Below are 57,671 nucleotides of genomic sequence, written 5' to 3' on the forward strand. Positions count from 1 at the left end.
GCGTCTACGCACCGGAATGCGCGCTGCTCCGTCTCCCGAGTGGACGCAGATGAGGGCCAAACCCCTGCTGTCACCTTGGTTTTGGGCGTCCCTGGCCCGATACAAAGATGTGGGTAATGGGTAGCGCAAGCGGGAGAGGGGGAGAACTGCACCAAGCTCCGGGCGCGCCCCCAACTTCAACTCGCATCCAAGCAGGCCAGTCTGCGAAGGCAGACTTCGTGTGGTTGTTGCAGCGAATTCATTCGCCCGACCTAGCCGGGGCCTCTGCATCGTCCACCCGCCGCGCCCGCCAGGGTTTTTGCTTTTCAGGGCGCGGGGTGCTAAACGTGTGGCTCCGACGCCGCACGCGGCGGACAGGTCGGGCTTTCCCTTGGCGGTTTGGCGAATGAATCAGCAGATGGTGCTGGAAATCGTGGGATACGTGGCCTCCGTGCTGGTGGCCGTTTCGCTGATGATGAGCAGCATCCTCAAGCTGCGCCTCATCAACCTCGTGGGTTCGGCGGCGTTCACGGTGTACGGCGTGCTGATCCACGCGTACCCGGTGGCGGTGGTGAACCTGATCATCGTGTTCATCAACCTGTACTACCTGCGGCAGATGCTGGGCTCGCGGGAGTACTTCAAGCTGCTCCGCGTGCAGGCCGGCTCGGAGTATCTTGCCGCGTTCCTGGACTTTCACCGCGCCGAGATCGAGCGCTTCCTTCCCGGCTTCGCCCACGCGCCCGCGGAACGGCAGCTCATCTTCTTCGTGCTGCGCGACATGGTGCCCGCGGGGCTGTTCATCGGGGAGATGCGGGGAGACGGGGCGCTGCGGGTGGTGCTGGATTTCGTGATCCCGCAGTACCGCGACTTCAAGACGGGGCGATACCTGTTCGCCGACCAGGCGCACTTCTTCCGCGAGCAGGGCATCCGCGAGATCCTGAGCGAGCCCGGGAGCAAGGAGCACACGGAGTACCTGCGCCGGATGGGGTTCTCGCCCGGTGCGGACGGTGGGATGTACCGGCTGGCCGTGAGCGGGTGAGGGGCCTCACCTGCCCGCACGCTGCACCGGCCGAAGCCGCACGATGTCATCCCGATGGAGCGGCCACTTCGAACCTGCCCGAACACCGTAATTCGCAGCGACTGAGGGATCCGCCACACACTGCGGGATAATGCCTCCTCGCTGCGGAAGCACCCGGGCTGTTCTTCTCATTGGCTGGGCGAGCGCGGAACCGCACGGGGTTTGATTCGAGAGAGGGCGGCGGTTCGTCTCGCGGGGCTGTGTGGCGGATCCCTCGGTCGCTGCGGTCTGCCGTGCGCACATCGGGTATGCCGTGGCCGCTCCGTCGGGATGACAAATCGCGCTTCGGCAGGTGAGGCGCGCCTGCGGCTCACCCGCTCACGCGTCGGGAGGCCCACCTGCCTTGGCCACGCGCGCCGGGCTGGCTCCCTTCCCCCGCGCAGTTTGCGGGGGAAGGGTTGGGGATGGGGGGCCGCCGCGGCATGCGCCGGCCCACTTCGAAACGCAACGCCACACCCCGCCGCGCGCCTCCCGCACTGGACGGCGTTCGCACCCAGCCGCATCTTATCCGCGCCACTCCTTCGCCCTCTCTCCCCCGGATCGGGCTCGCCCGTCATGGATTACGCACAGATCCGCCGTGGTCCCCTGCCCTTTCTCGTGGGCGCGGCAGCCGTCGTCATCCTGGTCGCGGGAATGCGCGCGGCGTCGGGAATCCTGAACCCCATGCTGATGGCGGGCTTCCTGGCCCTGCTCTTTCAGCCGCTCACCCGCAGGCTGCGCCGGTGGGGGATGGCGGGCGGGCTGGCGGTGACGCTCGTGGTGATCGGCGTCGTGATCTCGGGCCTGCTGCTGATCGCCTTCGTGGGCGAGTCGCTGCGGCAGATCGCGGTGGAGTTTCCCAGCACCCGCGCGGAGCTCGATGCCATGATCGGCGGGCTCTCCGCCACGCTGGCCACGTACGGCATCGACGCGGGATCGTACCTGCAGAGCGCGCTCCGCGGGCCGGCGGTCGGGCGGGCGGCGCTGAACGTGTCGGGGAGCCTGGCGGCCACGCTGAGCAACCTGGCGCTGACGATGTTCATCTTCGCCTTCATGCTGGGCGGCATGTGGCAGCTGGAGCGGCGCGCCCAGGCGGGCTCGCGGGACCACAGCCCGCTGGCCGCGCGGTTCCTGGGATTTTCGGAGACCATTCGCCGCTACATGGGCGTGCGCGCGGTGCTGGGGCTGGTGGCGGCCATCCTGAACTACGTGCTGCTGCTGGTGCTGGGCGTGGACTACGCGCTGCTGTGGGCGGTGCTCTCGTTCCTGCTGAGCTTCGTTCCCAACATCGGCTTCACGCTGTCGCTGGTGCCGCCCACGCTGCTGGCGCTGGTAGACAGCGGGTGGCAGAGCGCGCTGATCGTCTTCATCGGCTACCAGGTGATCAACAACGTCCTCGACAACGTCATCGGGCCCAAGGTGGTGGGCAAGCAGATGCAGATGTCGGCGCTGCTCAGCTTTCTGTCGGTGATCTTCTGGGCGTGGGTGCTGGGCCCCACCGGCGCCATCCTGGCGGTGCCGCTCACGGTGCTGATCCGCGACCTGGCGTTCGGCCCGATGTCGCCGCCGGACATCGGCCCTCCCCGGCCCGTCACGAACTCCGCGGTACCCGCTCCCTACGCGCCGGAGCCGGCGCCCGGCTGACAGAAAGCATCACACGGAGGGCACGGAGGACACAGAGGGAAAAGAGAAAGGAGGGCACCAGCGGACGCCCTCCGTCCTCCCCCGTGCCCTCCGTGCCCTCCGTGTGAGACCCGTTTTCGAAGTCAGGACTCGAACGGCAGCTCGCGCGGAAGGCGAACGGTGAAGCGCGTGCCCTGTCCCGGCGTGCTTTCCACCGACACGCCGCCGCCCAACATCTCCGAAACCTGCCGCACCAGGGCCAGCCCCAGCCCCGTGCCGCTCACCCGCAGGTGCTTGGCCGTTTCGGCCTGGTAGAACGGCTCGAACACGCGCGCCAGGTGCTCGGGCGAAATACCGATCCCCGTGTCGGCCACCACGAACTCCATCTCGCCCTCCCGGGCCGTCACCTGCAGCTCCACCGACCCCGCCTCCGTGAACTTGATGGCGTTGGAAAGGAGGTTCAGCAGGATCTGCCGGATCTTGCGCGCGTCCGAACGCATGGGCACCGGCCCGTCAGGCACCCCGACGTGGAAGGCCAGCCCCTGCTGCCCCGCAAGCGGCTCCAGCATCTCGCCCACGCCCACGGCCAGCTCCACCACGTCGAACTCCTCCACGTCCACCCGCTCGCGCCCGGCCTCGATGCGGCTGAAGCTCAGGATTTCCTCGATCAGCTCCAGCAGATGCCGCGCGCTGGCGCCGATGCGCCGCACCTGGGCCTGCGACGCGGTGGGGATGGCCTCGGGAATGCCCATCAGCAGCAGGTCGGAGTAGCCGATGGTGGCGTTCAGCGGCGTGCGCAGCTCGTGGCTCATGGTGGCCAGGAAGTCGGCCTTGGCGCGGTTGGCCTCCTCCGCGGCGGCGCGGGCCCGGCGCTCGGCATCGTACAGGCGCGCGTTGTCCACCGCCACGGCCGCCCACGAGGCGATGCCCACCGCCAGCCGCTCGTGGGTCTCGCTGAACAGGGCGGCCCCCTCGTGCCCCAGGAAGATCCCCCCGATCACCTCGCCCGAGCTGGAGGTGACGGGCACCGCCAGGTAGCTGCGCACCGGCAGGTGCCCCTTGGGCATGCCGAAGTGCGGGCCCATCGTGCCGTACCGCGGGTCCTGGGTGATGTCGTCGCTGCGCACCACCCCCTCGCCCGCGAAGGTGGGATGGAACACCGGCGTGTTGCGGGGATTGGGAAACTTCGAGAACGCCTCGCGCGGCACCCCGGAGATGGTGTACAGCGTGTACGACTCGCCGGCCTCGTTCTTCTGGTTGTAGAAGAAGGCGCCGAACTGGGCGCCGGTGAGCGCGGTGGCCGCGTCGGTCACGCGCTCCACCAGCGCCTCCAGGTTCAGCTCCGAGGCGAACGACTCCCCCAATGAATGGAGCGTCTCGGCCACGCGGGCGTGCTCGCGCAGCACCGACTCGGCGCGCTTGGCCTCGGTGACGTCGTAGTAGTGCTCGATCCGCCCGCCCGCGTACACGCCGGAGTGGATGGGGCGGCTCCAGTGCGCCAGCCAGCGCCCGTCCTTGAGCCGGCACTCGAACTCGGCGACGGAGTCGTTGGCGGCGTAGATGGCCCGCAGCAGCCGCTCGAAGCCGTCGGAGTCCTCCACGCGGTGCTTCAGCTCCTCGTGAAGCAGCAGCCGCTTGTCGCGGCCGAGGATGCGAACCCGCTCCACGTCGAAGAAGCGCTCGATCGCGCGGTTCACCCAGATCACCCGGAACTCGGCGTCCAGGATGATGGTGCCCACCTCCGACGTGTCGAGCGCATCGTCGGCCAGGGCGCGGTAGCGCGCCTCGCTCGCGGCCACGGCTTCGCGCGTTTGCCGGCGGGCGGCCACGCGCGCCTGGATCTCCGAAACGGCCAGCGCCGCCAGGTCGTCCAGGATCTCCATGTGCTCGTCGGTCCACTCGCGCGGGTGGAAGTCGAAGACGCACAGGGTGCCCAGCGTATGGCCGTGGTCCGTCGTCAGCGGTGCCGCGGCGTAGGCGGCGATCCCCGATTCCGTGGTCGCGCGGCTGTCGCGGGTCAGCGGGTGCTCGCGCGCATCGGCCACCCGCAGCGGCCTGGCCGTCCCCACGACGTGCTTGCAGTACGAGAAGTCCAGCGGAACGGCCCCAGCCGAGGTCCACGGCTCCGGCCCGTAGCAGGCCAGCGGCAGCTGCTCGTCGGCGGTCAGCAGGTTCACCTGCGCGACGGGCGCGTGCGTGGCGCGGGCAGCCGCCCGGGCCAGCCGGTCGAACGCCTCTATGCGCTCGCCCGCCAGCAGGTCCGCCGCACGCAGCACGTCCAGCTGGGCGGGGTTCGTCAATGTGGCGATCAACTCGTGCTCCAGTCGCGGTCCGTACGGCACCGGCACCCATCGAAAACATGGAGAAAACCCGGTTGGCCGGCAGCCAGGGCGGCAAGAAGCACACCGCCTAACTCACGACAGCATTCGGACATGACAGGTGGCCGCAGCCGGGTATGCCGCTTGCGTTTGCCCCGGCCCGCCAAAGCGCCTTAGTGCTAAGATAATTGGCGCTTGGCGATGACATGACAACCGCGAAACGCAGGGGAACTCGGATGGCGACAAACGTTCTGGTGATCTACTACAGCAGCTACGGGCACACGGCGCGGATGGCGCAATCCGTGGCCGAGGGCGCCCGCGGGGCCGAGCCCGACGTGGAGGTGCGCGTGGTGCGCATTCCCGAGCTGGAGGAGGCGCGCCGCGCCATGTCTACACAGGAGTGGTACGTAAAGGCGCAGGAGGCGCACGCCGACATCCCGGAAGCCACGCTCGACGACCTGCGCTGGGCCGACGGCATCATCTGGGGGATGCCCACGCGCTTCGGCAACATGTCGGCGCAGGTCAAGCAGTTCATCGACACGGCGGGCGGGCTGTGGGCAAACGGCGAGCTCGAGGACAAGGCCACGGGCATCTTCACGAGTTCGGCCACCATCCATGGAGGGCAGGAGACGACGGTCATCACGGGCCTGGTGCCGCTGCTTCACTTGGGGATGATCTTCGTGGGCACGCCGTACGGGCAGAACCCGCAGATCCTGACGACGGACGGCATCGGCGGGTCGCCGTACGGGCCGGGAACGCTGGCGGGGAACGACGGATCGCGCCAGCCGGAGGAGCGCGAGCTGACGACGGCGCGCAACCTGGGAAGCCGGGTGGCCAAGGTTGCCCGCCGGCTGAAGAGCCTGCGCGCCACCCAGGAGCACGGCCAGCAGCCCGACGCGCCGCAGTACGAGGGGCAGTAGGGCCGCCGTCGGCCTCCTCTGCGCAGCGAGCGCCGCCCGGGGTCCCGGGCGGCGCTCGCTCGTTCCGGCCGGCCAGGGCCTCAGCTCTTGAACGTCGCGCCCGGACCCACGTAGGTCTTGGTGTCAGGCTCCGCCCGCCAGCGCTGGAAGACGACGTTCGTGGGCGGGTTCGCCCCTTCGAAGCTGTAATCCACGATTCCGTGCCCGCGCGAGTCGTTGCCGACGACGTCGTGGTTGGCGCCGCTGTACATCAGGACCCCGTATTTCTGGCGCGCCGCCGTTCCCGGATCCACGTCGGCGACGACCGTGGGCACGTCGGCGAGCTTGTTGTTGGTCACGCGCACCTCGGGGGCGTCGATGAAGATGCCGTAGAAGTTCGAGGAGCCGGGGTCGCCGTTCGCCGTGCAGATGTTGTTGTGCACGAGGTTGTGCTGCGTGACACCGGCGTGGGTGGTCACCAGGATACCCCAGAGCCGATTGGCGTGGCAGATGTTGTTGGCGACGAGCGAGAAGCAGGTGTTTCCCGCCAGCGCCAGCCCGCCCTGGTTCTGAATGCAGATGTTGTCGGTGACCACGTTGTACCAGCCCCTCGCGTTGGCGTCGGTGCTCGTGAACCCGCCCACCACGATGCCCTTGTTGTTGTTCCCTCGAGCGTAGTTCTGCGACACCAGGGTGAACCCGACGGCGGCCTCGATGAAGGCGCTGCCGTTGTTCTCGCCTCGATTGCGGACGATCTGGTGGTGGAATCCGTTCACGTTGATGCCGTTCTCGCCGTTGCCGCTGGCGCTGCAGTCGCGCACGATGACGTGCTTCGGATCGAACCCGCCGATCCCGGCGCCGTAGCTGGCGTCGAACCGGCACCGCTCTACCGTGACGTGGTGCACCAAGCTGCCCTCCACGCTGCCCATGAAGACGTGCCGGGGAATGGGGCCCTCGGGTGCGAGGATCCGCGTGGTGTTCTTGCCCTCCATGCCGAGATCCACGATGCGCACGTTCTTCGTTTCCGTCGCCGGGGCCACGGGCGACAGGTCGAACATCGCGTCGGCGTTGTTGTTGTACGACGCCTTGGGATCGATGGTGTGCTTGACGATGGAAGAGTACATCCCCGAGCCCGCCAGCGTGATCCCCGAGGGCACCTTGATGGACTCGCCGACGGTGTACGTTCCCGGCGGGAACAGGACCGTACCACCCACCGGCTGGGCCGCGCCGATGGCGGCGCGGATGGCGTCCGCCCAGGAGTTGGTGGTGGTCTTGTAGGCCTTTACGTTGTAGACGGCTCCGCCTTCATCCAGCAACTGTCCTCTGACCTCGGCCATGGTTCCTCTTCGGGATTGGGGGAGTAACGGCGCGGAATGATTCGCCACCCACGCCGCGCGCACCCGAATATAAACCGAAATATGAAACAGGCGGAGCCCAACTCCGTACTCGTTCCGAACGGGCGCGGCCCCGTCCTCCAGACATGCGAGTGCGGCCCCCGGCATCGGTGCCGGGGGCCGCTCGTGGTTCGTGGTGCCGGGTGGGTCAGCCGACGCGGGTCGGCTCGCTCTCGACCGGGGCGGAGGTATGCACCGGGGCCCCGGGAGGCGGCGACTGCAGGTAGTTCTGCTGCGCGTTGGCCTGGATGCTCTCGTCGTCAAGCCCGTTCAGCGAGCGCTTGAAGTCGCGGATTCCCTTGCCCATGCCGCCGGCCAGCTCGGGCAGCCGCTTGGCGCCGAACAGGAGCAGCAGCACGCCGAAGATCAGTACCAGCTCGCCGAAACCAAGTCCGAAAGGCATGGGGAACCCTCCCTGTCGTCAAAAAAGAAAAGCGGAAGCCGCGGAGTACCTTCGTCTCACCGGCACCGCTCGCGTCCGTAAACGCAGGTGCCGTATCGCAGTACCTAAGATAACCGCTTCCGCCGAACCGGACAACCGCGCCGATCACGGTTCAGCCAATCCGGAAGTCCTTGTCGTCCACCGCCTTACAGATGTGCAAGCGAAACGGGGACGTGCCGGCGGCCCCGAACGCAAGCGCCCCCGGACGAAATCCTCTCGTCCGGGGGCCGCTCACGCACTCACGCACTTCCACCTCACCGCCCGGTCGTTCCCCCGGCGGCCGGCGCGGCGGGCTGCGCGCCGCCGGCGGCGGGAGCGGCCGCGGCGGGTGCGCCGGCCACCTCGCGCGGCGTGCGTCCGCCCAGCGCCGAGCGGTTCAGGTACTGCGCCATGGTCGCGGGGTAGCTGATCGTCCGCGGGTCGCCGTCCGACACGTAGCGATTGGTGGGGTCCTGCTCCCACCGCTGAAGCTGCCGCTCCAGCTGCCCCGGCCCTACGATGAAGCGGTCCACCGAGTGGGGATCCCACCGCGTGTCCCAGGGCGTAACGCTGGGCCCGCCCGACACCTCGAGCACCACCTTGTTCTCATAGCGCTTGCCGTTGCGGTACGTGCCCGCCCACGCCAGCGGCTTGTTGCGCGGCCACATGCCCAAGGGCAGCGCGAACGTCACGATGTCGTAGTCCTGCGGCAGGTACGCCTTGATGCTGTCTTCGCCGATGCCGATCCAGTCCTGCGCCTGCTGGTCGTTCGCCGCCCGGTCCAGCCGCGCGTGGTACAGGGTGTGGTTGCACACCTCGTGTCCGTCGCGGACGATCATCTCCATCTTCTTGCGGATGTTGGCCTCGCGCTGCTCCCGCGGCGTGTCGCGGTCCTTGGTCTCGCCGAAGAAGTTGGACGGATGGCTCGCGGCGGGCAGGATGCACCACACCATGCCGCCCGGCCCCCATCCCGGGTTCTCGCGCTTGAACGACATCCACGACCCCATCATGGTGTTGGGGTCCACCTCGCCGTTGGCCGTCAGGTAGAACTGGCCCCGCGTGGCGTCGTCCATCGTAAAGACGACGGGCGTGGTGCCGCGCGGAATGTCGATGTTCCCCTCCAGCACCTGGCGCATGGTCACGGGGCGATATCCCGCCTCGTACAGCGTGCGGATGTCCTTGCGGAAGTTCTCCAGCGTGCGGACGAACTCGCCCTCGGGGCTGCCGGTGCGGTGGTACTCCAGCACCATGATGCGGCCCAGCTCGTTGGGCGGCAGCTGCGTCGTGGGGCCCGCGGGAAGGTTGTTGGCCGTCTGCCCGGGCTGCGCGCCCGACGCGGCGCCGGTGTCGCCGGGCGCCGCCGCTGCCGTGGCGCTGTCGTTGGCCTGCTCGCCGTCGCCCTCGCCCTTGCCGTCGCCGCCACCGCAGGCGGCCAGCAGCACCAGCAGCGCCGCGGCGGCGGCCTTCTGCGCCCACTCCGATCGGTTCATCATCTGCACTGAGTATTCGGGGATGCACGAACGCCCGCCGGGGCGGGTCCGCGGCACACGCGCGGAGTTTCCGGCCCCGTCAGGCGCAAGGTTCGTGCGCGGCCGGGCCGCGCGCGGCATCACTCCTCCGGCAGGCGCGGCAGCAGGTCGTCGGCCAGGCGGGCCAGGGCGCGCTGGTACACCATCCGGGCGCGCAGCTCGGGAAGGTCCAGCCGCTCCACGTAGTGCGCCACGGCGCGGGTGGGGTCGGCGTGCTGGTGCTGCTCCATCAGCTCCACGAACTCCATGGCGAAGCGGATGTGCGACGTCACCAGCGTTTCCTCGGCGCGCGCGGCGGCCAGCTCCAGCCACAGGTTTTCTTCGTCGCTGCGCTGCTTGTGGCGGCGGATGTAGCGAAGCGCCCCCATGGGCGTGGCGTAGCGCCAGTCCCATCCCCATCCCCGGTGCCCCTCGCGCGCCAGGTCTTCGCTCACCTCGCGCGCGTCCATCAGCGCCACCGCCCGCGTGCCGATGGGCTCGGCCTCGTCGCCGTCCAGCTCCATCGTCTCGATGTAGCGGTCGATGGCCTCGTCGAAGGGCATGCGCGGCGCCAGGATGGCCACCAGGTCCAGGGCCAGGTTGGCGTGCACGTCGATCAGTGCCTCGCGCGCGGCGGCCTCGGTGCGGTCGAGCTTGCGGGCCAGGTCGGCGGGGAGCCGCTGGGTGAACAGGGACGATACGCTGGGCATGGGGTCGGGTCCGGGGCGAGGGAGGGAAAACGGGGTGCGGGGCGGCCTCAGCCGCCCCGGGTCGTCCAGGCCACGGCAAGCAGCACCAGGCCCACGACGATGCGGTACCAGGCGAACGGCACGAAGGTGTTGCTCGACACGAAGCGGATCAGGGCCCGGATGACGATCATCGCCGCGATGAACGACACCACGAAGCCCACGGCGAACACCGGCGCGTCCGCCGCCGACAGCAGGTGGCGGCTCTTGAACAGGTCGAAGCCGCTGGCGGCCACCATCACGGGGATGGCCAGGAAGAACGAGAACTCGGTCGCGGCCAGGCGCGACATTCCCAGCGACAGCCCGCCCATGATGGTGGCGCCGGAGCGCGACACGCCGGGAACGAGCGAAAGCAGCTGCGCCAGCCCCACGCCCAAGGCCGTCGGCGGCCGGATGTCGTCCACGCTTTCCGTGGTCACCACCCGGGTCTTGTGCCAGTGCTCCACCAGCAGGATGGCGATGCCGCCCAGGACCAGCGCAATCGCCACGATGGTGGTGTCGAAGAGCTTTTCCTTGATGAAGTCGCGCGCGAAGAAGCCCACCAGCGCCGCCGGGGCGAAGGCGATCAGCAGGTTCCAGATCAGCCGGCGGGCGTTGGGGTCGCGCGGCGCGGCGGCGAGCACGCCGAACACCTTCTGCCGGTACAGCCAGACGACGGCCAGGATGGCGCCGAGCTGGATGAAGACGTCGAACGTCTCGTGGTTGGCGTACGAGTCGAAGCCCAGCCACTTGCCGGCCAGGATCAGGTGTCCCGTGGACGACACGGGAATGAACTCCGTGGCTCCCTCGACCAGCCCCATGACGGCGGCCTTCAGCAACAGCATCACATCCATCCGATGTCCCTTCGTCCCGTTCCCGTTGTGCTGCGTGCCGGCCGTGCAGCGTGCATTCGGCTGGAGTGATTGGTACTGTTGGGGGGGCCCTCCCCCGGGCCCTCGGCCGGCAGGCCCCTCTCCCGGCCTCTCCCCCGCAAACTGCGCGGGAGAGAGGGGAACTTCGGTCGGGGTTCGATTGGCTGCCGGTGCATGCCTTAGGAGCCCCCTCCCCCCGGCCCCCTTCCCCCGCTTCGCAGGGGAGGGGGAGACCTGAACGCGCTTCGGACGGCCTGGCGCACTCGACTACGCGAGCAGTCCGCGAAGGCGGACTTCGTGCCGTCGTTGCCGCGAATTCATTCGCCCCAGCCGGGCCGAGGCCTCGCCCAAGTTTGGTGTGTACCCCCTCTCCCACGCTGTTTGTGGGAGAGGGTGGCACGCGTGTCAGCGCGGCCGGGTGAGGGCCCCACGGCAGCCGAGGCCTCGGGTTTGGAGACCGCTGCCGCGCCCTGGCTGGTACGTGCCCGCGGCTAGATCCTTCGGCCCGCGACGTTGGTGCTACGGGCCGGTTCGGTGCGCCTGGGCCTCAGGATGACAGGCGCTGTTGCGTCGACCGGCTTGGCGCACCTCACTCCGCGAGCAGTCCGCGAAGGCGGACTTCGGGCCGTCGTTGCCGCGAATTCATTCGCCCCAGCAGAGCCGAGGACGCACCCAACCCTGACTGGCTTCGCCGCTCCCGCCGGGGGTGACGCGCCGGACTGGCTCCCTTCCCCCGCGCAGTTTGCGGGGGAAGGGCTGGGGATGGGGGGCGCCGGCCCGAGCACCGGACCCGGCCTGTCCACACCCGCTCTCAGCCCGCCACCATCACACCCCTGGATCCCCGAATCCGCGCGCTCGCCTCGCCCACCGCTACCGTGATCGCCGACCCCAGCAGCGCGAACCACAGCGTGTCCACCAGCTTGGGAATCGCCCCGAACTGCTGGAGCGCCCAGAGCAGCGTCATCCCCGCGACGGCAACCCCCATGCCGGTCACCGCGTCGCGCCCGTCCGCACGCTTCGAAATGAGCCCCAGCAGGAACCCGCCGAGCAGCCCGCCGTAGGTGAACGAGGCGATCTGCAGCGCGATCACCACCAGCGGCGTTCCCTTGGCGATCAGCTGAAAGGCCAGGGAAACCGCGATCATCACCACGCCCCACAGCAGCGTGAACCGCTTGCCGACAGCCAGCAGGTGCGCCTCGTCCTTCTTTCCCCGCAGCGGCACGTACAGGTCGTGCACCGACACGGCCGCCAGCGCGTTCAGCGACGACGACATGGCGGCGGCCAGGATGGCGGCCACGACGAGGCCCGAGATGCCCGGCGGCAGGTGGTCCAGCGTAAAGCGGGGGAAGATGGCGTCCGGCGTGTCCCACGTCCGCCCTTCGTAGAACACCCACAGCCCCGCCCCGATCAGCAGGAACAGGGCGAACTGGCCGATGACGATCACCGCCGAGCCGATGATGGCGCGCCGCGCGTCCCGCAGCGAGGGCGAGGCCAGCAGCCGCTGCACGATCAGGTGGTCGGCCCCGTGCGACGCCATCGTCAGGAACGCCCCGCCGATGAGGCCCGTGAAGAGCCAGTTGGCCTGAGAGAACCCGCCGTCCAGGTGAATCACCTTCAGCTTGCCCGCGTCGCCCGCAACCTGCACCAGCCCGCCCCACCCGCCGGGGATCAGCCCCAGCACCACCCACAGCACCGCGATGCCGCCCACGATGTAGATGAACATCTGCGCCACGTCCACCCACACCACCGCGCGCAGCCCGCCGTAGTAGCTGTAGACGAGGGTGAAGATGCCGATGGAAAGGATGGACGCCCACACCGGCATCCCCGTAATCAGCCCCAGCGGGATGGCGGTGGCGAAGATGCGTACCGCATCCGCCAGCACGCGGGTGACCAGGAACACGAGCGACGCCAGCCGCCGCGCGTCCTGGCCGAAGCGGCGCTCCAGCAGCACGTACGCCGTGGCGATCTCGCCGCGGAAGTAGCCGGGGAGCAGGAAGACGGAGATGGCGATGCGGCCCAGCAGGTATCCCGCGGCCAGCTGCAGCATCCACAGGTCGCCCGTGTACGCCGTCGCCGGCACGCTGACCACGGTGAGCGCGCTGGTCTCCGTCGCCACGAGCGAAAAGCAGGCGGCCCACCACGGAATGGAGTGGTCGGCCAGGAAGTAGTCCTGCGCGTCCTTCTGCTGGCGGCCGAGGACGGTGCCCAGCACCGCGACGAACGCCACGTACGCCAGCACCACGGCCAGGTCGATCGCGCCGTTCACCCGTCCCCCCGCGTGCGTGTCATGTCGTTCGGCTGGATTGAGCGTGAGGGGCAAACCAATGGGCGGGCATCGGCGTCCAATCTCGTGTCCGCCCCGCCGCGTTGCAATCCGTGCAATCGTAGCGGATGTGCTATATATTTAGCATACCTGACCCGGCTGTTCACTCTCCCTCGTCCCCCGGCGGCCATGAACTCCCTCGTTCGCATCGTCCCGGCGCTGCTTCTCGCCACCAGCGCACCCGCCGCGGCGCAGCTGCGCTACACGGTGGACATCGATGATCCCGCCACGCATCGCGCCACCATCACGCTGCGGGTGGATTCGCTCGCGGCGCGGGACAGCGTCTTCCAGTTCGCGGCGACGGCGCCGGGCACGTACCAGACGATGAACATCGGGCGCTTCGTGCGCGACCTGCGCGCCATGGACGCGCGCGGCCGGCCGGTGGCGGTGCGCAAGCAGTCGGAGAACGCGTGGGTGTTCGGCGACCCGCGGCGCGTGCGCACGGTGACGTACCAGGTGCTGGATACCTGGAACACGCCGGTGACCGAATTTCCCATCTATCCCATGGCCGGCACCGCCATCGAGGCCGACCACGCCCTGCTGAACGCGCACGCCATGCTCGGCTATCCGCGCGGCATGCAGGCGCAGCCGGTGTTCATCCACTTCGAAGCGCCCCCGGGGTGGACGGTGGAGACGCCGCTGGTCGCGGGCCCGGACGGCTACCGCGCCGACAGCTACGACCACGCGGTGGACTCGCCTTTTCTGCTGGGCGCGCGCCTCACCACGTCCACGCTGACGGTGGGCGGGGTGCCGGTGCGCATAGCGGCGCACTCGCCGTCGCAACTCATCACCGCAAACGAGCTGCGCGACGCCATGCAGGGCACGCTCACCGCGGCGGGCACGTTCCTGGGACGCCTGCCGGTGGACCGGTACGTGTTCCTCTTCCGCTTCGCCCCGCAGCGCCAGGGGCAGGCGATGGGCGCGTGGGAGCACAGCTACAGCTCGGAATACGTGCTCCCCGACGTCCCGTACACGTCGCGCGTGGGCGAGCAGGTGACGGACATCGCGGCGCACGAGTTCTTTCACATCGTCGCGCCGCTGAACATCCACTCCGAGATCGTGGAGCACTTCAACTTCCAGACGCCGGTGCCGTCCGCGCACGTCTGGCTGTACGAGGGCGTGACGGAGTGGGCGTCGGAAAAGATGCAGCTGGACGGCGGGCTGATGTCGCTGGACCAGTACCTGGGCAACGTGGTGGGCAAGATGCGGACGGACCGCACCCGGTACGACACCACCTTCTCGCTCAAGCAGCTCGCCCTGACGTCGTTCACGGAAGCGGGCGCGCGGCAGTACGGCAACATCTACCAGCGCGGCGCCGTCGTCGCGGGGCTGCTGGACATCCACCTGCTGCGGCTCTCCGACGGGCGGCACGGCCTGCGCGACCTGATGCTGGACCTGTCGCGCGAGTACGGCCCGCGGCGCCCGTTCCCGGAAGATTCGCTTTACGCCATCATCGCCGCGCGTACCTCGCCGGAGGTGCTGGACTTCTTCGCGCGCTACGTCGACCGCGCCGAGCGCCCGCCGGTGCGCGAGACCTATGCGCTCCTGGGCATCGACCTGGTGGAAGACGAGCGCGGCCTGCCCCAGCGGCTGGTTCCGAACCCCAACGCCACCCCCGAGCAGCTGCGCCTGCGCGAGGCGTGGCTGCGCTCCGGCTCCGGCGCCTCCACCCCTCCACGGTAGAAGCCGCGAGCAGGCGCAACGACGAGACAGTGACGGGCCCTGGCGCACGCCAGGGTCCCTGAAGCCGGTCCGGGAACGCGCGTAGTATCGGCCGTCGCGTTGCACCGATCTGGTGCACGCCGCCCCATCCCGGTGCAATGGACCGCACGAGAGCAAAAGTTGGAAATTCCTTGCAACGGGCTGGCCCGGCGAGGCTTGCAGGCTCCACTCGCCGCCCCCGAGCGCGGGTCCCGGCTGTGCAGCGGCGGGCACTACCCCCCACGGCACCCTGCCCCGGGGGAACCCGTACCGAACGGACGCCTATGCGAACCGCCCGTACCTTGGCCGCCGCCGTCTGCGCCGCCGCGGCACTTGCCGCCTGCGACGCCCCCACCCCATCGGTGCAGCCAGAGGAGCAGCCGACCTCCGCCGACCTGCGCCTCGACCCCATGTTCGCGCGCGCCGCGGCCGAGTTCGGGGTGCCGGTCGACCTGCTCAAGGCTGTTTCCTTTACCGAAACGGGGTGGCAGTTCGCCCGGGGGGAGCACAGCGACATGGAAGGGCTGGCACCCGCATACGGGATCTTCGCGCTGCGGGGCGAGCGCCTGGAGCGCGGCGCCCGGCTGGCCGGGGTGAGCCTGGCCGCCGCCCGCACCGAAACCGAAGCCAGCATCCGCGCCGGCGCGGCACTGCTTCGCGCCGAAGGCAAGGCGCAGGGCGTAGCCGGCTCGGACCTGGCGGCCTGGGAGCCCGCCGTGGCGAGCTTCAGCGGCATCGCCAACGAAGAGGCCCGCGCGGGCTACGTGTCCAACGGCGTGTACCGCGCGTTGCGCGTGGGCGTGAACGACGCCGAGCAGGCATCGCTCGCCGCCCATCCCGGCGTGCGGGTGGCCCCGGCGGTGCTCCCGGCCGGCCCGCGGTACACCACGGAGTACGGCCCGGCCATCTGGACCCCGTCGCCCAACTACACCTCCGGGCGCTCCGGGTACTCCACCGCGCTGGTGGTCATCCACACCTGCGCCGGAAACTACAGCGGCTGCTGGAGCTGGCTCACCAGCACCCAGTCCGGCGTGTCGGCGCACTACGTCGTCGGGCAGACGGACGTCGGCGGCGGCGTCGCCGAAGTGCGCCAGCTGGTGGACGAAGACAACACCGCCTGGCACGTGGGCAAGTACTGGCAGGGGTATCCCACCAACCCGCGCTCGGTGGGCATTGAGCACGGCGGCTTCTCGTACGGCAGCAACGGCTACGGTCCGTGGCCCGCGGTGCAGTACAACACCTCCGTCACGCTCACCTGCGACATCGTCAAGAGCCGCGCCATCATCCGTGATCGCGACCACATCATCGGCCACTACCAGCCGGACCCGGTGAACCGCGCGCACGACCCCGGGCAGGGCTTCCCGTGGGCGGACTACATGAGCCGGATCAACAGCTGCGTGGGCGGCGGCACCAGCCCGGCCATCACCGTCGACAGCAACACCGGCAGCCCCGGCACCGACGCCCGCTTCTCGGTCTCGGGCAACTGGATCGCGTCCACCGGCACCGGCGGCTACTACGGCACGGGATACTACCATGCGAGCACGGCGGCGGTGAGCGACCCGGCGAACTTCGAGTTCTACCTGCCGGCCGCCGCCACCAAGGCGGTGTCCGCGTGGTATACCTCCGGCACCAACCGCTCGACGACCGCGCCGTACATCATCTACAACGCCAGCGGCACCGAGCTGGGACGCCGCTCGGTGAACCAGCAGACGGGTGGCGGCACCTGGCAGTCGCTGGGCAGCTACAGCTTCTCGGCGGGCTGGAACAAGGTTTCGCTCTCGCGGTGGACCACGGCCGGCTACGTGGTGATCGCCGACGCGGTGCGGATCCAGTAGCAAGGCAACGGTGAAAGCGCGGCCGGTCCGGAACTTCGGGCCGGCCGCGCCGCACGCCGGACCGATGGCAACCAGCGAAGCCCTCCCACGAGTGTACATGCCCAACTTCTCGCGAGCACTCCCGGTCTGCGCCCTGGCCCTCGTCGTGGCGGGGTGCGGTACGGATGCCGGCGCCGCCCCCAACCGCCCGGCCGCCCCGCCCGCGGCTGCCCTTCCCCCCGCCGACCCCGCGGACACGCTCTCGCTGGCCGAGCGCGAAGGGATCGCGGGGCGCATCGTCTTCATCGCCGAACGCGACGGCAACAAGGAGCTGTACTCCGTGCGCCCCACGGGCGCCGGTGAGCAGCGCCTGACGGCCCGCCCGGCGCAGGACTTCGCCGGCGACCCGCTTCCCGACGGCTCGGGGCTGCTGGTGATCTCGCTGGAGGGCGAGGGCCCGTCGCGGGTGGAGCGCTTCTGGATGGCGACCGACGGAAGCGGGCCGCTGCGTCCCCTGGGTCCGCGCGGCGCGCTGATGCGCAACCCGAGCTGGGGGCCGGACGGCCGCTGGCTGGTCTACGAAAGCAACACCCGCGACGGCTATCGCGACATCTACCGCCTGGACCGGGCCACCGGGCAGGTGCGCGCGCTCACCGCCAACCCCGAGGGGAACTTCCGGCCGGTGGTGTCGCCGCGTGGCGACTGGGTGGTCTTCGGCTCCAGCCGCGACAGCGTGTCGGAGCTGTACCGCATGCGCCCCGACGGCAGCGGCCAGGAGCGCATCACCCACACCCCGCGTGACGAGTGGGGAGCCCGCTGGTCGTCGGACGGCGGCCTGCTCGCCTTCCTCAGCGACCGCGACGGGAGCGACCGGGTGTACGTGAGCTACCCCGACGGCCGGGAGACGCGCCGGCTTTCGGAGGAACCGCTCGACCCGCACGTGATGGAAGACCGGCCGGCGTGGGCGCCGCAGGGCTTCGGCATCGCGTGGGTGCGGCGAAAGGGGAACGAGCCGTCCCGCATCCTCATCCGCGACGTCACGACGGGCTTCAAGGGCGAGGTGCGCGCCCGCGGGCTGGGGTCGCTGGAAGACCCCGCCTGGTCGCCGGACGGGCGCTACCTGGCGTTCACGCTCACCCGCGGCGACAGCGCCCAGGTGTACGTGGCCCGCGCCGACGGCACCAAGCCTACCCGCATCACCCACGCGCCCGGCCCCAACTGGGCCCCGGTATGGCTGGCTGCGCGCCCGTCCCCGTCGCCGGCCGCGCCGTCCGCGCGGTGACCGCTGGTTCCCCCGCCACTTCCGAGAGAAGACGATGCTCAACTGGACTCGTTTCACCGCCGCCGCCCTGGCGTCGCTCGCGCTCGCCGGCTGCGGCGATGCCGTCACCGACCCATCTCTTCGCTCCCCGGAGGTGGCGGCGCGCAAATACGTCCTGCCCACCGGCGTCAGCGCCCAGATGGCGCCCGGCGGCCCCTACAACCTGCGGGCAGGCCCCAGCACCGACTACGCGGTCGAGGGCTCCGTCGCTGGCGGCGCGGGAGTGAACATCTCCTGTACCTCGTGGGGCGAGAGCGTGTCCGGCCACTACGGAACCAGCGTGGTCTGGGACCGGCTGGGGAACGGCTCGTGGGTGGCCGACGCGAACGTGCTCACGGGAAGCGACCGGCAGGTGGCCCGCCCCTGCCGGCGCGACGACTATCCGTACCGTAACTCCAGCACCAGCGGCGTGGACCGATGGAACTTCTACAACCGCCAGTGCACCTCGTTCGCGGCGCACCGCATCAACTGGAACGGCACGCGCACGGGCAAGACGTTCACCAACATGTACCTGGGCGAGCACTTCGGCGACGCGCACATGTGGGACGATGCCGCGCGTGCGTCCGGCGTGGCGATCTCGGGCACTCCCGCCGTAGGTCGCATCGCGCAGTGGAACCGGAACGTGGGTGGCGTGGGGGGCTACGGGCACGTGGCGTACGTGAGCGCCGTGTACGACGACGGCAGCATCCTGATCGAGGAGTACAACTGGAGCGCCTACTCGTACGGCACGCGCCGCCTGTACCCGGGTGGCGGCTACTGGCCCAGCAACTTCATCAACTTCTAACCGGGTGACGCGGGCGCCCTCCCGGAGGTCCGGGAGGGCGCCGTCCCCTCAGTCCCCAGCCAGGCGCGTCCACACCATCCATCCAGCCGCGCCGACCGCGACCGCCCCGACGACGTACGGCCACGGCGATGCACCATCAGCGATCGACCAGTACGCACGGTTTCCCGCCCAGACGGCCAGCCCGATCCACACGCCCAAACCGAGGAGCAGCAGGAACGTGGAGGCGGGCCCTCCTCCATGCGGCACGGGGACGAACCCGCTGACGAACAGCATGATCATCATGCCCGGACTGACCACCAGCAGGGTGGCGCCCGCGGCGACCAGCGCGCAGAGCAGGCCCAGCACGGGGCGGGCGGAAGGCGCCCGTCTGGCTGGGCTGGCTCCGCTGGCTCGGCGCGGCAGGAAGTTCTTGCAGTTGGCGCAGTAGGCCGCGCCCGCCGGGTTCGCCGTGGAGCAGTTGCCGCACACGATCGTCCCGGGCCGGGGGGGCTCTGGCGAGATGGATTCCACCTCGGGTTGGAGGGTCGGGTCCACGCGGGCTCCACGCCTCAGTCCCCCGCCAGCCCCAGCGCCGTCGGCACGAACGGGGCTTCGTGCATCACGATGGGCTTGCGCTTGCGGACCAGCAGGATCCACTCGCGGATGGAGACCACGATCACCATCACCGCCACGCCCATGAACACCAGGGCCACGACGGCGTCCAGCCGCGCGTTGAACATCATCTGCTGCGCGGCCTCCACCGTCTTCGCGGCTGCGGGGAGCCGCCCCTCCGCCAGCGCGGCGTCGATGGCGCGGGCCTGCGACAGGAAGCCCAGCTTGGGGTCGGCCGCGAACACCTTCTGCCACCCCGCCGTGAACGTCACCGCCGCCAGCCACGCCAGCGGCCCCAGCGTCACCCAGGCGAAGCGAGCCTTGCCTATCTTGATCAGCACCGTCGTTCCCACGCACAGCGCGACGGCGGCCAGCAGCTGGTTGCTGATGCCGAACAGCGGCCACAGGCTGTTGATGCCGCCCAGCGGGTCTACCACGCCCTGGTACAGGAAGTACGCCCATCCACCGACCACCAGCGCGCTGGACAGGATGATGGAGGGATACCAGGAGGTACGCCCGAGCGGCTTGTACACGTGGCCCAAAATCTCCTGCATCATGAACCGGCCCACGCGCGTGCCGGTGTCGATGGTCGTGAGGATGAACAGCGCCTCGAACATGATGGCGAAGTGGTACCACACCGCCATCAGCCCCGACCCGCCGATGACGCCCGAAAAGATCTGCGCCATCCCTACCGCCAGCGACGGCGCGCCACCCGTTCGCGCCATCAGCGACTCCTCGCCTACGGACGCCGCCAGGCCCTGCATCTGCTCGGGCGTAACGACGAATCCCCACGCCGCGATCGTCCGCGTCGCTTCCTGCAGCGTTCCGCCGACGACTCCCGCCGGCGCGTTGATGGCGAAGTAGACGCCGGGGTCCAGGATCCCCGCCGCCACCATCGCCATCACGCCCACGAAGCTTTCCATCAGCATGGCGCCGTAGCCCACCAGCCGCGCATCCGTCTCGCGCATCAGCATCTTGGGCGTGGTGCCGGACGCCACCAGCGCGTGGAAGCCGCTGATGGCGCCGCACGCCACGGTGATGAAGGCGAACGGGAACAGCTTGCCCGCGAACACGGGCCCGGTGCCGTCCACGAACTGCGTCATCGCCGGCATCTTGATGGTCGGCAGGCTCACCAGGATGCCGGCGGCCAGCGCCACGATGGTCCCGATCTTCAGGAACGTCGACAGGTAGTCGCGTGGGCACAGCAGCACCCACACCGGGAGGACGGACGCCACGAAGCCGTAGCCCGCCATCAGCCACACCAGCGTCGTCTTTTCGACGGTGAAGAAGTCGGCCAGCACCGGGTTCTCCGCCACCCACCGGCCGCCCACCGTCGCCGCCAGCACCAGCGCCACCCCGATGGCCGACGCCTCGCCCACGCGGCCGGGGCGGAAGGCGTGCATCCACCACCCCATCAGCAGGGCGATGGGCACCGTGCAGGCGATGGTGAACAGCCCCCACGGCGAGTGCGCCAGCGCGTTCACCACGATCAGCGCCAGCACGGCCAGGAGAATGGCCATGATGGAAAGCACGGCCACCATGGCGATGAACCCCGCCGTGGTGTTGATCTCCTCGCGCGCCATCTGCCCCAGCGACTTTCCGTCGCGCCGCATGGAGGCGAACAGGATGACGAAGTCCTGCACCGCGCCCGCCAGCACCACGCCGATGATCAGCCAGAGCGTGCCCGGCAGGTACCCGAACTGCGCCGCCAGCACGGGGCCCACCAGCGGTCCCGCCCCCGCGATGGCCGCGAAGTGGTGCCCGAAGAGCACCCAGCGATTGGTGGGCACGAAGTCCACGTGGTTGTCCAGCCGCTCGGCGGGCGTGGCGCGGTTCGCGTCGAGCTCGAAGACGCGCGTGGCCAGGAACTTCGCGTAGAAGCGGTAGGCCACGGCGTAGGTGCACACCGCGGCGATCACCAGCCAGGCGGCGTTGATGGTTTCGCCGCGGTGAAGGGCCATGGTGCCCAGCGCCACGGCGCCCAGCACGGCGACGGCGGCCCAGGCCAGCTTGGGAAGGTGCGTGCGCATGGTGGATCGCGACGGGAAGGAAGCGGCGGGTGGGGAAGACGGCCAGAAAGTGCGGTGATGGCCGCGCGGAAACAAGAGGGCGCCCTAATCCGCTCTTAACCGCAAACCGGTTCAGAACCGGGCACTCTCGTGCGTCTCACTCCAGGAGGAGGTTCGCACCTTTCCACCAACGGAGGCACCCATGCCGCGCGTCGCCATCATCGGAGCGGGGCTCAGCGGGCTGGTCACCGCCAAGACCCTGCTCGAAGAAGGGTTCCAGGTTACGCTGTTCGAGACGGAGGACGAGGTGGGAGGCGTGTGGGCGCGCACCCGCCGCTACCCCGGCGTGCACACGCAGAACCCGCGCGACACCTACGCCTTTTCCGACTTCCCCATGCCGCGCGGCTACCCGGAGTTCCCCACGGGAGCGCAGGTGCAGGCGTACCTGGCGGCGTACGCGGACCGGTTCGGGGTAACGGAGCACGTGCGCTTCCGCACCGCCGTGGAGCACGCCGCGCCGCGCGCGGACGGATGGACGGTGCGCTCGCGGGCGCTGGACGGGGGCGACGCGCGCGTGGAGGCGTTCGACTTTCTCTGCGTCTGCAACGGCACGTTCAGCACGCCGCACGTGCCGGAGCTGGCGGGTCGCCACGCCTTCGCCGACACGGGCGGCACCGTGCTCCACTCCACCGGGTTCCGCGACCCGGAGCAGGTGCGGGGCAAGTCGGTGGTGGTGATCGGGGGTGCCAAGTCGGCCTGCGACGTGGCCGTGGCTGCCGCCGGCGCGGCCGCGCGGACGGCCATGGCGTACCGCACCCCGAGCTGGAAGATGCCCAAGAAGTTCTTCGGCATCGTGCCGCTGCGCTATGTGCTCACCACGCGGTTCAGCGAGATGCTCTTCCGGGACCGCGAGCTGCGCGGAATGGAAAAGGTGATGCACACCGTCGGCGCGCCCGCGGTGTGGCTGTTCTGGCGGGGCGTGGAGCGGCTGCTGCGCGCCAGCCACCACCTGGACGCGTGCGGCATGGTGCCGCGCGAGCGCATCGAGCGCGTGGTGAATTGCTCGCTGGGGCTCGCCACGGACGGATTCTACGCCGCGGTTCGCGACGGCCGCATCGCCGCGCACCGGGCGGGCGTCCGCGCGCTTCACCCGGGCCAGGTGGAGCTGGACACGGGCGAGCGGCTGCCTGCGGACGTGGTCGTCTGCGCGACCGGCTTCCGCCAGCACGCGTCGTTCCTGGACGAGTCCGTGCAGCGGACCGTGCAGGACCAGGAGGGCGTGTTCCACCTGTACCGGAACCTGGTGCACCCCGACGTGCCGCGGCTGGCGTTCGTGGGATACAACAGCAGCCTGTACAGCCAGCTCACGTCGGAGATCGGCGCCCGGTGGGCCGCGCGCTGGTTCATGGGCGAGCTTCGCCTTCCGCCGCGGAACGCCATGCTGGCCCACATGGAGGCGAAATGGGCGTGGGTGCGCCAGAACCGGCCGCTGGGCGTGGCCAGCGGCACGTGCATCATCCCCTTCACCTTCCACTACGTCGACGACCTGCTGCGCGACCTGGGCGCCCGCACCGTACGACGCCCGCTGAACCGCCTGCGCGAGGTGATGCTGCCGGTGGATCCTTCCGTCTACGCAAATCTCAAGGCCGAGCTGGACCGCAACCGCGCGCGGCGGCTGGCGAAGCAGGCGCCGGCCGGGGGTGCCCCGCCGACGAGGCAAGATGGGACCGCGGGGACGGCAGACGACATGATCGCGGCAGGGAGAACCTCTGCCGGCGGCACCTGACGAGGACGAGGGCGGGCTTGAGTGGGTGCGTGTGCCTGGGGGGCGGCTCTGGTGAGCCGCCCCCATTGCGTCGTGTCGCCGCGCCGGTGCCATTTCGCACGACGCGGAAACAGGAAGGGTAAAAACCACACCCGCGCCGCCCAATGTGGTACGCGCCTGCGCGCCTCTGGCCCATTCCGAGCGACAATTGCAGATAGTTCTTGCAGTTCGAGCGGTGCCACACGCACCTTGCGCCCGCGTTCCGATGCGGCCCTCGCGATAGGGCCCATCCGGGAGGCAGGCGAGTCCCACGCTCGATCACCTCCGCCCCTGGCGCCGCCTGCCGGCCGGCGAGGCGCGGTACGGCACCACGAGCGCCTGCACGGCAGGCATTGGGCACACGCGCCTGCAGGAGAACTGTTTTCCGACCCAAGTTTCTGGACACCGCAAGGAGCGACGACACAGCTCGGGGGACCACCGGGGCCGCGCCACAAGGCCCCGCGGGGTGGCAGGGAAGACGACGAGAGCCGGCGCGGCCAGCACAAGGCCGTCGCGCGCCGGCGCCAGAGCCAGGATCGGGCAGGGCTCCCGCTGTTGCGGCCGCGCAGGGTGCGCCGGCCGCGGGCGCGCGCGACAAGCGTGCGCGCCCTTCCCCACCACTTCGTGAGGTGCGTGATGAAAAAGCTCCACATGGCCGCGCTCGCCGTCATCGCCGCGGGCGGCACCGTGCTCGGCACCCCGACCCCGGCGAACGCGACGTACAAGGCGGCGCCCGTCCTTTACTGCTGCGAGTACCGGGACGTGCGCTTCGGGTTCGACAAGGTCCTGAGCACCTGCTGCCATCTGGGCGGCTGCCAGGTGACGGCGACCGGCTGCGGCGCGCTCTGACGAGGTCGTAATCACCTCCAAACCCTTCTACCTGCGGAAATTCGATGAACCGCAAGATCAACCTGTTCGCCGCTGCGATCATCATGGCTGGCGGGCTGTCGTTCGCCCGCCCTGCGCAGGCGACCATGGTATTGTTTCCCGACCTGAAGATTCGCGCGTGCTGCAGCTCCCTCGACACCAAGCAGTTCTGCTGTTTCGAGGGTGGCTACGGCTGCCGCATCGACGCCGGCGGCTGCCAGCGCGTGTAACCTCATCTGCGGGTGCCGGCAAGCGCCGGCACCCGCCTATCCAGTCTGGATACCATCATGCCCATACAACCGTGCGCTGCCGGCCCCGGGTTCGGCCGAACAGCGCTCCTGCCCGCCCTGGCAATTGGCATCATCGCCTGCGCGGAACCCGAGACGAACGCGGCGGCAGCGCCCGGCAGCGTCTATGGAGCTGTCGAAGTGGCCCGTACACTCGGCACCGTCGAGTTCGGCGGGATCTCTGCCGTGGACGTCGACAGCCGCGGTCGCATCCTGGTCGGGGACGGTGGAGAAGTCGTCGTCCTGTCGCCCAACGCGACAGTCGAGCGGCGCATCGGCCGTCAGGGACATGGCCCGGGCGAGTTCCAGTACATCGCCACGGTCACCGCCCTGGCCCGCGACAGCGTCTTCGTCTATGACCCGGGACTGCGCCGCATCACCGTGTACCCGCCCGGCTCCGCCAAGCCGGCGTACTCCACCCAGATCTCCAGCGGCCAGACCACGCTCCCGTACTGGGCACGGCCCGCTGGCGGGCGAGGCCAAATTGTCGCTGCGTTCAAAACGGCTCGCGGCGACGTGCCCGAGCGCAAGAAGGGTGTGGCACCCGCCGAAGTGCTGCGCCTGCTCAACCCTGACGGCTCCGTCGTTCGCGACTCACTGGTGCTGATGCCAGAGATGCAGATGCTCAACATAGACAACGTCGAGGGTCGGGGCGTGCTCCACTACCCGTTTGCGCGGCACAGCGTATTCGCTTTGTCGCGCCGCGGTGTGGTGTATCACGGGTGGACCGACTCGCTCCGCTTTTCCGCCTACGGACTGGACGGGCGGCGCCTGCGCGAGTTTCACGTCCCGCATACGCCGCGAGCTGTTTCTAGCCAGGAACTCGACAGCGTGGTGCAGAAGCTGTCGAAAGATCGTTTCTCCGCGGCAACGGTCCGACGCGCGCTGGAAGGTACCCGCACCCGTACCTGGCCTGCGTTCCAGAGCTTCTTCGTGGATGACCAGGAACGCCTGTGGGTGGCGCTGACGCCCGCCAGTGACGACGCCGACCTGGAATGGTTGGTTCTTGGGTCTTCCGGACAGCGACTCGGGTCGCTTCGCCTGCCCCAGAGCGTCACGCTCGGCACCGTGCGCGGAGACCGCGCGTACGCCGTGGCCCGCGACGAGAACGACGTGGAATCCATCGTGGTCTACCAGCTCACCTCCACTCCCGGCGCCACAGTGGCAAAGGCGGGGCAATGACGAGAAATCAGCTCACCTCTACCCTGGTGACCGGCGTGCTGGTCACCTGCGCCGTGCTGATCACGGCGGCGGTGGTCAAACGCGAGTTCCTCCCGTCCGCCGCCGCGGCGCCGGGACCCGACCCGCGGCCCCGGAAGCTGGAGAACGCGGTCGCCCTGGCGCAGACGGGCCAGGTGATGGGCCGCCCCGACGCCCCGGTGAAGATCGTGGAGTTCTCCGACTTCCAGTGCCCGTTCTGTGCCCGCGCGCAGGAGGTCATCGAAAACGTCAGGCGCCGGCACCCGGACCGCGTCGCCGTCGTGTTCCGGCACTTTCCACTGGACGCCATCCACCCGCACGCCCGCACCGCCGCAATGGCGTCGGAATGCGCGGCCGAGCAGGGCCGCTTCCACGCGTACCACGACGCTCTCTTCGCGCGGCAGGACTCCATCGGCACCCGCGCGTGGGAGGCGTTCGCCGCCGACGCGGGGCTGCGCGACCTGCCTGCCTTCCGCCAGTGCGTGGACTCACGCAGGCACGCGGCGGCGGTGGAGCGCGACGCGCGGGTGGCAGCCGAGCTGGGGCTGGAGGTTACCCCGTCCCTCATCGTGAACGGGGAGCTGCGCCCCGGCCTGCCCACGGAGGAAGAGCTTGAGCGCTGGGTGCTCGCCGGCGGGCGCTGACCAGGCGCGGGCGGCGGACGGTGAGGGCCAGCTCAGCCGCCGCGCGTTCCTCCACCATGCCGCGGCGCTGGCCGCGGCAGCCTGGGCGGCGGGGTGCAGGGACGGGGCGGCCGCCGCGACGGCCCCGAGTTCGGTGGAGATCCTGGTGGTGGGCGCGGGGCTGGCCGGGTTGGCCGCGGCACGGGAGCTGGAGCGGAGCGGGCACGAGGTGCTGGTCCTGGAGGCGCGCGGGCGGCCCGGCGGACGGGTGCTGACGCTGCGGGAGCCCTTCGACGACGGGCTGTACGCCGAGGCGGGCGCGGTCTTCGTGCCCGCGCACCACCATCACACGATCACCTTCGCGCGCGAGCACGGAGTGCCGCTCGTTCCCGCGTTCGACCGGCGCCGCGCGGGGAGCCAGTGGTTCCACGTGGCGGGCCGGCTCGTCCGCGCGGATCCGGAGGGACGCGTTCCATGGCCGCTGCCGCTTCCCCCCGCCGAGCAGGGCATGTCGCCCGGCGCGCTCCAGGAGCGGTATCTCGGGCCGCTGATCCAGCGCCTGGGCGACCCGGCGCATCCCTCGTGGCCGAGCGAAGCGGCGCTGGCGTACGATGTGTTGAGCCTCGCCGATCTGCTGCGCCGCGAGGGGGCCTCGGAGAACGCGATCACGATCGCGCGGCTGGGCTACCTGGACGAGTGGGGCGACGGGATCGACTACATATCCGCCCTGGGAATGCTGCGCGACCTCGCGATCAACGGGCGCGGCCACGACACGTTCTCCGTCCAGGGCGGAACCGACCGGCTGCCTCGCGCCATGGCGGCCCGGCTGGCGGAACGGATCCGCTACGGCGCCGCGGTCACCGCCATCCGTCGGCGCCGCAGGGGCGTGGACGTGGAGTACGTCGAAGGGGGCACCCTGCGAGCGGTGAGGGCACGGCGGCTGGTTTGCGCGATCCCCTTCCCCGCGTTGCGCACCGTCCGGGCATCTCCCCCGTGGACGGCGGGGAAGCAGGCCGCCATCCACGGACTGCCCTCGACCTCGGTGACGCGCGTGTACCTGCAGGTTGGACGCCGGTTCTGGGACGAGGACGCCCCCGCAAGCACGCCGACGGACCTGCCCATCATGCTGGCAGCCGAAGCCAGCCGCGGCCAGCCGGGCGAGCGCGGCATCCTGGAAGCGTTCATCACCGGCGCGCGGGCGCGGGAGGTGGAACGAATGGCGCCAGCAGACCGCGTCTCGTTCGCGGCCGGGCACATGGAGCGCATCTACCCCGGGCTGCGGCGGCACTTGGAGCGCGGCGCGTCGTACGCCTGGGACGGCGACCCGTGGTCCCGGGGCGACTACGCCTGGTTCCGCCCCGGGCAGGTGCGACGCTTCCTTCCGCACCTGGCCACGCCCGAGGGCCGCGTGCACTTCGCGGGCGACCACACCTCCACCTCGCCCGGGTGGATGAACGGTGCGCTGGAGTCCGGGCTCCGCGCCGCGGACGAGATCACGAATGACGCCGGGTGACACCAGCCGCGCTGTACACTTTCCTGCCTCCAAGAACGGGCGTGGCAGCAGGCCCAGGACCGCAGCAACGGCCGAAGATCATCCACCCGTTACTTCGGCGGTTGGCCCCGAATGCCACTTCGGTTCTCCGGTTTCACGGTGAGGCAGTTGGGAACAGCGCGCTGTTCCCTGGCGCTCGCCCTGTCAATCAAAAACGCAGCCCCTCTCCTCGCGACTTATAGGCGATCGGCGTTGCAAAGCTCATCGCGCACCCCGACCAAGCAGGAGCTCACCCCCTCGACCATCGAAGGCGCGGGATCACGTTTCGTTCGATACCTCGTTGTGGTACGTGAAGCCTCCGATTCTAACCGCATTCCTGCCGAACTCGGCACCGCCATTGTGCGGGCGGCCGCCCACTTTGAGGGCTGGCTACCTCACCTCATGTTGATGGTACGAAACGGCATCGGCGGTGGCGTAGTACATCGCCGCGCAGACTCGATGGAGCGAAGCTTACCAGTCGGAACTCAATCGGAAGCCCCCAGCCTCAGAGCACCAGACGTCGTGCCTCCGTGCCAGTCGGTGCCCTCGATAGCGGGTGTCAAACAATCCGAAGGTGCGCCTGAGAGCTAAGTAGGGTTCCCCGTTCGTAACGGGTGTACAATCCGTCAGAGGCACGGAAGAGGGACGGAACGCGGTCTGTCGGCCCCCACGGATCGAATGGCCATACAGTCAGCGTAAAGACTGCGGTGCACTCCGAACCTGACGACCGGCGGTTCCGTATACGCTTGAACATCACTGCGGCGCGGGGCTCCGGAACGTGTGTCCTTCAAACAGGGGAAACGGAGGATGGATGAGGCGAAAATGCACCGCGTCACGTAGCAAGACGAAGACGAGGCAAAGTCGGTGGAATGCTTCGGGGTTCTCGACCGCGACGGTCCAAAGATTTGGATTGGCGACTACTTCTTTACCGAGGCGGCGGTCGTCACCTTCACACCCACGTCGGGCGCGTGAAAACGACGGGGCCGGACCCTACCGGGTTCCGGACCCCTCGCTTGGCCGACTACATCCGGGCCGGTCCGGCTACATCCGGGAGACCTTTAGCGGGTGGACGCACTACGTCTTTACTGTGCGCGACCGTACTGGATATCGGTTTCTAGCCGCCTCGCCAGAACAGCCGCCGCGTACCAGACCTCCGGGGCTTCAACGGTATGCCCAGCAGCGATCGACTGCAACAGTGCGAGGACCGACTCCGCGATCGGGGCGCTCAGCGGCTGCTCACCGTCGAGCGGATAATACCCGGTGCTCGACCCACCCTTCAGGGGAATCCGAGCGATCGAATCGGGAGGAACGAGATCCGTTAACCAAATTGCGTTATGGGGGTCCGTATAGCGGGTTAGCACCAACATTGCTGCCGCACGCACCGCAGCAGGCCGAGACCGGTCCGTCGCGGTTGCTCTCAACTGCTGATAAAGCCGAACATCTTTCAACCGTAAACTTGACCAAACCAGCACGTCTATCTCGCTCCCGCCGGTAATCGTCTGCCACACCGTCGCGAGCGCAGCCGGACCCTCACCCTCGCAGCCGGAGATCTGATGCAAGGCCCAGGCGCAATTCGTATGGGGATGGCCGGTAGTCAGAACCTGCGCTGCGAGGCGACAGTCGTTCCGGTGGTTCACCTGCAGATCCCTCGCGTCGCGCTGCCCAGCAGCAGGGGCCGCGCAGAACAGCATTGCGCCGACGAGGAGTCGGATGCTCTTAGATGTCGTCATCAGTTGTTTCTCCTAGCGGGCCGGGGCATTCTTCAGCTCGCCCCCGCGTTGATTTTTAAGTACACACGGGGTGCCTTGGTAGTTCGGTACTACATTACCTCCAGGCCGTATATGCAAGAGCAGTGATTCCGCTCGGGCGAATCCGTCGAGTTCGTCCCAGGCTTGTGTGTACTTGTCGTACAGGTCCGCCACATCCGACGATGTCGCTTGTTCCAGATCTGAGATCGCCGCCGGAAATTTCTGCGACAGCGCCGCTTCATACACGCGGCCGTGCTCCTTCTCGTGCCGTTCCACCCTTGGTGGCAGCTCTCGGGCAACGACAATCGGGGGGCACCAGTTGATCCCACTGGTGACGTTCCCCGTGGCGTTTGGATCTTGAGCCCGGTAAAAGTCGCTCCCCATCGTCATAGCCGGAGTATTCAAGACGTAAAAGCCAAAGAAGCTAATAGTCGCATTATCCGCGAAGTAGTCTAGCCCATCGTTCGGTCCCCCGTTGACGGGAGCCGTATCGTCTGGGGGCAGATCGCCCGGTCGTTCCGTTCTGAACCAACTCGCGAAACCCAGATCTTCCGCCCACTCGATTCTGCTCGGTATAACCATCCGGGAATCTCCAGGCGTTTGAACGAACCTGTAATCAGGCTGGCGGTCCCGCCAGTCACGTGGCTCAACAGTTACCGGAACCGATCGGTCGAGAAGTTCGCCACCGTTGACCCGCGCACGGACGGTAACCGTGCCACTGATAACCATCTGACCACCCCAGGTTGTATCTGGAGTTGTGAATTCCTCTGGAGACGTGTACAACCGCCCGTGCGAATCGGTCCCAGTGAAACTCCATTCTTGAACTTGGACAGTTCCGCTACTCGCCTTGACCAAGCAACGAATCTCCTGCGCCCGCGTAACGCGGTTGGACCCCAAATCACCCGCGCAGGAGAGTTCGAGATCTTCTGAATCCCGCGTGTATCGAATCTCGTCGATCATACCCATATATGACTTGATCGTGCACCTGCGAATGCCCTCTGCAGGGATGCTCAAAGACTCGAGCGGGAACGGCAGGGGGCCGTTGTAGTTCATCATAACGCCACGAGAAATAATTGGGCCGGGTGCAAAGTCGCTACCGATCTGCGAGCCATTCCCGTCGAAGCAGGTGATTTCAAGGTCGCCATATAGGCGAGCGTTGAAGGTGAGGTTCTTTACGGGAAAATCAAAGAGGAATTCCCCGGTTCTTGGACCGTAGTCGAGGAACATCGCACCGGAACCACCTGAGGGTGGCCAGACTTCTACAAGGGACTCATCCCATGAAAGCGACGAACTCAGTGTAGTATACGGCCCGGCAATTCTCAGCCCGGCTTGGCCGAAGTATGGGATCGTCCCAGGGCCTAGGCGTTCGAAGTGGATCACGAACTCTCCTGAATTACTGCCCCGACCCCAGCCGTAGTATAGCGAAGGGGTAGCCGGGGTGGGGAGGAGAGCCTGATTGTCAGTACATGCTGCTGTAAACGCGAGAACGATGAAAGTCAGTCCTGTTCCGATAGCTCGCCTGCTCATGAGGGCCTGGTGGTGGGGAGGTTACAAAAAGGCGGCACACGAAGTGACGAGTAGTGGAACGTAAGAGCATTCCGGCGCGGATGCAACTCTAGTAGGCTGGAAATGAACGCACCTACACGAAGTGTTTTTCAGCCGAAGCCGCGTCTGGCTGACGTTTTGTGGCGACGTTCCGCCCCGGACAAGTGCGGCGTTTCCGCCTAGCACCGGCAGTGCCCAAGCTGGAGTCCGGGTTGCGCGCCGCGGGCGAGCTCACGGAGGGTGAACGCCAGCGTCCCGTACGCTTTCCCCCCTCTGAGGCGATTGCGAAGCGGCGCTGGCGTACGATGCGTTGAACCTCGCCGATCTGCTGCGCCAAGGGGCCTCGGAGAACGCGATCGCGATCGCGCGGCTGGGCTACCTGGACGAGTGGGGCGACGGAATCGACCACGTATCCGCGCTGGGGATGCTGCGGGACCTCGCGATCAACGGGCGCGGCCACGACACGTTCTCCGTCCAGGGCGGAACCGACCGGCTGCCCCGCGCCATGGCGGCCAAGCTGGCGGGACGGACCCGCTATGGCGCCGCGGGCATCGCCATCCACCGGCGCCGCAGGGGGTGGAGGTCGAGTACGTCGAAGGGGGTACACCGCGGACCGTAAGGGCACGGCGGCTGGTTTGCGCGATCCCTTCCCCGCGTGGCCGAGTACCACGACCCGGTGCAGGCAGTGCGCGCGCGAGTTGCCGCGGCGCAGGCTCCGCTGGACCGGCTGGAGGGCGTCGGGAAGAAATCCGCACCGGCCGCCTTAGGCGCACCCTTCCAGAGGTGCTGGCTGTGCACGTCGCGACGGATGGCCGCATCTGGGTTCAGCGATGGATGCCCGAGGGAAAAGCGGGTTCGGCGTACGACGTATTCACGCGGAACGGGACGTATCTCTCCACTGTGCTGGTCCCCGCAAAGTTCAGCCGGGCCCCGGCACCGGTGTTCACGTCCACGAGGGTCTACGGCGTGGTACTCGACGAAGAAACCGAGGTACAACAGGTCGGCGCCTTCGAGGTGAGCGTCCCATAGGTTTCCAGCGGCAACTCACGACTGTCCGGAAGTTCGCGCGCCGCAGCCGGGAGGCAGTCACAACGCGGGACCGCTCGCTGGCTCCAACGACGGACAGCGGTCCGTATTCCGTTCGTCGCCGGGGGATGGGCCGTACTCGGACGGTGGCGGTCCGCCTCGCCGCGCCCGGCGGCGGCAGCGCGGGCAACCATGGACGCATCGCAGGTATCTACTCCACAGGCACTGACTCAATCGTCCGAGCCGTGGCGCCTTTTGTGACCGATTGTGCTAGCGCGCTAGCACGCATAAATTTAGGAGTCGGCCCCCTGGACTGGCGTCCAGGCCCGGTGCCCCGCCTTTCTCCCGCCGAGTTGCATGATGCCAGCAAGACGCACCGCCGCCGCCGTCGTGGCTGCCCTCGTCGTCGCCCTGCTCGGGGGCGCCATCTACGACCGCACCCGCGACGCCCAGGCCGCGCCCGGCACCCCGGAGAAGGGGTCGAAGCCGCTGGTGCAGACCTCCGCATCCACCTCGTTCGACAGCGACGTCGCCATTCCCGTGCAGGGAACGGCAGCCACGCGCGGCGAGCTGGTGATGGCGGTCAGTGCGGCGGGGCAGGCCGAGGCGTGGCAGAAGGCGGTGCTGGTGGCGCAGGTGAACGGGCGCATCGCAACGCTGGGCGTGCGCGAGGGCGACGGCGTCCGCTCCGGCCAGGGCGTGGTGGGGCTGGACGGCGCCGAGTACGCGCTGGCGGTGGAAGAGGCTCAGGCGGCGCTGCGCGAGGCGCAGAGCAAGTACCGCGAGGCCACGCTGTTCGACGAGCAGATCACCGACGCCTCCGTCCGGGCCGACCGCCAGGCCGCCGCGCGCGCGCGCAGCGGGCTCGACGCGGCCGACGTGCGGCTGCGGCGCGCCCGGCTGGACCTGGCGCGCACCCGGCTGGGCGCCCCCTTCGCGGGCCGCGTCGCTTCGCTGAAGGTGGTTCCCGGCCAGTGGGTGCGGCAGGGCGACGAGCTGATGACCGTCGTGTCGCTGGACCCCATCCGGGTAGAGGTGCAGGTGCTGGAAAGCGAGATCGCGCACCTGACGGCCGGCCGCACCGCCACCGTCAGCTTCGCCGCGTTTCCCGACGAGCGCTTCACCGGCCGTGTGCAGACCATCAACCCCATCGTGGAGAGCGGCACCCGCACCGCGCGCGTCACCGTGCTGGTGCCCAACCCGGGCGGCCGCATCCTTCCCGGGATGTACGCGCGCGTTTCGCTGGAGGCGCGGCGCTACGCCAACCGCGTGATGGTGCCCCGCAGCGCCATCCTGGAGCGCGACCGCCGCACCATGCTCTTCGTGTACGAGGGCTCGGGGAGCGAGGGCCTGGCCAAGTGGCGCTACGTGACCACGGGGCTGCAGAACGACGGCTTCGTGGAGATCGTCTCCAACCCCGACACCGACAGCGTGGCGCCCGGCGAAACGGTGCTCACCGAAGGCCACTACACGCTCATCCACGACGCGCGCGTGCGCCTGGTGGACGACGCCAAGGCCGAGGGCGGACGCCCGTAGCGGCTCGACCGTGATCCTTCCACCCTTCCCGCACGGCAGTTCCGTGCAGGAAGGGCCGGGGGCGAGGGGCCGCTTCGGCGCGCTCGCTCCACACTCTTTCGATGGACCATCCGATGAAGGCCTTTTCGCTTTTCGCGGCGCTGCTCGTGGCCGCCGCACCCGTGGCGGCGCAGGCGGGGCAGGACAGCATGCCGCTGTCGCTGGCCCAGGCGCAGCGCATCGCCACCGAGAACAATCCCCAGTACCGGCGTGCGCAAACCGACCTGGGCACGGCCGAGGCGGACCTGCGCCGCGCGCGGGGAGCCTTCCTTCCCATTGTTTCATTGGACTTCGCGGCGAGCGGGGGCTACAGCCGGCGGTTCACGGGCCTGGACCAGTTCGGCGAAACCGTCGTGCGCGACGAGGTGCTGGAAAGCAACTACAGCCGCGCCGACCAGGGACTCTCCATCCGCTCCCTGACGCTATTCGACGGGGGAGAGCGGCTCCGCGAGCGCCGGGCGGCGCAGGCAGGCTACCAGGCGACGGAAGCCCGCATCGGCTCCGAGGAGGTGCGCGTGCGCGGCGAGGTGGAGCGCCGCTACTGGGAAGCGGTGCGTACCGGTCAGGCCATCGCCCTCGAAGAAGCGCTCCTCAGGTCCGCGCGCGAACGGCTGGAATCTACCCGGGCCCTGCAGCGTGTGGGCGTGCGCGGCCCCATCGACGTGCTGGGTGCCGAGGTGACGGTCGCCGAGCAGGAGCAGGCGCTGGAGAAGGCGCGCGGCGATGCGCGGCGGGCGCAGTTGGACCTGCGCCAGTCCATGGGCGTGCTCGACGGGCCGCCGCTGGTGCTCACCGACGCGCCCGCCGCGCTCTTCGACCCCGCCGCGCTGGATGTGTCGGCGCTCGTGTCGCGCGCCGTCGCGAACCACCCGCGCGTGGCGCGGGTGCAGTTGGCCGAGCAGCAGGCCGAGCACCGCCTGGGCGCCGCACAAACCACCCGCTGGCCTCGACTGAGCGTGGCCGGCAGCCTGGGCCGCAGCCAGAACAACAGCGACTATTCGGGACTCGTGCAGGTGAACCCGCTGGACCAGGCCGCCGGGCTGAAGTTCGACCTCTCCATCCCGCTCTTCACCCAGTACCAGACGTCGTACCAGATCCACTCCGCCCGCGCGGCGCGCGACGCGGCCCGCGAGGATTCGCGCGCCGAGCGGCTGACGGTGGAGCGCGACGTGCGCGTGGCCGTGGTGGAGCTGCAGAACGCGCACACCGCCGCGGCACAGACCGCGCGGGCGTTGGAGTTGAACCGCCGCCGCCTGGAGCTGGCGCAGCAGCAGTACCGCGTGGGCGCCCTGACGCTGATGGAGCTGACCGACGCGGTGGAGCGCGCGGCCCGCGCCGAGCGCGACGCGCTGCGCACCCGCTTCGAGTTCGCCGCCGCGCTCGCCACGCTCGACGAGCACGTGGGCGGCCCCGTGGCGCCCTGACCGGCCGCACCCCTTCGATCCACCACGGCACCCCGCCCCATGTCGCTGCCGAGCATCGCCATCCGCCGCCCGGTGGCCGTCGCCATGTTCTTCCTGGGCGTGGTGTTCCTGGGCCTGCTGTCGTTCTTCCGCCTTCCCATCGACCTGCTTCCCGACGTGGCGTACCCGCGCCTCGTCGTGTACACCACCGACCCGGGCGCCGCCCCGGCCGAGGTGGAGCGGTTCATCACCGAGCCGGTGGAGCAGGCCGTCAGCACCGTCCCCGGCGTGCAGGGGGTGGAAAGCGTCACCCGCGAGGGCGCCTCGCTGGTCACCGCGCGCTTCGCGTGGGGCACCGACATGGATTTCGCCGCGCTGAACGTGCGCGAGCGGCTCGACAACATCCGCGACCAGCTTCCCGAGCTGGCCGCCCGCCCCGTGGTGCTGCGCACCGACCCGCGCAGCGAGCCCGTCCTGGCGCTTTCCATCGCCGGCGGGCGCGACCTTCCCGGCCTCAAGGAGCTGTCCGAGTCGGTCTTCAAGCGGCGGCTGGAGCAGATCGATGGCGTGGCCCTGGCCCAGGTGACGGGCGGGGTGGAGCGCGAAATCCACGTGGACGTCGACCCCCGGAAGCTGGAAAGCTTTGGGCTCACCGTGCAGGACGTGGCCACGGCGCTCAAGAACGCCAACGCCGCGGCGCCGGGCGGCACCATCCGCCGCGGCCGCTACCGCTACGCGCTGCGCACCTTGGGCGAGCTGCAGGGGGTCGACGAGATCGCCGCCGTGCCGCTGCGGCGCGACGGCGCGGCGCTGGATTCCACCGGCGCGCGCGTGCTCCTGCGCGACGTGGCCACGGTGGACGACGGCTTCCGCGAGCGCGAGTCGCTGGCCCGCTACAACGGCCAGGAGTCCGTCGGGCTGATGGTGTTCAAGAACGCAGACGCCAACACCGTCCGCGTGGCCCGGCAGGTGGACGAAACCCTTGCGCAGCTTCGCCGCGAGTACCCCGACGTCAAGCTGGAGGTGGGCGTCAGCCAGGCCGGCTTCATCTCCGACGCGCTCTCCAACGTCGTGCAGGAGGTGATCCTGGGCGGCATCATGGCCTTCCTGGTCCTCTTCCTCTTCCTGCGCGAGGCGCGCTACCCCGTCGCCATCGCCCTGGCCATCCCCATCTCGCTGATCGCCACCTTCGCCATGCTGCACGCCACCGGCGTGTCGCTGAACATCCTGTCGCTGGGCGGGATGGCGCTGGGCGTGGGCATGCTGATGGACAACTCCATCGTGGTGCTGGAAAACATCTTCCGCCACCGCGAGCTGGGGCTGCGGGCCCGCCTGGCCGCCGCGGCGGGGGCCGAAGAGGTGCAGCGCGCCATCACCGCCTCCACAATCACCACTATCGCCGTCTTCGGGCCCATCGTGTACGTCGAAGGCGTGGCGGGCGAGCTGCTGGGGGCGCTGGCCATGGCGGTCGCCTTCTCGCTCCTCGCCTCCATCGTGGTCGCCGTTACGCTGCTCCCCGCCTTGGCGGCGCGGTGGGAGGGGGATACGGGGCGTAAGGCGGGCGGCGGGCGCGTGGGGCGGTTCTTCGCGCCCCTGCTGGATGGCTTCGACCGCGGGTTCGCGCGCTTCGCCGCGCTGTACGAGCGCACCCTGCAGGCCGGGATGCGGCGGCGCGGGCGGACGATGGCGGTTGCCTTCGGCCTGCTGGCGGTGGGCGTCGCCGTGGGGCTGATGCTGGACCGCTCGGTGCTTCCCGAGGTGGACCAGGGCGCCTTCCGCCTGCGCATGGAGCTGCCCCAGGGCACGCCGCTGGACCGCACGGCCGACGAGAGCGCCCGGCTGGAGCGCACGCTGCGCGCGGACCCCGCCGTGGCCGCCGTCTTCACCCGTGTGGGCCGGCAGCTGGCGGTCGCGGGGATGGACGACCGCGAGAGCGGACTGAACACCGCCGTCCTCGACGTACGCCTGAAGGACGGCGAGGCGACGGCCGCCACGCTGGAGCGGCTGCGCCCGGGGCTGGCGAAGTTTCCCCCCGGCAGCGTGACGGCGGAGTTCGGGCAGGCCACGGCACTCGGCAAGCTGATGGGGGGCGGCGAGGCCGACCTGGCGGTGCGCGTGCGGGGCGAGAACCTGGATTCTGCGATGGCCTACGCGGGCCGGGTGCAGCGCCGGCTGGCCGCCGAGCCCACGCTGGCCAACGTGCGGGTGGGCTCCGACATGGGGCAGCCCGAGATGCGCGTGGAGATCGACCGCGAGCGCGCCGCCGCCTTGGGCGTGGACCCGCGCAAGATCGCCGAGACCGTGGAAGGCTACATGAAGGGGTCCACGGCCACGGACCTGGTGGAGTTCGACCGCAAGGTGCCCATCGTCGTCCGCCTGCCCGACGCCGAGCGCCGCTCCGCCGCCACGCTCGAGGAGCTTCGCGTGGACGGCGTGCCGCTGCGCGAGGTGGTGCGCGTGTACGACGCGGCGGGGCCCAGCGAGATCCGCCGCCTGGAACAGGGGCGGATGGTGGTGGTGCACGCCGACGTGGCCACGGGCGGGGTGGACGGGGCGGTGGAGCGGGTGCGCACCGCGCTGGCCGCCGCGCCCGCGCCGCACGGCCTGCGGGTGGAAATCGGCGGCGAGAACGAGGAGATGCGCCGCGGCTTCCGCGGGCTGGCCTTCGCCTTCCTCCTGGCCATCCTCCTCGTGTACATGCTGCTGGCGGCGGAGTTCGAGTCGCTGCTCCTTCCCTTCATCGTCCTCCTGGCCGTCCCCCTGGCCGCCGTCGGCTCCACCCTGGCGCTGTGGGTCACCGGCGCGGGGATCAACACCATGAGCCTCATCGGCATGGTGATCCTGGTGGGGATCGTGGACAACGACGCGGTGGTCAAGGTGGATTTCATCAACCAGATGCGCCGCCAGGGGATGAGCCGCCGCGACGCCATTTTCGCCGCGGGGCACGCCCGGATGCGGCCCATCGTGATGAACACCATCACCGCCATGCTGGGGCTGCTGCCGATGGCGCTCGCCCTGGGCCCGGGCGCGGAGCTGCAGGCACCGCTGGCCATCGCCGTCTTCGGCGGCCTGCTCTCGGCCACGGCGCTGACGCTGGTGGTGATCCCCGTCGCGTACGACCTGCTGGACGAGCTGGGCGAGCGCATCGGCGCGGCGTTCGGGCGCAAGCCGGCCGCGTCCACGATCCCCTTCCCCGCCGGCGTGGCCGCGGGGGATTGACCATGGGATCGCGGCTCCCGCTCGCCCCACTGCTCGCGCTCGCTAGCGCGTGCGGGGAACCGCGCGAGGGCGGCGCGTTCGCGGCCTACGACAGCGCTGGCGTCGAGCTCCGCGTGGTCGGAGCCGATGCGCGTCCAGCCGTCTGGCGACTGGATCCGGAACCGGTGGTGAGCATCGGAGCGGTCGAGGGCGCCCCCGAATACATGCTTCACGACGTACGCGGCGCGGCACGCCTGCCCGACGGCGGCGTCGTCCTCGCCAACAGCGGGAGCAGCGAACTTCGCTGGTACGACGCGGCGGGCAGGCACGTCCGCAGCGCGGGGCGGGACGGCGGCGGGCCCGGGGAGTTCCTGTCGCTTGCCGCTCTCGCGCGCGGCCCAGACGGGCGTGTGCACGCGTGGGATGCCACCAGCCTACGCTTTTCGACATTCGGCGCGGATGCCAGACTGGAGGGGTACTGGACGGTCCCCGCGGACAGCTTCGGACCGAACGTCGACCTGGCTGGCGTGCTGGCCGACAACTCCGCCGTGCTTCTGGATGGATCGAGCACGGTGTTCACGCTGTCACCGGCACCCCAGCGCGACTCGATGAGGATCTGGCATGCCTCACCCAGCGGCACCGTCCGCAGGATGATGACCATCCCCGGCCCGGAACGAATCACCTGGGGTTCAGCTCAGGGCGCCGTGCGCAGTCCCGCGCCGTTCGCCCGCAGCACACTGACGGCGGTTGGCGGTGACCGCGTCTGGATCGGGGACAACGAGCGATACGAAGTCGGCGGCTATGGTGACGACGGCAGGCTCCAGCGCCTCATCCGCCGAGTAGGCGACCCGCGGAAGGTGAGCGACGGCGAGAAGGAGGAGTATCGCCGGGCGTGGCGCGAACGCGTCGGCTCGGGCGGCCAGGTCCCTGGCGCCGCCCTCGAGAAGTTTCTCGCGGAGATGCCGTTTCCCGACACGCATCCGGCGTTTTCCGCGCTGCAGATGGATGCCGAGGGACGGCTGTGGATACGCGAGCGGGACGATCCCGCAGGGTCGCACTGGGCCGTCCACGACGCCGAGGGCCGGCTGGCGGGATCGCTTACCCTGCCGCCCCGCGCCGAGCCGCTGGACATCTCGGCCCACCACGTCGTCGCCCGCTGGACCGACGAGGACGGGGTGGAGTTCGTCCGCGTCTACCGCTTCGAGCCGTGACCGCACGCGTGGCTGACCCGCGATGATCCGCTTCTCCATCCGCCGCCCGGTCGCCGTCGCCATGGCGTACGCGGCGCTCGCCCTGCTGGGCGTGGCGTCGTGGCTGAACGTGCCGCTGGAGCTGCTCCCCGACACGCAGCTTCCCCGGCTTCGCGTCACCGTCTCCTGGCCCGGGGCCTCGCCCGAGGTCACCGAGGCGTTCCTCACCTCGCCCGTGGAAGCCGCCGTGCAGCAGGTGCGCGGGGTAGAAACGGTCACCAGCACCTCCGAGGAGGGGCGCGGGGTGATCGAGGTGGAGTTCGCGCGCAGCGCCGACATGAACTTCGCCCGGATGGACCTGGGCGAGCGGCTGGCCGCGCTCGACGAAAGCCTACCCGAGGGCGCCGGCCGGCCGGTGGTGGAGCCGTACGTCCCCGAAGAGTTCCAGGAGCAGAACCGCCCGTTCCTGCGCTACACCATCACCGGGCCGCTCACCGCCGAGGCGCTGCGCACGGTGCTGGACGAAACGGTGGCCCCCGAGCTGCGCCAGGTGGAGGGCGTGGCCGACGTGCAGGGGTTCGGAGGGCGCCAGCGGGTGCTGGAGATCGCCCTGGACGAGCGGCGCATCCTGGCGCTGGGACTGACCCCCGACCAGGTGCGGCAGCGCGTGGCCAACGCCGAGGACGTGCGCGAGGCCGGCGCGGTGGAGCGCGCGGGAATGCGGTACACGCTCGCCATTCGCGAGTACGCCGGCTCTGCCGAGCGCCTGCGCCACCTCGCCCTGCTGACGGACCTGGGGCGCGTGGTGCGGCTGCAGGACGTGGCCGTCATCCGCGACACCTACGAGGAGCCGCGCAGCCTGTACCGCATCGACGGGCAGCCGGCCGTCTCGTTCCAGGTGGTCAAGCAGATCGGCAGCAACGTGGTGAAGGTGGCCGACGCGGTGAAGGCCCAGGCGGCGCTCACCGAACGCCGGCTTCCCGGCGGCGCCCGGCTGATCCTGGACGACGACGAGAGCGAGGCCGTCCGCACCCAGCTGACGGACCTGCGCGGCCGCGCCGTCTCGTCGGCGCTGATCGTGTTCGTGGTGCTCTTCCTCTTCCTGCGCTCGTTCCGCTCGGCCGCCATCGTCTTCGCCAGCATCGCCTTCTCGGCACTCATCACCCTCAACCTGCTGTACTTCGGCGGGCTGACACTGAACGTGCTGACGCTGATGGGGCTGGCGATGGGCTTCGGGCTGATCATCGACAACGCCGTCGTGGTGCTGGAGAACGTCTATCGCCACGCGCGCACCGCGCCGGACGCCCGCGCCGCCGCCGAGCGCGGGGCCAGCGAGATGGTGCTTCCCGTGCTGGCGGCCACGCTGACCACCATCATCGTCTTCATCCCCTTCATCTACCTGCAGGGCGAGGTGCGGCTCTTCTACGTGCCGCTGGCCATCGTGGTGGGCTTCACCAACCTCGCGTCGCTCTTCGTCACCTTCACCTTCACCCCGGCGCTGGCGGGGCGCCTGCTGGAGGCGCGCGTCCGCACCATCCGCGAGCGCGAGGTCTCCACCCGGCGCCCGCTGTACGAGCGGCTGTACGCGGGCGCGGTGTCGGCCACGCTGCGCCGCCCCTGGCTGGCCGTCGTCGCCTCGCTGCTGATGCTGGGGGGCAGCTTTCACCTGTTCGACAAGTACGTCACCCGCGGGACGGTGTGGCAGCCCTGGTGGAACCAGGAATCGTACATCAGCATCAACTTCGGCCTCCCGCGGGGCGAGGAGCTGGAGCGCACCGACGAGCTGGTGAAGTACTTCGAGCAGCGGCTGAAGGCCATGCCCGAGGTGTCGCGGTTCACCACGTACGTCTATCCGCAGGCCGCGCAGATGCGGGTGGACTTTCCCGATTCGCTGCAGGACACGTCCATCCCCGTTTCCATCAAGGAGCAGCTGGAGGCGTACAGCCACCAGTACGGCGGCGCCGAGGTGCGGGTGTACGGCTACGGCCCCTCCTTCTACGGCGGGGGCGGGTCGCCGCCCAACTACAGCATCAAGGTGCTGGGATACAACTACGAGCAGGTGCGGCGCATCGCGGACGACCTGGGCACCCGGCTCCAGCGCTTCACCCGCATCCAGGACGTCGACACCAACTCGTCGGGCGCGTGGTACCAGCACGACAAGGCCACCGAGGTGGTGCTGCGGGTGGACAGGCAGGCGCTGGCTGCGCACGGCGTCACGTCGACCGAGGTGGTGCAGCGGGTGAGCGCGGCGGTGGGGCGCAACGGGCAGCGCGGCTTCCTGCGGCTGGGGGACGAGGAGCTGGCCTTCAGCGTGGCGCTCGACGGGCACCAGCGCATGGACGTGCAGCAGCTGCGCGACCTGCTGATCCCCGCCCCAGGCGGCGCCGCGGTGCGCGTGCGCGACGTGGCGCGGGTGGACGAGCGCGAGGTGCTCAGCCGCATTATCCGCGAAGACCAGCAGTACCAGCGCACGGTGAGCTACGAGTTCCGCGGCCCCGCCAAGCTGGGCGACAAGGTGCACGAGGCGGTCATCAAGGCCACCCGCCTCCCCGCCGGCTACACGCTGGTGGGGCGCGAAGAGTGGAAGTGGTCCGACGACGAGCGCACGCAGATCTACGGCGTGCTGGGCATCTCGCTCGTCCTCGTCTTCATGGTCACCGCCGCGCTCTTCGAGTCGCTGCGCCAGCCGCTGTGCGTGCTGCTGACGGTGCCCATGGCGCTGATCGGCGTGTTCATGGTCTTCTTCTTTTCCGGCGCCAGCTTCACCCGCGAGGCCTTCATCGGGGTGATCATGATGGGGGGCGTGGTCACCAACAACGCCACGCTGCTGGTGGACCACCTGAACCAGGTGCGGGCCACCGCCGGGCTGCCGCTTCACGACGCCATCCTGCGCGGCACCATGGAGCGGGTGAGGCCCATCCTGATGACCAGCGCGGTGACCATCCTGGGACTGCTGCCGCTGGTGCTGTTCAGCGAGGCGGCCGATTCCAACATCTGGAACGCGCTGGGATACTCGCTGCTGGGCGGCCTGGCCAGCTCCACCGTCCTGGTCCTCACCGTGACCCCGGCGCTCTACCTGCTCTTCGAGCGCGGCCCCGAGCGCCGGCGCCTCCGCGCCCTCGAATCCACCGCGCCGCCCCCCTCCGCACCCGCCGAAACACCGGAGCCGGTCCCCGCGTAATCGCGGTTTCCGCAACGCCGGTCCGTTTCCCCCGCTCCCGAGAACGATGGACGAAATCGCCGCCCTGGAACGGCAGATCGAGGCGCGGAACGCCCTCGCCGCCCGGCGCGCTGGCATTCTGGAAGCCCTTCCCGAGCGACGCGCCCGCTACGCCGAGCTGCGCGCGAGAGCCCAGCAGGCGTCGGGGAGCTTCTCGCTCGGGGCCCTGCTGAGGTCGATGCGCGGAGGGCCGCGCGACGATCCCGCGGGGGTGCGGGCGGAACGCGACGATGCCATCCGCGAGATCCTGGAACTGGAGCGCGAATCCAACGAACTCGATGCGCGGATCGCGGCCGGCGGGGGGCTGGATGCACAGCTGGAAGCCGCAATCGCGGCGCGCGCCGCCGCCGTCGTCGCGGCCGGCGGGCCCAACGCGCCGCGCCTGGCGGAGGCCGTCGCGCAGCTGGACGGGGCCCGGGCGGCCGCGCGCCACCTGGGCGGGGCGGCGGAGATCGCGCGCGACGCCACGGCGGCGCTGGACCAGGCCATCGCGGCGCTCGTGGAGGTCCGTGACCGCGGCGCCTGGGACCGCTACCCCGACGACCGAGCCGAGGCCGAACGGCGGCAGCAGATGCTGGAGCGGGCGCGCATCCCCGCCGGCAAGGCGCGCGGACGGCTGACGCTGCTCAGCGAGACGCTGAGGGAGGCGGGCGCCAGCCTCGGCGCCGGCGACGTCCGGATGGCCGAATGGATCGCTTCGGCGACGCGGGCCATGGAGCAGGTGCCCCAGCGCGGGTGGGAGCTGGCCGGGCGCGTGGACCAGGACCTCGAAGGGCTGCGGCGCACCCGCGAGCGGGCCGGGCGCCTGCACACGGAGCTGCGCGGGCACCTTGCGGGGTGGCGGGAGCGAGTCCAGGAGCTGGAGCGCGAGCGACGCGAACTGCTCTCCGTTCCCCCGCCCATCTGACGGCACCGTGGTTGCTGGGTTACATTCCTGACAGGCAGCAACCTTTCGGTCCGAACGACAGGCAGCGCAGTGGACAAGGTCTTTCGCAAGCTCTTCAAGCAGCACTTCGGCGCCGCGCCGGTCAGCATCCTCGAGATCGCGGGCGACGGCTCCGCCCGCAAGATGGTGCGGCTGGTGGGCGAGAACATGGAAACGGCCGTGGGGGTCGTGGGCCCCGACCCCGACGAGAACCGCGCGTTCCTTTCGTTCTCGCGTGCCTTCCACGGCATCGGCCTCCCCGTCCCCGAGATCTACGCGGTCGACGAAAAAGCGGGGATGTACGTGGAGGAGGACCTGGGCGAAACCACCCTGTTCGACGCCGTCTCGCAGGCCCGCCAGGCGGATCCGCAGGCCGACTTTCCCGCGGAGATGCTGCCGGTGTACCGGCGCATCCTGGAGGTCCTCCCCCGCTTCCAGGTGGAGGGCGGCAAGGTGGTCGACTACTCCGTCGCCTACCCGCGCGCGGCGTTCGACCGGCAGTCCATCCTGTGGGACCTGAACTACTTCAAGTACCACTTCCTCAAGCTGGCGCACATCCCGTTCAACGAGGCGCGGCTGGAGAAGGACTTCCGCCGCTTCGCCACCTTCCTGCTGGGCGCCGACACCCGCCACTTCCTGTACCGCGACTTCCAGTCGCGCAACGTGATGGTGCGCGAGGGCGAGCCCTGGTTCATCGACTACCAGGGCGGACGCCGCGGCGCCCTGCAGTACGACGTGGCCTCGCTGCTGTGGGACCCCAAGGTGGGGCTCACCGAAGCGCTGCGGGAGGAACTGCTCGAAGAGTACCTGGAGCACCTGGACGGGTACCTGCCGCGCGTGGACCGCAACCGCTTCCGCCAGCACCTGCGCGGCTACGTGCTCGTGCGCATCATGCAGGCGATGGGCGCCTACGGCTACCGCGGCTTCTTCGAGCGAAAGCCCCGCTTCCTGCAAAGCGTCCCCGGCGCCATCCGCAACATGGAGCGGCTGCTGGAAACCGGCTTCGTGCCGGTCGACCTTCCCGAGCTGCGCGAGGTGCTGGAGCGCATCTGCGGAAACACCGTGCTGCGGAAGAAGGCCCCCACCCCCATGCCGGGGCTCACCGTGTACACCGGCAGCTTCAGCTACAAGGGCGGCTACCCCGACGACGCGGGCGGCCACGGCGGCGGCTTCGTCTTCGACTGCCGCGCCATCCACAACCCGGGACGCTACGCCGAGTACGCCAGCCTCTGCGGATGCGACGAGCCGGTGGAGAACTTCCTGGAAAGCCTCCCCGAGGTCGAGGACTTCTGGGGCAGCGTCCGCGGCTTGGTGGAGCACCACGTGGGTGCCTGGCTCACCCGTGGGTTCGGCTCGCTCTCGGTGTACTTCGGATGCACCGGGGGGCAGCACCGGTCCGTGTACTTTGCCGAGCGGCTGGGCGCGTACCTTCGTGCCAACTACCCGTCGGTCAACATCGTGGTCACACACCGCGAGCAGCCGCGCTGGGAGCCCGCGCGCGCCGAAGCCCTGGCGCTGGCGGCCAGCGCGGGGGTGGAGGCCGGCACCGCCGAAGTGGCCGCCTGATGGATGCCATGATCCTGGCGGCCGGGCTGGGCACCCGCCTGCGCCCGCTGACCGACCACACCCCCAAGGCGCTGATCGACGTGGCCGGCGTGCCCATGATCGAACGCGTCGCCCGCCGGCTGATCGATGCCGGCGCCGACCGGCTGATCGTGAACACGGCGCACCTGGCGCAGAAGATCGAGGACGTCGTGCGCCAGCGCGGCGGCTTCGGCGTGGAGGTCGAGTTCTCGCGCGAAGACCCCGGCCCGCTGGAGACCGGGGGCGCGCTGCTCGCCGCGGAGGATTTGTTCCGCAAGGACGCGCCGTTCTTCCTTCACAACGCCGACATCCTCACCGACCTGCCGCTGGACGGAATGTACGCCGCGCACGTCGACGCCGATCCCCTGGCCACGGTGGCCGTGCTGGACCGCCCGAGCACCCGCAAGCTGCTCTTCGACGACGACGGCCTCCTGGGCCGGGTGGACGAAACGAAGGGGCTGGACCTTCGCGTGCGCGAGCCCGTCGGCGCGGTGCAGGCGCTGCCGTTCGCGGGCGTGCACGTGCTCGCCCCGCGCGTCTTCGGCCTGCTGACGGAGCGCGGGGCGTTCAGCATCCTCGACCCGTACCTGCGCCTGGCCGCGGCGGGAGAGCGCATCCTTCCCTTCCGCGTAGACGGGCACGCCTGGCTCGACATCGGGCGGCCGGAGCAGCTGGAAGAGGCACGACGCCGGTACGCGTAAGCCGCGGGTGGAACGCCTCTTGCCCCGTCCCCGACCCGCTTTTTCGCGAGCGGAACGGGACCATGACGAGGGGATGCGGACGATGAACGGACGGCTGGCGGCGGTGCTGGCGCTTTCCCTGGCGGCCGCGTGCGGCGGCGGGGGCGAGCAGAAGGAAGTCGATTCGCCGGCGACGACGATGGACGAGAGCACCACCGATCCCGGCGAGGGGCAGGCGCCCAACGTCAGCCCCGTCGGCCGGCCGGAGCAGACGATGGCGGCCGGACACCTGTCGGCCATCAACAACTCCGGCGTCACCGGGTCCGTGAACTTCCGTGGCATCGGGCAGCAGACGGAGATTTCCCTGCAGGTGACCACGGCCCCCGCGGGCACGCAGCAGCTGAACGCGGCCGTGGTGCAGGGCACCTGCCAGCAGCCCGGCACCGAAGTGGCCCCCATCGGGCCGCTGACCGTGGGGGCCGGGAACGTCGCCGCCGTCACCGATACGCTGAACCTTCCGCCGGGCACGGTGCTGAACGGGCAGCACGCGCTGGTGGTCAAGGGCCAGAACTCCGGCCCCGCCACCCCACCCCTGGCCTGCTCGCCCCTCCCCAAGTGGGAGCGCCTGCCTCCCACGGGCTGAGCCGATCACCAGAAGAGACGAGCGCCGCGTGACCCTGGTCGCGCGGCGCTTTCGCGTGTCGGTGACGAGCTACGCCGCGAGTTCCAGCACGTCCAGCCCCTCGTGCCGCGCCGCCGCGCACTGCACCCGGTCGGAGCTCACGAACGAGAAATCCACGCCCGCTCCCAGTCTGTCGCGCGTACGTACGGCAGCGGCAACCTGAATGGCGTCCGCAGGTCGTAGTCTTCGCCGCTGCACGATCTCCGCAGCCGTCCGCATGAAGTCGGAGGCGCGGACCACCATCATTGGAGATTCCCGGGTAAAGCTCTCGACCAGATTGGGAATCGCCTGACGCAATGCTGCCGCGCTGAGTCCCTTGCGAGCCGCCTGAGGCCCCCGCTGGATTTGATGAAGTGCAGACACCACCTCCGGCAGCGACAGGTCGCAGACGAATACTTCCGCGGACCGCTCACTCCGCCCGGCACTCCGCACCAGATCATGCACGATCATGGAACCCGGTTCTACGGCGTGCAGCTTCACCACCGCAGAGGCATCGAAGAAGTAGCATCTCATATGTGGTTCGCCCGCCGCATTCGGATCAACGCCTGGCTCGGCAATTCTCCCTCTACCTCGATCATCTCGGGCATCTGCCAGTCAGGGCCATCGTTCGGCAGCTTGGCGATGAAGCCGCTCTCGATCATCTCGCGGAGATGTTCGAACTCGGGCGGCACTTCGGGCTTGCAGTGACAGCACGGCTTCTTCATACGTACGCTCCGGTCAGGATAGTCTCTTCAGAAAGGCGGCTCTCGTCTTCGTTTGCGTTACGCTGGAGTAAGGACCTCCAGCCCCTCGCGTTCAGCCGCTTTGCACTGCTGCTGGTCATGGCTGACGAAAACGAATCGATCAGCCCCTACCGCATCACGCGCGGTGAGCGCCGCGGCCACGTGAACCGCGTCCGCGCCCCGGATCTGCTGCCGCTCTACTACCGTTGTTGCGAGCGCCATGCAGCCGCTCGCCGGAACCTGCAGGATGTGCTGGGAGGCGGACAGCTCGGCCCTCACCTGCGGAAGCACGCGGCGGTACGCGGCCGGGCTGAATCCCCGGCGCGCGGCTTCACCGCCGTAGGCGATCTGCCGAAGGGCCGAAACTGTTTCAGGGAGGACGAGGTCGCACAAGCACACGACCGTCCCCGCCGGATCCGCTACCGCGCTTCGCAGCATCGCCCGGACGCCGAGCCATCCCGCTTCCACCACGTACAGCCGAACGGTCGCGGATGTGTCCAGAAAGTACACCATCAGAGCCGGCCCTCCCGGCGAAGGCGAATCACGAAGGCGCTCATCTCGTCCCCATCGAAGGGAAACACCATGGGCGGGGGCGTCCAATTCAGATCCGGAGTCATGGATGGCAGCTTGACCGCGATCCCTTGCTCCGCCATGAGGCGCTGAAACCGCAGCAGCCCTTCGCGAAGATCCGCGACACGCGTCGCCGGCCCGCCGACTGTTTCGGGGCAGTCCGGGGCCTCGGTGGCAGAACTGGTTGTGCGCTCATTCATGCATTGCCCCTCGCGTCGTCGGTTTCCTGTGCCACTTGGAAGATAAACCGGACGTGCTGAACGTCCAATACCGCGAGCCGCCACGGCTGGTACGAGTTTTTGGGGCCACAAAGAAGAAGCCCCCGGACGAGGTTCGTCCGGGGGCTTCTTCCATTCAGCCGCGCGTGCTCAGCCCTGCGGGAACGGGGGCGGCACCACCAGGCCGGCGCGGTTCACGCGCGGGGAGCGGAGGGGCACCCGCTCGTCTTCCGCGCGCTCGCCCTGCGTCCAGCGGAAGTACACCGCGGTGATGGCCAGCCACAGCGTCAGCCCCCCCGGCACCCACATGATCACCCCGCCCAGCCGCTGGTCCTCCAGCGCCGACAGCTCCGAGAACACCCGCGGCGCCTCCACGTACCAGGTGTACAGCTCGGTCTGCGAAAAGGTGATCAGCGCCGCGGAGATCATCATGGGGATCCCCACCAGGAACAGGTACATCATCTGCAGCACGGGGGCGATCCGCGGCAGCTCCGGCAACGGGCTTCGCACCGGCCACCACATGATGGTGCCCGTCACCATGATCATCAGGTGCATGGTGATGTGCACGCCGTGGCTGCGCATCATCAGGTCGTACGGACCCGGAAAGTGCCAGGCCAGGAAGATGGCGTTGTTCAGCGCGAACGCCATCACCGGAAAGGTGAGCGCCCGGGCCACGCGCGCCGCCCACGGCCGCCGGATCAGCGGCCGCAGCGCCCACGCCGGGGTGCCGTACAGCAGGAACGGCGGCATGATCAGGATCAGCAGCAGGTGCTGAACCATGTGCGCGCTGAACAGGAAGTAGTCGCTCAGCTCGTGAAGCGGCCCCTGCAGGGCCCCGAACATGATAGCCAGCCCCCCCATGAACGACGCCACCTGCCTCGCCGGCACGGGGGACGAGCCGGGAAAGCGGTGGCGAAGGGGCCCCACCATCAGGAGATACGCGCCCGCGAGCAGCAGCCACCCCGCCATGAAGCTGGGGTACACCCGCCATTCGTTCCAGGCGAAGGTCTCGCCGTGCAGCAGCGCGAGACCCAGGACCGCGTTCGACATCAGACTACACCCTGCCCTTCTCGCGAAAGCGTGCGCTCAGTGCGCCGGCGGCGTGGTGGGCGCGCCGGGCTGCTGGCTGGGCGCCGTGCCCGAGCCGTGCACCCCCTCGTTGCTGCTGGCCGTGCCGTGGATGGCCGTGCTGGTGCCATGAAGCGGCCCGAACAGCAGGATCATTCCGCCGATCACCAGGACGGCCAGCAGCGCGGGAAACACGAACACCGCCGTGAACAGCTTGTTGTCGAACTTCAGGTGCATGTAGTACGCGACCACCGACACGAACTTCAGCGCCGACAGGAACAGGATGATGAAGACGGCCGTCCCCGCCGCGTACCAGTGCTGCGTTTCGCCGTAGTACCCGACTACCTCCAGCACCGTCAGCCCGATCAGGATGGCCCCGATGATCAGGTAGAAGCGGTTGGTGGGGTGCGCGTGCTGGCTGTGCGCCATCTCGTTGGCTTCGCTCGACATTGGCCCGCTCAGGGAATCAGGTACACGAGGGGGAAGATCACGATCCAGATGACGTCGACGAAGTGCCAGTACAGGCCGCCGATCTCCACCAGGAGCGATTTCTCCGGCCCCAGCTTGCCGGTGTGCACCCGCCACGCCAGCGTCAACAGGTAGATCACGCCGGCCGTCACGTGGGCCCCGTGGAACCCGGTCAGCAGGTAGAACGACGAGCCGAACAGGTTGCTCGAGATGGTCAGCCCCTCGTGGATGAAGTGGCTGTACTCGTACACCTGACCCACCGCGAAGATGGCGCCGCCGATGGCCGTGGCGATCAGCCAGTTGCGGCTCCAGGTGCGGTCGCCCCGCTGCGTGGCCGAAAGCGCCAGCACCATCATCACCGAGCTCATCAGCAGGATGAAGGTGGTGAAGGTGATCAGCGGCATGTTGAACACGCCCTCCACGTGCTGCCCGTTCCACACCCGGTTGTGCGGGAAGGGCGGCTTCAGGCTCCTGCCCTTGTACGCCATGTACGTGGCGATCAGCGAGCCGAACAGCAGGCATTCCGAGCCGATGAAGACCCAGAACGCCAGCTTTCGGCTGTCCAGCCCCGTGCTGGTGTCCAGGTGGCCCGGGTGGGCGGCGTGCGCCTCCAGCGCGTGCGAATGATCCATGGTCCTGTCGGTACCCGTGTTTGCGTCCAAGTAAGGCGAAGTGCGCCGCGGATCAGTGCTCGTGGCCCGGCTCGAAGGCGAACTTGAAGATCGACAGCGCGGTGACCGCCAAGCCCACCACCGTCAGCAGCCACAGCCAGTGGAGCGGCCCGTCCATCGTGCGGAAGATCAGCCCGATGAAGGTCAGCGAGATCCCCGAGGCCAGCACGATGGGCCAGAACGACGGCGGCGGCAGGTGAATGCCCAGGTCGTGCGCCGACATCTTGTTCTCGTCGTCGGGGTACGTCATCTCGCCCATGTCGGCGCCCATCAGCCGCACCTGCTCGGTGTCTTCCTCCGCCCGGCCATGCGGGATCCCGCCGTCCTTGGTGGGGTCGCCCTCCCACAGGGGCATGCGCGAGTGCACCACCGGGATCGTGCGGAAGTTGTACACCGGCGGGGGCGACGGGATGGACCACTCCAGCGTGGGCGCGCCCCACGGGTTGGGCCCCGCCACCTTCCCCCACTTCCACGAGAACACCAGGTTGATGGCGAAGATCAGCGTGCCCAGCGCGATGATGAACGAGCCCGCCGAGATCACCAGGTTCATCTCGTTGAACCCCATGTTGTCGGCGTAGGTGAAGATGCGCCGCGGCATGCCCAGCATCCCGAGAAAATGCATGGGGAAGAACGTCAGGTTCATGCCGATCAGGGTCAGCCAGAAGTGCGCCTTGCCCGCGCGCTCGCTCAGCATGCGGCCGGTGATCTTGGGGTACCAGTAGTAGATGCCCGACCACAGCCCCAGCACCGTGCCGCCGAAGAACACGTAGTGCAGGTGCGCCACGATGAAGTACGTGTCGGTCTGCTGCAGGTCCGACGGCGCCGCCGCGTGCATCACGCCCGAGATGCCGCCGATGGTGAACATGGCGATGAACGCGATGGAGAACAGCATCGCCGTGGTGTAGCGGATCGCGCCGCCCCACATGGTGCCCAGCCAGTTGAACACCTTGATGCCCGTGGGAATGCCGATGAGCATGGTCGACAGGGCGAAGAAGCTGTCGGCGATGGGGCCCATGCCCACCGCGAACATGTGGTGGCTCCACACGCCCCAGCCCAGCCAGCCGATCAGCACCCCCGAGAACACCATCACGTTGTAGCCGAAGAGCGGCTTTCGGCTGAACGTGGGAAGCACCTCCGACACCATCCCCATGATGGGAAGGATCAGGATGTACACCTCGGGGTGGCCGAACATCCAGAACAGGTGCTGCCAGAGCAGCGGGTCGCCGCCGGCGGCCACGCTGTAGAACTGCGTGCCGAACACGCGGTCGAACATCAGCTCGGTGATGGCGATGGTGAACACCGCCATGGCCGTCACGATCAGGATGCTCGTGATCAGCGTCAGCCAGGTGAAGATGGGCATGCGCATCAGCCGCATTCCCGGCGCGCGCATGTTGATGATGGTGACGATGAAGTTCAGCGACGCGATGATCGACGACAGTCCCAGGATCTGCAGGCCCAGGACGTAGAAGTCCATGTTGATGCCGGGCGAGAACTGCTTGGTGGTGATGGGCGCGTACGCGAACCACCCCGAGTTCGGGCCCAGCTTCATCAAAATGCTGGCGTTGAAGAAGATCACGCCGAAGAAGTAGACCCAGTACGACAGCGCGTTCAGCCGCGGGAACGCCACGTCGCGCGCCCCGATCTGCAGCGGGATGATGTAGTTGAAGAACGCGGCCGTCAGCGGCATCAGCGCCGCGAAGATCATCGTCAGCGCGTGCATAGTGAAGAGCTGGTTGTACAGCTCGGCGCTGACGAAGTCGTTGTTGGGCACGGCCAGCTGCACCCGGATCAGCAGCGCCTCGATGCCGCCCACCAGGAAGAAGAAGAAGGCCGTGACGCCGTACATGATGCCGATCCGCTTGTGGTCGACCGTGGTGATCCAGCTCCACAGTCCCGTCGGCTCGGCGTGCGCGGCCGCGTGCGCGTGCGGGGCGGCCAGCGTTGCAGATGATGCCATTCCTACTCCATCGGGTTCGGGGCGCCGCCGGGGACCGGGCGCCTGATCACGGAACCGCCCCGTCAGGGGGGCGGGACGTCACCACCGTATCGGGCTCTGGCGCTACTGCAGCGACTGCAGGTACGCCACGATGTACTGGATCTGCTCTTCGGTCAGGTTGCCGCCCGCGGCCTTGCCCTGCGCGGGCATCAGCGAGCCGGGCTTCATGGCGGGCGCGTTGCCGACCCACTTCGCCAGGTTCTCGGCGTTGTTGTCGACGATGCCCGCGGCCAGCGTGCGGCGCCGCCCGAAGTGCGTCAGGTTGGGTCCCAGCCGGCCCACCATGGGCGTGCCCTCGATCACGTGGCAGCCGGCGCAGGCGCCCTGCGTGACCAGCTTCTTGCCCAGCGCCACGGCCGAGGTGCTGTCGGTGGGCTCCAGCGCCGGCCGGGCCTCGTTCTCCAGCCACTGCCGGAAGCCCTCGGGGGTGTGCGCGATCAGCCGCATCTTCATCAGCGCGTGGCTGTCGCCGCAGAACTCGGCGCACTGGCCCATGTACACGCCGGGCACCGTGGGCGTAAAGATCAGCCGGTTGACGCGGTTGGTGATCAGGTCGCGCTTGCCCGCCATCTGCGGCACCCAGAACGAGTGCAGCACGTTGTCCGACTCCAGCAGCAGCTGCACCGGCTGGTTGATGGGAACGTGGATCTCGTTGGCGGTGATGATGGTGTCGTTGCCCACCGGGTACTGGAACTCCCACCACCACTGCTTGCCGATCACCCGCACGTTCAGCGCGTTGGCGGGGGGCTCGGGCTGGGTGATGAAGATGGCGCGCACGGTGAACACGGCGATCACCGCCACGATCAGCGCCGGGAGCAGCGTCCAGGCCACCTCGAGCTTGGTGTTGCCGTGGATCTGCTCGGGGTCGGGCATGCCGGGGCGATACCGGAACTTCCACATGATGTAGCCCATCCCCGCGAACGTCAGCACGCCCACGACGATGCCCATCCACATGGTCAGGTTGAACAGAAACATCTGCTCCCTGGCCATCTCGGTTTCGGGCGCGAACGTGGTCTGCGGGTATCGCGTGATGTGGTCTTCGCCGCAGGCCGCCAGCAGGGCCAGGAGCGCGGCGGCCAGCAGCGGCCGCTTCCCGCGCGCGGCCCGCCCCGGGGGGGTCGTGCGGGCGGCGGGAATGGAGACTGACTTCATCGGCTGTGGATGTTCGGCGTTCTTGCGTTGCTCTGAACTGGAACCCGGCGCGCATGGGCGCGCGCGAGCCGTGCCCGAAACGGGGGGCTGCCCGGCTGGGCGCGCATAATAGGTGTGCTCGCCGGGATACGCCAGTGCTCTTTCTGGCGAGAATGTACGGCGGGTGGGGCGCCGTGTCTGTGGGGAGTTCTCCCACCTGCCGCGCCCCTCCCGGCACGCGCATCCCGGGCCGCGCCGGTATCACCGCCGCGGGCTTCTCCGTATCTTCCGCTCCCCGGTTCCCGTTCTCCCTTTCCCCGCGGTTCATGGCCCAGGCACGATCGCACGCCGGACAGCAGCGCCGGTCGCCGTCCGACGGTCCGCCGTCGCTGGCCGAGCGGATGCGCGCCATGCGCAACGTTCCGCCGTTCCTGCGCATGGTGTGGCGCACGCACCGCGGCTACGTGCTGGGCATCGCCGCGCTCCGGCTGGTGCGCGCGTTCGTGCCGCTGGCGTCGCTGTGGGTGGGCAAGCTGATCGTGGACCAGGTCGTCGCGGCCACCCGGGGCGGCGCGCCCGACTGGGACCGCATCGGCGGGCTGGTGGCGCTGGAGTTCGGCATCGTGGCGGTGGGCGAGGTGGCGGCGCGCACGGGAACGCTGCTGGAAAGCCTGCTGGGCGACCTGTTCAGCAACCGCATGAGCGTGCGGCTGATGGAGCACGCCGCCGAGCTGGACCTTCAGCACTTCGAGGACCCCGCCTTCTACGACCGGCTGGAGCGCGCCCGCCGGCAGACGGTGGGGCGAATCGCCCTGCTCAACCAGCTCTTCGGGCTGGCGCAGGACGCGCTGACGCTCATCACCCTCACCGGGACGCTGCTCGCCTTTTCGCCGATCCTGTTCGGCCTGCTCGTCGTGGCGGTGCTCCCGTCGTTCCTGGGCGAAACCCACTTCGCCGCGCTGGGCTACTCGCTGCTCTACCAGTGGACGCCCGAGCGGCGGAAGCTGGACTACTACCGGATGATCGCCGCGTCGGACAAGACCGCCAAGGAGGTCAAGCTCTTCGGCCTGTCGCCGTACCTGATCGAGCAGTACCGCACCCTGGCCGACGGGTTCTACGAGGCCAACCGGAGCCTGGCCATCCGCCGCTCGCTCGCCAGCACCGGCCTTACCCTGCTGTCGACCCTCGGGTACTACGCGGCGTACGCCACCATCGTCTACCGCACCGTCCTGGGCCGGCTGACGCTGGGCGACCTGACGCTGCTGGCGGGCACCTTTTCCCGCTCACGCGACCTCATCCAGCGAATGCTGCTCTCCACGACGGAGCTGTACGAGCAGGCGCTGTACCTGGACGACCTCTTCATCTTTCTTCGCCTGCAGCCGTCCATCCGCCGAACCGAAGGGTCGCTCCCCTTCCCCGATCCCATCCGGGAAGGCTTCGAGTTCCGCGACGTCTGGTTCCGCTACCCGGACGGCGAGGGCGCCGCCGATCGCCCCGACGACGATCCGTCATGGGTGCTGCGGGGCGTGTCGTTCCGCATTCGCCCCGGCGCGCGGCTGGCGCTGGTGGGGGAGAACGGGGCGGGAAAGACGACCGTCACCAAGCTGCTGACGCGTCTGTACGAGCCCACGCGCGGCACGGTGCTGCTGGATGGCCATCCGCTGGGCGACTACGACCCGGCAGACCTCCACGACCAGGCGGGGGTGATCTTCCAGGACTTCGTGCGCTACGACATGACGGCGGAAGAGAACATCGCCGTGGGCCGCATCGGCGACCTGGCGCGCGACCCGGACTCCGCCCGTCCGCGGGTGGAGGGGGCGGCGCAGCGCTCGCTGGCGTCGGAGGTGGTGGAGGCGCTTCCCGGGCGCTACGGGCAGATGCTGGGGCGGCGCTTCGAGGGCGGGGTAGACCTGTCGGGCGGGCAGTGGCAGAAGGTGGCGCTGGGCCGCGCCTACATGCGCGACGCCCAGCTGCTCATCCTGGACGAGCCCACCGCCGCCCTGGACGCGCGCGCCGAGTACGAGGTGTTCCAGCGCTTCTCGGAACTGACGGCCGAGAAGATGGCCGTCCTGATCTCGCACCGCTTCTCCACCGTGCGGATGGCGGACCGCATCGTCGTCCTGGAGCACGGGCGGGTGCTGGAGGAGGGGACCCACGAGGAACTGCTCGCCCTGGACGGCCGCTACGCCGAACTGTTCAACCTGCAGGCCGCGGGTTACCGTTGACGCTGTTCACTTTCGTGGAGCGTCAGACGGGGGGACGGGCGTGCGCAGCTTCGGTGACTACATCGTTTTCGTGGATGAAAGCGGCGATCACGGGATGGTTTCGATCGATCCCCATTATCCGGTGTTCGTCCTGGCGTTCTGCATCTTCTCGAAAGAGGAGTACGCGACCCGCGCGACACCCGCCGTGCTGCGCTTCAAGTTCACGCACTTCGGGCACGACCACGTGATCCTGCACGAGCACGAGATCCGGAAGTCGAAGGGCGCGTTCAAGTTCCTGATCAATCCCGAGCGCCGGGAGCCGTTCTACGACGACCTGAACGCCCTGATCGACGCCACCCGGTTCGAGCTGGTCGCCAGCGTCATCGACAAGCGGCGGTACGCGGCCCTTTATGCCGACCCGGCCAACCCGTATCACGTGGCGATGGGGTTCGGGCTGGAGCGGCTGTACCTGCACCTGAAGGGGTTGGGATGCCGGACGGGTGTTACGCACCTGCTGTTCGAAAAGCGCGGCGACAAGGAAGACGGCGAGCTGGAGGTGGAGTTCCGGCGCGTGTGCGAGGGACAGAACGCGATGGCGGCGCGGCTGCCGTTCGAGATGGTGATGGGAGACAAGAAGTGCAACTCGGCCGGATTGCAGCTGGCCGACCTGGTCGCGCGCCCGATCGGGCGAAAGGTGATGAACCCGGCGCAGCCGAACCGAGCCTACGAGATCCTGGAGCGGAAGTTCAGGAGGAGCCCGGCGGGAAGCGTGCGGGGATGGGGACTGAAGGTTTTCCCCTGAAAAGCGAAAGGCCCCGGTACGAACCGAGGCCAGGCGCCGACCGGGAGTTCCCAGTCCATTATGTGCCTGTATAGTACGTCTGGCAGTGCCCCGCTGTCAAGGGCTCTGATAGCCCCAGAGTGCGGACACGTACAAACCCCGTTCACCTTCCCATCCGGCGCTCGCGGCCCCATATTCCGGGAGCACCTCCCCACCACAGAGGCGCCGGCGCGAACCCAATGCAAGTCGTTGGGCAGCAAGCAGTTTTGCAAGACGGTCACCCACTCTTCGGGAGCCCTCCAGGCCCATGTCGTTCGTTCACCTGCACTGCCACTCCGAGTACTCGCTGCTCGACGGCGCCAACCGCATCGGCGACCTGATCAAGCGCGCCAAGGAGTTCGAGCAGCCGGCGCTCGCGCTCACGGACCACGGCTGCATGTACGGTGCGTGGGTCTTCCAGGAAGCCGCCAAGAAGGCCGGTATCAAGCCCATCGTAGGGATGGAGGCGTACGTGGCGCCGGGCGCGCGGACGGACCGCAGCAAGGCCAAGGGCGAAAAGGGCTACTACCACCTCGTACTTCTCGCGCGCGACTACCAGGGGTACAAGAACCTCACTAAGCTCACCTCCATCGGCTACACCGAGGGGTTCTACGGCAAGCCCCGCATCGACCGCGAGGTGCTGCAGAAGTACTCCGAGGGGCTGATCGTGACGTCGGCGTGCCTGGCGGGCGAGGTCGCGCAGCACCTGATGGAAGACCGCTGGGAGCAGGCCCGCGACGCCGTGGCGTGGCACCAGGAAACGTTCCGCGACCGCTACTACCTGGAGGTGCAGGGGCACGACAGTCCCGGCCAGGAAGAGCTGAACCGCCGCATCTTCAAGCTGGCGCAGGAGATGAGCGTTCCCGTCGTGGCCAGCAACGACGCGCACTTCCTGAACGCGCACGACCACCAGGCACACGACGTCCTGCTGTGCATCGGGCTGGGGAAGGACTTCAGCGACCCCAACCGCATGAAGTACGACGGGCAGCTGTACTTCAAGAACACCGACGAGATGCGCGAGCGGTTTCCCGGCCGCCCCGACGTGCTCGAGAACACGCTGCGCATCGCCGACGAGTGCAACTGGAGCTATCCCAAGGGATACCAGGTGCCCGCGTTCCCCGTGGCGGAGAAGGGCTTCACCAGCGAGGCCGAAATGCTGGCCGACTGGGTGTGGCGCGGCGCCATGGAGCGCTACGCCAAGGACGCCCCCGCCGGCGCGGACCCCCGCACGGCGCTCGCGCCGGAGCTGGTGGAGCGCATCGACTACGAGCTGAGCGTGATCAGCAACCCCAAGATGGACTACTCGGGGTACTTCCTGATCACCGCTGACTTCATCCAGTGGGCGCGCGACCACGACATTCCCGTGGGCCCGGGGC

Annotated in this window: 46 protein-coding genes (1 of these 46 running past the window's edge); 26 read left to right on the forward strand and 20 right to left on the reverse strand. The window is 69.1% G+C overall.

What is annotated here, in order from left to right:
- The first annotated feature begins 385 nt into the window (after positions 1 to 385).
- Both VF632_RS21040 and VF632_RS21045 read left to right on the forward strand, forming a co-directional pair.
- Positions 386 to 1,018: a hypothetical protein gene (locus VF632_RS21040; RefSeq protein WP_331024889.1), complete on the forward strand. Its 633-nt coding sequence runs from the start codon at positions 386 to 388 to the stop codon at positions 1,016 to 1,018.
- Positions 1,019 to 1,612: 594 nt separating this feature from the next.
- Positions 1,613 to 2,680 carry an AI-2E family transporter gene (locus VF632_RS21045; RefSeq protein WP_331024890.1) on the forward strand — a complete coding sequence of 356 codons (1,068 nt, stop codon included), beginning with the start codon at positions 1,613 to 1,615 and terminating at the stop codon, positions 2,678 to 2,680.
- Positions 2,681 to 2,802: 122 nt separating this feature from the next.
- On the opposite strand, the gene VF632_RS21050 is transcribed toward VF632_RS21045, so the two are convergent.
- Complete coding sequence (locus VF632_RS21050; protein ID WP_331024891.1) at positions 2,803 to 4,971, reverse strand: ATP-binding protein; 2,169 nt, start codon at positions 4,969 to 4,971, stop codon at positions 2,803 to 2,805.
- A 242-nt stretch (positions 4,972 to 5,213) separates the two neighbouring features.
- Here VF632_RS21050 and wrbA point away from each other — a divergent pair, with 242 nt between their 5' ends.
- Positions 5,214 to 5,897, forward strand: a complete 684-nt coding sequence (wrbA, locus tag VF632_RS21055; RefSeq protein WP_331024892.1) for an NAD(P)H:quinone oxidoreductase — start codon at positions 5,214 to 5,216, stop codon at positions 5,895 to 5,897.
- A gap of 80 nt (positions 5,898 to 5,977) precedes the next feature.
- Here wrbA and VF632_RS21060 read toward each other — a convergent pair whose 3' ends face one another.
- The 6 genes from VF632_RS21060 to VF632_RS21085 all read right to left on the reverse strand — a co-directional run bounded on the left by VF632_RS21060 (position 5,978) and on the right by VF632_RS21085 (position 13,062).
- Entirely contained in the window at positions 5,978 to 7,213 is a 1,236-nt protein-coding gene (locus tag VF632_RS21060) for a right-handed parallel beta-helix repeat-containing protein (protein WP_331024893.1), read from the reverse strand.
- A gap of 205 nt (positions 7,214 to 7,418) precedes the next feature.
- Positions 7,419 to 7,673, reverse strand: coding sequence for a twin-arginine translocase TatA/TatE family subunit (locus VF632_RS21065; RefSeq protein WP_331024894.1), 255 nt, complete (start codon positions 7,671 to 7,673; stop codon positions 7,419 to 7,421).
- Between the two features lie 293 nt (positions 7,674 to 7,966).
- Positions 7,967 to 9,184, reverse strand: a complete 1,218-nt coding sequence (locus VF632_RS21070) for a polysaccharide deacetylase family protein (protein WP_331024895.1) — start codon at positions 9,182 to 9,184, stop codon at positions 7,967 to 7,969.
- Between the two features lie 116 nt (positions 9,185 to 9,300).
- Positions 9,301 to 9,909 (reverse strand): hypothetical protein, encoded by a 609-nt coding sequence (locus VF632_RS21075; RefSeq protein WP_331024896.1) that lies wholly within the window; start codon positions 9,907 to 9,909, stop codon positions 9,301 to 9,303.
- Positions 9,910 to 9,956: 47 nt separating this feature from the next.
- The gene (locus tag VF632_RS21080; RefSeq protein WP_349264027.1) at positions 9,957 to 10,778 is read right to left on the reverse strand and encodes an undecaprenyl-diphosphate phosphatase; all 822 of its coding nucleotides are present in this window, start codon (positions 10,776 to 10,778) and stop codon (positions 9,957 to 9,959) included.
- Between the two features lie 829 nt (positions 10,779 to 11,607).
- A complete protein-coding gene (locus tag VF632_RS21085; RefSeq protein WP_331024898.1) occupies positions 11,608 to 13,062 on the reverse strand; it encodes a sodium:solute symporter in 1,455 nt (484 codons plus the stop codon).
- Between the two features lie 186 nt (positions 13,063 to 13,248).
- Between VF632_RS21085 and VF632_RS21090 the strand changes: the two genes are divergently transcribed.
- From VF632_RS21090 to VF632_RS21105, 4 genes are all read left to right on the forward strand, one after another.
- On the forward strand, positions 13,249 to 14,802 hold the full coding sequence (locus VF632_RS21090) for a hypothetical protein (protein WP_331024899.1): 1,554 nt from the start codon (positions 13,249 to 13,251) through the stop codon (positions 14,800 to 14,802).
- Between the two features lie 302 nt (positions 14,803 to 15,104).
- On the forward strand, positions 15,105 to 16,655 hold the full coding sequence (locus VF632_RS21095) for an N-acetylmuramoyl-L-alanine amidase (protein WP_331024900.1): 1,551 nt from the start codon (positions 15,105 to 15,107) through the stop codon (positions 16,653 to 16,655).
- 97 nt (positions 16,656 to 16,752) lie between these two features.
- Positions 16,753 to 17,916, forward strand: a complete 1,164-nt coding sequence (locus VF632_RS21100; RefSeq protein WP_331024901.1) for a hypothetical protein — start codon at positions 16,753 to 16,755, stop codon at positions 17,914 to 17,916.
- A 34-nt stretch (positions 17,917 to 17,950) separates the two neighbouring features.
- A complete protein-coding gene (locus tag VF632_RS21105; protein WP_331024902.1) occupies positions 17,951 to 18,739 on the forward strand; it encodes a CHAP domain-containing protein in 789 nt (262 codons plus the stop codon).
- Between the two features lie 48 nt (positions 18,740 to 18,787).
- On the opposite strand, the gene VF632_RS21110 is transcribed toward VF632_RS21105, so the two are convergent.
- Entirely contained in the window at positions 18,788 to 19,273 is a 486-nt protein-coding gene (locus VF632_RS21110) for a hypothetical protein (RefSeq protein WP_331024903.1), read from the reverse strand.
- Positions 19,274 to 19,287: 14 nt separating this feature from the next.
- Entirely contained in the window at positions 19,288 to 21,360 is a 2,073-nt protein-coding gene (locus tag VF632_RS21115) for a carbon starvation CstA family protein (protein WP_331024904.1), read from the reverse strand.
- 181 nt (positions 21,361 to 21,541) lie between these two features.
- Here VF632_RS21115 and VF632_RS21120 point away from each other — a divergent pair, with 181 nt between their 5' ends.
- From VF632_RS21120 to VF632_RS21145, 6 genes are all read left to right on the forward strand, one after another.
- Positions 21,542 to 23,125 carry a flavin-containing monooxygenase gene (locus VF632_RS21120; RefSeq protein WP_331024905.1) on the forward strand — a complete coding sequence of 528 codons (1,584 nt, stop codon included), beginning with the start codon at positions 21,542 to 21,544 and terminating at the stop codon, positions 23,123 to 23,125.
- Between the two features lie 654 nt (positions 23,126 to 23,779).
- Positions 23,780 to 23,992, forward strand: coding sequence for a hypothetical protein (locus VF632_RS21125; RefSeq protein WP_331024906.1), 213 nt, complete (start codon positions 23,780 to 23,782; stop codon positions 23,990 to 23,992).
- Positions 23,993 to 24,036: 44 nt separating this feature from the next.
- Positions 24,037 to 24,240 (forward strand): hypothetical protein, encoded by a 204-nt coding sequence (locus VF632_RS21130; RefSeq protein ID WP_331024907.1) that lies wholly within the window; start codon positions 24,037 to 24,039, stop codon positions 24,238 to 24,240.
- A gap of 57 nt (positions 24,241 to 24,297) precedes the next feature.
- The gene (locus VF632_RS21135; protein ID WP_331024908.1) at positions 24,298 to 25,479 is read left to right on the forward strand and encodes a hypothetical protein; all 1,182 of its coding nucleotides are present in this window, start codon (positions 24,298 to 24,300) and stop codon (positions 25,477 to 25,479) included.
- Positions 25,476 to 26,141 (forward strand): DsbA family protein, encoded by a 666-nt coding sequence (locus VF632_RS21140; RefSeq protein ID WP_331024909.1) that lies wholly within the window; start codon positions 25,476 to 25,478, stop codon positions 26,139 to 26,141. The genes VF632_RS21135 and VF632_RS21140 overlap by 4 nt, the downstream gene beginning before the upstream one ends.
- Positions 26,110 to 27,633: an NAD(P)/FAD-dependent oxidoreductase gene (locus VF632_RS21145; protein WP_331024910.1), complete on the forward strand. Its 1,524-nt coding sequence runs from the start codon at positions 26,110 to 26,112 to the stop codon at positions 27,631 to 27,633. The genes VF632_RS21140 and VF632_RS21145 overlap by 32 nt, the downstream gene beginning before the upstream one ends.
- 1,100 nt (positions 27,634 to 28,733) lie before the next feature.
- On the opposite strand, the gene VF632_RS21150 is transcribed toward VF632_RS21145, so the two are convergent.
- Together VF632_RS21150 and VF632_RS21155 are read right to left on the reverse strand one after the other, a co-directional pair.
- On the reverse strand, positions 28,734 to 29,381 hold the full coding sequence (locus tag VF632_RS21150) for a hypothetical protein (RefSeq protein WP_331024911.1): 648 nt from the start codon (positions 29,379 to 29,381) through the stop codon (positions 28,734 to 28,736).
- 12 nt (positions 29,382 to 29,393) lie between these two features.
- Positions 29,394 to 30,626: a hypothetical protein gene (locus VF632_RS21155; RefSeq protein WP_331024912.1), complete on the reverse strand. Its 1,233-nt coding sequence runs from the start codon at positions 30,624 to 30,626 to the stop codon at positions 29,394 to 29,396.
- A 628-nt stretch (positions 30,627 to 31,254) separates the two neighbouring features.
- Between VF632_RS21155 and VF632_RS21160 the strand changes: the two genes are divergently transcribed.
- From VF632_RS21160 to VF632_RS21205, 10 genes are all read left to right on the forward strand, one after another.
- Positions 31,255 to 31,563 (forward strand): hypothetical protein, encoded by a 309-nt coding sequence (locus VF632_RS21160; protein WP_331024913.1) that lies wholly within the window; start codon positions 31,255 to 31,257, stop codon positions 31,561 to 31,563.
- A 764-nt stretch (positions 31,564 to 32,327) separates the two neighbouring features.
- Positions 32,328 to 33,506, forward strand: coding sequence for an efflux RND transporter periplasmic adaptor subunit (locus VF632_RS21165; protein ID WP_331024914.1), 1,179 nt, complete (start codon positions 32,328 to 32,330; stop codon positions 33,504 to 33,506).
- Between the two features lie 113 nt (positions 33,507 to 33,619).
- Complete coding sequence (locus VF632_RS21170; protein ID WP_331024915.1) at positions 33,620 to 34,969, forward strand: TolC family protein; 1,350 nt, start codon at positions 33,620 to 33,622, stop codon at positions 34,967 to 34,969.
- A 39-nt stretch (positions 34,970 to 35,008) separates the two neighbouring features.
- Positions 35,009 to 38,167: an efflux RND transporter permease subunit gene (locus VF632_RS21175; RefSeq protein WP_331024916.1), complete on the forward strand. Its 3,159-nt coding sequence runs from the start codon at positions 35,009 to 35,011 to the stop codon at positions 38,165 to 38,167.
- Between the two features lie 167 nt (positions 38,168 to 38,334).
- Positions 38,335 to 39,357: a hypothetical protein gene (locus tag VF632_RS21180; RefSeq protein WP_331024917.1), complete on the forward strand. Its 1,023-nt coding sequence runs from the start codon at positions 38,335 to 38,337 to the stop codon at positions 39,355 to 39,357.
- 22 nt (positions 39,358 to 39,379) lie between these two features.
- Complete coding sequence (locus VF632_RS21185) at positions 39,380 to 42,517, forward strand: efflux RND transporter permease subunit (protein ID WP_331024918.1); 3,138 nt, start codon at positions 39,380 to 39,382, stop codon at positions 42,515 to 42,517.
- 46 nt (positions 42,518 to 42,563) lie between these two features.
- Entirely contained in the window at positions 42,564 to 43,463 is a 900-nt protein-coding gene (locus tag VF632_RS21190) for a hypothetical protein (RefSeq protein WP_331024919.1), read from the forward strand.
- Between the two features lie 69 nt (positions 43,464 to 43,532).
- A complete protein-coding gene (locus VF632_RS21195; protein ID WP_331024920.1) occupies positions 43,533 to 45,047 on the forward strand; it encodes a RapZ C-terminal domain-containing protein in 1,515 nt (504 codons plus the stop codon).
- A complete protein-coding gene (locus VF632_RS21200) occupies positions 45,047 to 45,766 on the forward strand; it encodes a nucleotidyltransferase family protein (protein ID WP_331024921.1) in 720 nt (239 codons plus the stop codon). The genes VF632_RS21195 and VF632_RS21200 overlap by 1 nt, the downstream gene beginning before the upstream one ends.
- A gap of 82 nt (positions 45,767 to 45,848) precedes the next feature.
- Positions 45,849 to 46,388: a hypothetical protein gene (locus VF632_RS21205; protein ID WP_331024922.1), complete on the forward strand. Its 540-nt coding sequence runs from the start codon at positions 45,849 to 45,851 to the stop codon at positions 46,386 to 46,388.
- 69 nt (positions 46,389 to 46,457) lie between these two features.
- On the opposite strand, the gene VF632_RS21210 is transcribed toward VF632_RS21205, so the two are convergent.
- The 9 genes from VF632_RS21210 to coxB all read right to left on the reverse strand — a co-directional run bounded on the left by VF632_RS21210 (position 46,458) and on the right by coxB (position 53,292).
- Entirely contained in the window at positions 46,458 to 46,940 is a 483-nt protein-coding gene (locus VF632_RS21210; RefSeq protein ID WP_331024923.1) for a type II toxin-antitoxin system VapC family toxin, read from the reverse strand.
- Positions 46,937 to 47,131 carry a hypothetical protein gene (locus VF632_RS21215; protein ID WP_331024924.1) on the reverse strand — a complete coding sequence of 65 codons (195 nt, stop codon included), beginning with the start codon at positions 47,129 to 47,131 and terminating at the stop codon, positions 46,937 to 46,939. Before VF632_RS21215 ends, VF632_RS21210 begins: the two co-directional genes overlap by 4 nt.
- A 57-nt stretch (positions 47,132 to 47,188) precedes the next feature.
- A complete protein-coding gene (locus VF632_RS21220; protein ID WP_331024925.1) occupies positions 47,189 to 47,662 on the reverse strand; it encodes a type II toxin-antitoxin system VapC family toxin in 474 nt (157 codons plus the stop codon).
- A complete protein-coding gene (locus VF632_RS21225) occupies positions 47,662 to 47,919 on the reverse strand; it encodes a hypothetical protein (RefSeq protein ID WP_331024926.1) in 258 nt (85 codons plus the stop codon). Before VF632_RS21225 ends, VF632_RS21220 begins: the two co-directional genes overlap by 1 nt.
- Positions 47,920 to 48,087: 168 nt before the next feature.
- Entirely contained in the window at positions 48,088 to 48,987 is a 900-nt protein-coding gene (locus tag VF632_RS21230) for a cytochrome c oxidase assembly protein (protein WP_331024927.1), read from the reverse strand.
- A 36-nt stretch (positions 48,988 to 49,023) separates the two neighbouring features.
- Positions 49,024 to 49,455: a cytochrome C oxidase subunit IV family protein gene (locus VF632_RS21235; RefSeq protein ID WP_331024928.1), complete on the reverse strand. Its 432-nt coding sequence runs from the start codon at positions 49,453 to 49,455 to the stop codon at positions 49,024 to 49,026.
- An 8-nt stretch (positions 49,456 to 49,463) separates the two neighbouring features.
- Complete coding sequence (locus tag VF632_RS21240; RefSeq protein WP_331024929.1) at positions 49,464 to 50,105, reverse strand: heme-copper oxidase subunit III; 642 nt, start codon at positions 50,103 to 50,105, stop codon at positions 49,464 to 49,466.
- Between the two features lie 52 nt (positions 50,106 to 50,157).
- On the reverse strand, positions 50,158 to 52,101 hold the full coding sequence (gene ctaD / locus VF632_RS21245) for a cytochrome c oxidase subunit I (protein ID WP_331024930.1): 1,944 nt from the start codon (positions 52,099 to 52,101) through the stop codon (positions 50,158 to 50,160).
- A gap of 102 nt (positions 52,102 to 52,203) precedes the next feature.
- A complete protein-coding gene (gene coxB, locus VF632_RS21250) occupies positions 52,204 to 53,292 on the reverse strand; it encodes a cytochrome c oxidase subunit II (RefSeq protein ID WP_331024931.1) in 1,089 nt (362 codons plus the stop codon).
- 305 nt (positions 53,293 to 53,597) lie between these two features.
- Between coxB and VF632_RS21255 the strand changes: the two genes are divergently transcribed.
- The 3 genes from VF632_RS21255 to dnaE all read left to right on the forward strand — a co-directional run.
- A complete protein-coding gene (locus tag VF632_RS21255) occupies positions 53,598 to 55,496 on the forward strand; it encodes an ABC transporter ATP-binding protein (RefSeq protein WP_331024932.1) in 1,899 nt (632 codons plus the stop codon).
- Positions 55,497 to 55,566: 70 nt separating this feature from the next.
- Positions 55,567 to 56,277 carry a DUF3800 domain-containing protein gene (locus VF632_RS21260; protein WP_331025140.1) on the forward strand — a complete coding sequence of 237 codons (711 nt, stop codon included), beginning with the start codon at positions 55,567 to 55,569 and terminating at the stop codon, positions 56,275 to 56,277.
- Between the two features lie 286 nt (positions 56,278 to 56,563).
- Positions 56,564 to 57,671: the beginning of a DNA polymerase III subunit alpha gene (gene dnaE / locus VF632_RS21265; RefSeq protein ID WP_331024933.1), read on the forward strand. The gene runs 3,869 nt beyond the window's last position; only the first 1,108 of its 4,977 coding nucleotides appear in the window; it begins with the start codon at positions 56,564 to 56,566; the stop codon falls past the right edge of the window.

It is taken from the genome of Longimicrobium sp., from assembly GCF_036388275.1.
GTDB lineage: Bacteria > Gemmatimonadota > Gemmatimonadetes > Longimicrobiales > Longimicrobiaceae > Longimicrobium.

Coding starts and splice junctions, on each gene's coding strand:
- VF632_RS21185 (WP_331024918.1), top strand. CDS start 39,380: ATGATCCGCTTCTCCATCCGCCGCCCGGTCGCCGTCGCCATGGCGTAC.
- VF632_RS21075 (WP_331024896.1), bottom strand. CDS start 9,909: ATGCCCAGCGTATCGTCCCTGTTCACCCAGCGGCTCCCCGCCGACCTG.
- VF632_RS21100 (WP_331024901.1), top strand. CDS start 16,753: ATGCCCAACTTCTCGCGAGCACTCCCGGTCTGCGCCCTGGCCCTCGTC.
- VF632_RS21090 (WP_331024899.1), top strand. CDS start 13,249: ATGAACTCCCTCGTTCGCATCGTCCCGGCGCTGCTTCTCGCCACCAGC.
- VF632_RS21215 (WP_331024924.1), bottom strand. CDS start 47,131: ATGAAGAAGCCGTGCTGTCACTGCAAGCCCGAAGTGCCGCCCGAGTTC.
- VF632_RS21255 (WP_331024932.1), top strand. CDS start 53,598: ATGGCCCAGGCACGATCGCACGCCGGACAGCAGCGCCGGTCGCCGTCC.
- VF632_RS21175 (WP_331024916.1), top strand. CDS start 35,009: ATGTCGCTGCCGAGCATCGCCATCCGCCGCCCGGTGGCCGTCGCCATG.
- VF632_RS21065 (WP_331024894.1), bottom strand. CDS start 7,673: ATGCCTTTCGGACTTGGTTTCGGCGAGCTGGTACTGATCTTCGGCGTG.
- VF632_RS21235 (WP_331024928.1), bottom strand. CDS start 49,455: ATGTCGAGCGAAGCCAACGAGATGGCGCACAGCCAGCACGCGCACCCC.
- VF632_RS21115 (WP_331024904.1), bottom strand. CDS start 21,360: ATGCGCACGCACCTTCCCAAGCTGGCCTGGGCCGCCGTCGCCGTGCTG.
- VF632_RS21130 (WP_331024907.1), top strand. CDS start 24,037: ATGAACCGCAAGATCAACCTGTTCGCCGCTGCGATCATCATGGCTGGC.
- VF632_RS21170 (WP_331024915.1), top strand. CDS start 33,620: ATGAAGGCCTTTTCGCTTTTCGCGGCGCTGCTCGTGGCCGCCGCACCC.
- VF632_RS21125 (WP_331024906.1), top strand. CDS start 23,780: ATGAAAAAGCTCCACATGGCCGCGCTCGCCGTCATCGCCGCGGGCGGC.
- ctaD (WP_331024930.1), bottom strand. CDS start 52,101: ATGGCATCATCTGCAACGCTGGCCGCCCCGCACGCGCACGCGGCCGCG.
- VF632_RS21095 (WP_331024900.1), top strand. CDS start 15,105: ATGCGAACCGCCCGTACCTTGGCCGCCGCCGTCTGCGCCGCCGCGGCA.
- VF632_RS21120 (WP_331024905.1), top strand. CDS start 21,542: ATGCCGCGCGTCGCCATCATCGGAGCGGGGCTCAGCGGGCTGGTCACC.
- wrbA (WP_331024892.1), top strand. CDS start 5,214: ATGGCGACAAACGTTCTGGTGATCTACTACAGCAGCTACGGGCACACG.
- VF632_RS21040 (WP_331024889.1), top strand. CDS start 386: ATGAATCAGCAGATGGTGCTGGAAATCGTGGGATACGTGGCCTCCGTG.
- coxB (WP_331024931.1), bottom strand. CDS start 53,292: ATGAAGTCAGTCTCCATTCCCGCCGCCCGCACGACCCCCCCGGGGCGG.
- VF632_RS21210 (WP_331024923.1), bottom strand. CDS start 46,940: ATGAGATGCTACTTCTTCGATGCCTCTGCGGTGGTGAAGCTGCACGCC.
- VF632_RS21200 (WP_331024921.1), top strand. CDS start 45,047: ATGGATGCCATGATCCTGGCGGCCGGGCTGGGCACCCGCCTGCGCCCG.
- VF632_RS21105 (WP_331024902.1), top strand. CDS start 17,951: ATGCTCAACTGGACTCGTTTCACCGCCGCCGCCCTGGCGTCGCTCGCG.
- VF632_RS21135 (WP_331024908.1), top strand. CDS start 24,298: ATGCCCATACAACCGTGCGCTGCCGGCCCCGGGTTCGGCCGAACAGCG.
- VF632_RS21165 (WP_331024914.1), top strand. CDS start 32,328: ATGATGCCAGCAAGACGCACCGCCGCCGCCGTCGTGGCTGCCCTCGTC.
- VF632_RS21045 (WP_331024890.1), top strand. CDS start 1,613: ATGGATTACGCACAGATCCGCCGTGGTCCCCTGCCCTTTCTCGTGGGC.
- VF632_RS21140 (WP_331024909.1), top strand. CDS start 25,476: ATGACGAGAAATCAGCTCACCTCTACCCTGGTGACCGGCGTGCTGGTC.
- VF632_RS21080 (WP_349264027.1), bottom strand. CDS start 10,778: ATGGATGTGATGCTGTTGCTGAAGGCCGCCGTCATGGGGCTGGTCGAG.
- VF632_RS21150 (WP_331024911.1), bottom strand. CDS start 29,381: ATGACGACATCTAAGAGCATCCGACTCCTCGTCGGCGCAATGCTGTTC.
- VF632_RS21205 (WP_331024922.1), top strand. CDS start 45,849: ATGAACGGACGGCTGGCGGCGGTGCTGGCGCTTTCCCTGGCGGCCGCG.
- VF632_RS21230 (WP_331024927.1), bottom strand. CDS start 48,987: ATGTCGAACGCGGTCCTGGGTCTCGCGCTGCTGCACGGCGAGACCTTC.
- VF632_RS21220 (WP_331024925.1), bottom strand. CDS start 47,662: ATGGTGTACTTTCTGGACACATCCGCGACCGTTCGGCTGTACGTGGTG.
- VF632_RS21155 (WP_331024912.1), bottom strand. CDS start 30,626: ATGTTCCTCGACTACGGTCCAAGAACCGGGGAATTCCTCTTTGATTTT.
- VF632_RS21060 (WP_331024893.1), bottom strand. CDS start 7,213: ATGGCCGAGGTCAGAGGACAGTTGCTGGATGAAGGCGGAGCCGTCTAC.
- VF632_RS21190 (WP_331024919.1), top strand. CDS start 42,564: ATGGACGAAATCGCCGCCCTGGAACGGCAGATCGAGGCGCGGAACGCC.
- VF632_RS21240 (WP_331024929.1), bottom strand. CDS start 50,105: ATGGATCATTCGCACGCGCTGGAGGCGCACGCCGCCCACCCGGGCCAC.
- VF632_RS21225 (WP_331024926.1), bottom strand. CDS start 47,919: ATGAATGAGCGCACAACCAGTTCTGCCACCGAGGCCCCGGACTGCCCC.
- VF632_RS21070 (WP_331024895.1), bottom strand. CDS start 9,184: ATGATGAACCGATCGGAGTGGGCGCAGAAGGCCGCCGCCGCGGCGCTG.